This is a genomic window from Mesorhizobium sp. W050 (genome assembly GCF_054719535.1).
Map to the genome: position 1 here is coordinate 3,932,772 of NZ_JBTTIH010000001.1, position 57,671 is coordinate 3,990,442.

Below are 57,671 nucleotides of genomic sequence, written 5' to 3' on the forward strand. Positions count from 1 at the left end.
GCAGTTCGGCACCGCCGGCAACGCGCAGAAGATCAAGCCGCTGCCGGTGGCCGAGATGGCCAAGCGCTACAAGTCGGGGAGCCTTGATCCGAAGTTTGGGTGAAGTCCCCTGGCGCCTCTTCCTTCTCCCTTGTGGGGAAGAAAGAAGAGCTATTGACATAAAAAAGGCCGGGCGCGAAAGCGGCCCGGCCAAAAGAAGGTCAAGAACCTTCAGAGGGGAACACCGCTCGGTGGAATGGGAGGAAACCGCCGAACGATAATTCCTATATGCGCGTATTCGCCGCATATGGCGACGAACGGCTTTCTAAAACAACGCGAGATTCGGAAATTTCGTTCTCGTTTTGAAAGATTTCAGCCGGTGAGGCGTCGGTTTCCAGAAGATCGGCATAGTGCCGGCGCGCCACGTCGGGATGCGAGCGCAGGCGGCTCTTCAGCACATTGGTGCCGACATTGCGAAACAGCGGGTTGTCGGGATCGCTGGCCGGCCCCCGCGCCTCGGCCGCTACATCCTCGGGCAGGTCGAGCAGCGGAATCGTGGCGTCGAGCCGGGCGCTGAAGAAGAACGGGACCGAGACGCGCTCGACGCCGGCCGGCGGTGTCACCACACGGTGGACTGTCGCCCGGAGATAGCCGTTCGACGCCAGTTCGAGCAGTTCGCCGATGTTGACCACCAGCGTGTCGGGCAGCGGATCGACGTCGACCCAGGCGCCGTCATATTCGACCTGCAGCCCCTTGTTCTCGTCCTGCAGCAGAAGCGTCAGGAAACCGCCATCCTTGTGCGCGCCGACGCCCTGGTTGTCGCCGGTGGCGTCGCGGCCGGGGTAGCGCACGATCTTCATGCGATGGTTGGGCTCGGCCCGGTAGATCGGATCGAAGGCGTCCTCGGCCTGGTCGAGCGACAAAGCGAAGGCCCTAAGCAGCCGGATCGCCACCGCGGTCGCCTTGGCCTGCCATGCGAGCAGCGCCGGCTTCAGCTCGGGCAGCGTGGCCGGCCACTGGTTGGGCCCTTGCAGCCGCGTCCAGGCGGGCACGCCGGGGCCTTGTTCGATGGCCGCGCGTTCGACGCCGATGTCGAGCTGTTCGCGCCAGTCGGCCTTGCCTTTGGTCAGCTCGCCGCCGGCGCGCGTGTAGCCGCGGAACTGCGAGGACTTGACCATTTCAATTGCCAGTTTGTCGGCTTCCGGCAGGGCAAAGAAGCGGCGCGACGCGTCGAGCACTTCTGCGGTATCCGCAGCCGATATGCCGTGGCCGGTCAAATAGAAGAAGCCGACATCGCGCGCGGCCGTGCGCAGGTCGAAGAGAAACGTTCGCCGTTCCGAAGCGCCCTGCTCGAGGCGGCCGAGATCAAGCACGGGTACGATCCTGGGCATGGTCAAGCTCCTTGTTCCGCTGTCACGGTGGCACGCAGGCCGGTCCGATCAAAGCAACGCGCAATCCAATCTCGGCGCCGATAGAGAAAGCCGGCGCTGCGTTTGGCAGCCTGCCGGCAAATAACGTTCGTGGCGCTCATCCGCGCCGGTCCAGCCTGGCGACCAGCCGGTCGCCGACCCACTGGATGCCGCAAACGAGGATGATCAGCACAATGACCACGGCGACCATGACGCTGGTCTCAAAACGCTGGTAGCCGTAGCGGATGGCGAGGTCGCCAAGCCCGCCGGCACCGATGGCGCCGGCCATGGCCGAGGCGCCGATCAGCGTTACCAGCGTCACCGTGAAACCGGCGACGATGCCGGGCAATGCTTCGGGCACCAGCACCTCGCGGATGATCGTCCAGCGATTGCCGCCCATGGCGCGTGCCGCCTCGATCAGGCCGCGATCGACCTCGCGCAGCGACACTTCGGCGATGCGGGCATAGTAGGGCGTCGCCGCAATCGACAACGGCACGATCGCCGCCCAGGTGCCGATCGAGGTGCCGACGATCAGCCGCGTCACCGGGATCAGCGCCACCAGAAGGATGATGAAAGGCACCGAGCGGAAGCCGTTGATGACGGCGCCGAGCGCGCGGTTCACCCACAGGCTTTCGGCAATGCCGCCGCGCTCGGTGGCAATCAATGCCAGGCCGAGCGGCAGCCCGAAGACGAGCGAGATAAGGCCCGATGCCGCCGTCATCAGGACCGTCTCCCAGATCGAGCGCAGCAGAAGTTCAAACAGAACCGGCGACATGGCCAAGCACCTCCACCCGTGCGTCGCGGGCCTTCAGGAATGCGATTACTTTGGACAGATGTTTCGGATCGTTGCCCGCGACCGCAAGGAACAGCGTGCCGACCGGCTGCTGCTGGACATGGTCGATGCCACCATGGACGAGGCGGAACCGTCCCGGCACGGCCACCGCAAGATCGGACAGCAGCGGACCGCGCGCGGCCTCACCGGCGACGTCGACCCTGAGGATGAGCTCGGCGCCGCCTCCGGGAGCAAGCCGGCCGGCAATCTCGGCCGGCAGTTGCGGGCGGATGCCGCCGAGCAGGCTCCTGGTGATTTCGGAACGCGGCTCGGCAAAGACCGACCACACCGGGCCTTGTTCGACGATGCGCCCGGCATCGATCACCGCGACGCGGTCGGCGATCGAGCGGATCACCTCCATCTCGTGGGTGATGAGCAGGATGGTGAGGCCGAGCTGCCGGTTGATGTCTTTCAGCAAGGCCAGGATGGAGCGCGTCGTCTCCGGATCGAGCGCTGAGGTCGCCTCGTCGGACAGCAGCAGCGCCGGCCGCGCGGCCAGCGCCCTGGCGATGCCGACGCGCTGCTTCTGGCCGCCCGACAGCGAGGACGGATAGGCCTTCGCCTTCTCCGACAGGCCGACGAGGTCGAGCAATTCGGCGGCGCGCGCCAGCCGTTCGGCCTTTGGGCGGCCCTCGATCTTCAGCGGCAGCGCGACATTGTCCTCCACGGTCTTGGCCGACAGCAGATTGAAGTGCTGGAAGATCATGCCGATGCGACGCCGCAGCGGCTGCAATTCACGCTCGCCGAGCCGGCCGATCTCGCGGCCCTCGATGAAGACGTCGCCGGAGTCCGGCCGCTCCAGCCCGTTGAGGCAGCGGATCAGCGTCGACTTGCCGGCGCCGCTGCGGCCGATGATGCCGAGGATCTCGCCCTTGCGCACCGTCAGCGAGACGCCGTCGAGCGCAGGTGTCGCGCCGAAGCGGCGCTTGAGGTCGACCAGGCGTACGACATCTTCCTGCCCGGCCGATATATTGACCGGACCGGATGCTTCGGCCGTGACGTGCTGGTTCATCTCACTGTCCGTTTCGACGCTCGACAAATGCGACGGCGGCCCGCTCAACAGCGGGCCGCCTGCTCCTGACAACCAGGCGCCGATCAATAGGCGCTGATCCCGGTGCCCTTGTAGACCTTGTCGAACTCGGCCTTGACCTTCTCGTTCTGGTAGGACGCGACCAGCGTCTTTACCCAGCCCTCGTTCTCGTTGCCGGATTTGACGGCGATGAAGTTGCGGTAGGGGTTGTCGGCCACCGGCTCCTGGGCGATGCGGTTATCCGGGCCGAGACCGCTCTTCAGCGCCCAGTCGGTGTTGACGACGGCCGCATCGAGATCCTCGACCGAACGCCCGACAATGCCGGCATCCAGTTCCTTGATGACGACCTTCTTAGGGTTCTCGGCAATGTCGGCGGTAGTCGCCAGGATGCCGGTGCCGTCCTTCAGCTTGATCACGCCTTCGTTCTGCAGAACGCGCAACGCGCGACCCTCATTCGAGGGGTCGTTGGGCAGGCCGATGACGGCGCCTTCGGGCAGGTCGGCAACCTTGGTGTATTTCTTGGAGTAGAGGCCGATCGGCCAGACGCCGGTGTAGCCGACGCGCACGATGTGGTACCCTTGGGTCTTGATCTGGTTGTCGAGATAGGGCTGGTGCTGGAAGGCGTTGGCGTCGATCTCGCCGCGCTCGAGCGCCTCGTTGGGCTGGGTGTAGTCGTTGAACACCACGGTCTCGACGGTCAGGCCTTTTTCGGCGGCCTGGGCGACGACGACGCGCCAGACATCCTCATCCTCGCCGCTGATGATGCCGACCTTGATAGACTTCTTGTCCTCGGCGAAGGACGGCGTCGGCTGAGCCAGACCGGCAAGCGTGACGGCCGAGGCAAAAAGTGCCGCAAGGGCAGCTCGCCGGCTGATGGCTGAAAAAAGAAGAGAGCTGGAAGCGTTTCCGCGTTCGGACATTGTCGATCCCTCGTAATCCTGAAGTCATTGCGGCGAGGTGGAATACCAAGCCTTGACGACATCATCGGCAATGCTGCTTGCCGGATCAAAGAACCGCATTTCTTCTCAAACACGAAGCCGGGAATATTCTCTCAAAGATTTCGCAATTGCGAGAACGGTCACGCCGGACCGGTCAGAATGTCTCGACAAAGGGCCGCAGCTCGACCTCGAAGCTCCAGGCGCTGCGATGCTGGCGATGGGTCGCGAGATAGGTCTGCGCGATCGCATCGGGCGACAGCTGGCTGTCCGGTCGCTCGGGCTTCGTCCCGACCGGCTCGATCTGGCCGTCGATAATGAAATGGGCGACATGGATGTTCTTCGGGAAGAGTTCGCGCGCCATCGACTGAGCCAGACCGCGCAGGCCGAATTTCGGCATGGCAAAGCCGGCGGAGTTGGGAAAGCCCTTGGTGCTGGCCGAAGCGCCGGTGAACAGGATCGAGCCGGAGCCGCGCGAAAGCAGCCGCCGCGCCGCCTGCTGGCCGACCAGGAAGCCGCCATAGGCGCCAACCAGCAGCGCCTGTTTGACCGCATCGGGTTCGACCTCGGCGATCGGGCCGCGCGTGCGGCCGCTGGCGTTGAAGACCGCAAGCGCCAGCGGACCTTGCTTGTCGGCGGTGTCGAACAGGCCGGCGACGGAGGCCGGGTCGGCGACGTCGGTTTCGACGGCCAGTGCGCCGGTTTCCCCGATCAGCGCCGCGAGCTTGGCCGTGTTGCGGGCGGCCAGCACCACGCGGAAGCCTTCCTTGGTGAGAAGACGGGCCAGCGAGCCGCTCAGGCCCGCGCCCGCGCCCGCGATCACTGCGACTTCGGATGCCATGCCGTTTCTCCCTGGCGATTGATGTGCTTGTTCCATAGCTGGCGTCTTGAACGGCAAGAGGCAAGAACGGCGTTGCTCGATTTTCGCTGTTCGGTGAAAAACTCTGCCGGCAGGTTCGGAGCAATCGACCGCGGCCAGGGTCTTGCCTGGCGAGACAATCCGTCCGACAGGTGATTGCGTTGGAATCGCAAACGGTGTCGCAAGGGAGTCGACCGTGGAACCAATCTGGGCCGTCGGCCTGATGACCGGCACCGTGCTTGACGGCAATATCGACGTGGCGCTGATCAAGACCGATGGCGAGCGGATCGCCGATTTCGGCACCTATACGCTGGCCCCCTACCCCGCAGCGATCCGTGCCTTGCTGGAGGAGACGCTGCGTCAGGCCCGGGTGTGGAATTTCGACGGGCCGGAGCCGGCGATCTTTGCCGAAGCCGAGGAGGCGCTGACGCGGGCGCAGTCGGCGGCGGTGAAGGACCTTGTCGAAAGCTACGGCCTGACCATGGGCGATATCGGCGTGGTCGGCTTTCACGGCCAAACCGTGCTGCATCGTGCCCCGCAACCCGGGCGGCGCGGCGATACGCGCCAGTTGGGCGACGGCGAGCTGATGCATTCGATCCTGGGCGCCAAGGTCGCCTATGATTTCCGCTCGGACGATGTGCGCGCTGGCGGCCAGGGCGCACCACTGGCGGCTGCCTACCACGCGGCGCTTTTGAGGGAAGCCGACGCCAGCGGGGACACCGCTGTGCTCAATCTCGGCGGTGTCGGCAACGTGACCTGGTGGGACGGCAAGGACAACATCGTCGCCTTCGACACTGGCCCGGCCAACGCACCGCTCAACGATTTCATCAAGGCAAACGGCCTCGGCGAGATGGACCGCGACGGCGCACTGGGCGCGGCCGGCACCGTCGATGAAGTGCGGCTGGCCAAATTGCTCCAGCATCCGTATCTGACCAAGCCCTATCCGAAATCGCTCGACCGTTTCGACTTCGGCGCCGCCATGGCCGACGGCCTCAGCGCAGAGGATGGGGCGGCGACGCTGACGGCCTTCACCGTCTCGGCCGTCGGCAAGGCGCTCGATTTGTTGCCGCGCCGGCCGAAGCGCCTAGCGGTCAGTGGCGGCGGCCGCCGCAACCCGACGATGATGGCGATGCTGGCGAGGCGCGCCAACGTCGAGGTGGTGCAGGCCGAGACACTGGGCTGGAAAGGCGATGCGGTGGAGGCCGAATGCTTTGCCTTCCTTGCCGTGCGCGTGCTGCGCGGCCTGCCGATCAGCTTTCCCAGCACCACCGGCGTGCCGCAGCCGATGCAAGGCGGGCGGCTGGCAGGTTAGAGCTTCTTCTGCAGGAAGATGCGGCTGCGGCCGGTGGGAAAGTCAGGCAGTTCGCCGAAGCGCCGGTAGCCTTGCCGCTCATAGACTTTGGCCGCTGTCGGATTGAACGTGTCGATCCAGGCGTTCTGGCAGCCCCGGGCGACTGCTTCGCGCTCGGCAGCGTCCAGCATGTCGCCGGCCATATGCTGGCCGCGCAGGCGTTCGTCGACCCACAGCCATTGCACATAGAGCCAGCCCCAGGCGGTGTATCCCGAAATGCCGGCGACGACAGCGCCGTGCTCGTCACGAACGAAGACCGCGATCGGCTTGCGGCCGGAGGGGCCGACATCGCCGTCATTGAACGCCGTCAGCCGCTCGGCCAGGAAGGCGAGGTCGTCTGACGAGGGGTCGGCAGTGGTTTCAAGCGTCGTCTTCATCCGGGCGGGGCTCGCATGGCAAGCCAAGCTCTAGCGAAGGACGGGATGAGGACGCAAGCTTTACGGCTTGATGGGCGGAGGCGACCGCCATGACCCCGCTGCTGCCGCAACCAGCATCAGCACGGCGGCGACGATCGCGCAGATGGCAAAGCCGAACGATGAATAAAGCGGCCCGAAGCTGGTGGTGCCGATGAAGACGGCGAGGTAGGTGACCGAACTGTTCAGGCCCATGATGGTGCCACGGCGCGACGGATCGAGCGCGGTAAGGCGCATCACCAACACGTTCAGGCCGAAATGATTGGCAAGGCCCCATATGGCGATCATAGCCAGGATCAGCACGAAATTGCTGCTTGCGAGCGCGATGGCGACATAGACGACGGCGACCAGCAGATAGGCGAAGGGCATGACGCGCCGCGCGCCGATGCGGTCGATGACGCCGTCGAGGAAGGCCGCGGCGCCGAAGCCGGCGCCATAGGCGAGCGCGGCCAGCGCATTGGCGCTGACGGGCTCGCCCAGATCCTGGTGCAGATGATCGCCGAGATAGCCGTAGACGCCGTAAAAAGCGGTCATGAAGGCGGTGCAGGCGATGAGCAGCGGCACGATCCCCGGAATGGCCAGCGCAACGAACGGCGACGGTGCCGGGCCGCTCTTCCTGACGTCGCTGAGCGAGGTCATCGACAAGGCAGCAAGCGCAATGGCGGAAAGCACCGCGACGGCGGCGAAGACGGCGCGCCAGTGCACGAGATCGGCAAGCACGGCCGACAGCGACACGCCGGCCACCATGGAGACCGTCCAGCCGGTCAGCACGACGCCGATCGTGCCGCTTTCGCGGCCGGGCGGCGCAATTGCCGCTGCACTGGCATAGATGGCCGGCATGGCGACGCCGGCGGCGATGCCGGCGACGGCCTGGGCCGCGACCAGCATGATCACCGTCGGCGCCAGCGCGCTGGCGAGAAGCCCGACGGCCAGAAGAAGCAGCGCGCCCTGCAGCATGCGGCGGGCGCCGACGCCGTCGATATAGCGGGCGAGGAACAACGCGCTGGCCGAAGTGCCGAGGCCGAAGGCGGCCGACGCGGCCATCACCGCCGGCACGCTGGTGCCGAAGGATGCGGCGACTGCCGGAGCAATTGGACCCAGGACCAGCGAGTTCGAGCCGATGACGGCGATGCAGCCGGTCAGGAGATAGGCCAGCGCCGGGATCGGCTGATGGAGCGTTGCAGCTTGATGCGCGTTCGTCATCGGGTCATAATGGCCGAACTGAATTCCGCGACAACAAGGAATTTCGATATGGACGAAGAAACAGATGGGGTTCTGCAGAACAAGGTAGCTCCCCGAGAGCTCGACGCAATCGACCGAAAAATATTAGGCGTGCTGGTCGAGGATGCGACGATCAGCTACGCCGAACTTGGCGAACGCGTCTGCCTGTCGCCGCCGGCGGCGCATGAGCGGGTCAAGCGCCTGCGGCGCAGCGGCGCCATCCGCGGCACGGCTGTGATCATCGACCCGAAGGCGGTGAAAAAGCCGCTGCTCACCTTCGTGCATATCGATACCAAGGGCTGGGGCAAGACGCCGGAGCTGATGGCCGTTTCGCAATATCCTGAGGTCGAGGAAATCCATTCGGTGGCCGGCGACACCTGCCTGCTGCTCAAGGTCCGCACCGAGGACACCAGGGCGCTCGAAGGCCTGCTGGCGCGTCTCTACGAAACGCCCGGCGTCACCTCGACGCGAAGCTATGTCGTGCTGTCGACCTATCTCGAGCGCCCGGTGCAGCCCGAGATCACGGCGCAATGGCCGACGCCCCGGCATATGGCCACGCCGTTGTACTGATCTGCGCTATCTTCGTCTTGCCGGGGCCACAACAATCCTTCACAAACGGCACCCTATATTGATGCCAGGCATTGATTTGGGGTGACGAGAGGCGCGGCTTGGAATTCGAACTGAAAACCATCGAGGCGCTGGCCCCCGATCAGGCGTCGCTAAGCGCCGCCTCGAAGCTCACCAAGCGCTCGAACTGGCCGCGGCTGGAGAAGAACGAGCAGCAGGCGCTGATCTGGGGCGAATGCCAGGGCTCGGGATCCAACCCCTATCGCACCGTCGTCGACACCGGCGACCACGGCTACAAATGCACCTGCCCGTCGCGAAAATTTCCCTGCAAGCACACGCTGGCGCTGATGTGGATCGCCGCCACGGCGCCGGCCAGCTTCACATCAGCCGAAACAACGCCGGAATGGGTCAATGACTGGCTTGGCCGGCGCAGGAAGAGTGCGCCCCCGCCGGTCGACGCAAAGTCTGGCAGGGGCGCGTCTGGCAAGAGCATTGGCGAGGCCTCGCAGGCAGAGGAAAGCACCGTCGATGACGCCGCCGCGACGGAGCGCCGCGAGACGGCGCAGCGCAAGCGGGCGGAAGATACGCGCACCGCGGTGGCAGGCGCGCTGGACGAACTCGACCAGTGGATTGCCGACCAGCTGCGGCTCGGCCTTTCCGCCTTTGCCGACGCCAGCAGCGAGCGCTGCCGCCGCATTGCCGCCAGGCTGGTCGACATGAAAGCAACGGCGCTTGCGGGACGCATCGACGAAATCCCGGCCCGGCTAATGGCGCTGCGCAGCGAGGAACGGCCGGACGCGGCGATCCGCGAACTCGGCAAGCTGGTTTTGCTGGCCAAGGCCTGGCGCTCGGCGCCAGACGATCCCGAATTGAAGCGGCTGGTGTCGGCATCCGAAACCCGCGACCAGGTGCTGGCCAATCCCGATGCAAGACAGGTCGACAGCCAGTGGGAAGTCATCGGCGAGAAGATCGAGACCCGCCGCGACGGCCTTGTCAGCCATTCTACCTGGCTGCTCGACCTGAAAAGCCCGACGCCGCAATTTGCGCTGCTACTCGATTTCTTTCCGGCCTCGGCCGGCCGCCGCTCTGCCGCGTTCACACCTGGCGACCGGTTCGATGCAAGGCTGGTGTTCTATCCGTCACGCCAACGGCTGCGGGCGCTGGTAGCGGAGCGCAAGGGCGATGTCGTGTCGGGCGCCTGGCCGGATTTCGGCCTCGGCATTGTCAAGGATCCGCTGGCGGCGCATGCGGCGCACCAGGACGCAGCACCCTGGTCGACCGATAGCCCGCTGATGCTGCCTGCCGGCGCGATCCTGCTCGATGAGCGCGGCACCGCCTGGTGGCAAGCGGCGCACGACCCGCAAGGGATCGCCCTGCCTGTCGCCGGAACCGTCGATCAAACCGTGCTCGGTCTCGACCTTTCGGCAACGGCAGCCCTGTGGAACGGCGCGCGGCTCGATCTGCTCGCCGCGCAAAGCGGCTTCGGGAGGCTCGATCTGTCATGAACGAGCTCGAGCAAACCGGCCTGGCGACGATGCGCGACTGCTGGATCACCGGCGGAACTGCGTTCGATCTGGCGCCAGCCGCGTGGAAGGAAATCGCCGGCGGCGCAAGCCCGGACGAACGGGAGCGGCTGTTGCTGGCCATCGCCGCGCAGGCGCTCGATGTGGGCTTAAGGCCAGCCGCGCCGAAGTCGCTGAAGCGGCGCCCGCCGCTGCCGAGGCTTGGCCTGCCGCTGCTGCCGGAGCGGTTGCGGCCGCTGTTGCGGGCTGCCTTGAAGAACACCGCCGATGCGCGGCGCAAGGCGCGCGTGGCGACGCTCGTCGCCGGCCGTGGCTACGTGCTGCATCCGATGGACTGGATGCCGTCGGCATCAGACCAGAACAGCCCTGACATCTATGCGCCGTGGATCGACTGGCAGGCCAGCGTCGAGGGGCTGAAGATTGCGCCGCAGGAGCAACTGACGGTGCAGAACTGGGATGACTTTTACCCCGCCGCGCGCCGTATCGCGTTGACCGAGATGCGCCGTCGCGATCCGGCCACGGCCCGCAGCCTGATGGAAGCGAAGGCGCCCGGCGAGCCGGCGGAAGTCCGGCTGGCACTGATCGAACTCATGCATTTCGGCCTGACGCCTGAGGACGCGCCGTTCCTGAAAAGCCTGGCCACTGACCGCTCCGGCAAGGTGCAGGAACTGGCGAGCCGGCTGCTGGCGAGGTTGGGCGAGCACGGTCGTGTTGGTGGCGGTGCCGACGATCCCGTTGCCGAACTTGCCGCCTTCATCGCAGAAGGCAAATCCGGCTTTATCCGCCGCCGCACCACCTACACGCCGGCAAAGCTCAAATCGCCGGCGCAGGAAAAGCGCCGCGCCGAACTGTTCGAGACCTGCAATCTGGTCGACCTTGCTTCCCGATTTGGGGTCAGCGAACCCGATTTCATTGCAGCCTGGCAGTTCGGTGCCGACAACAATGCGGACATCCAGATCTCACGAATGGTCGCAGCGTCGGGCAGCGACGCTGCAGTAACGCAGATGGCCGACACGCTGATCGCCGAGGGTGGCAAGCCGGCACTGTTCGTGCTGCACCTGACACCGCGCCTGGATAGCCGCAGGAAGCGTGTCCTGGTCAGACTGATCCTGAAAGATACGCCGCAGTATGTTAGCACGCTCACCCTTGCCGAGGGCTTCGAAGCCAACTGGCTGGATTGGCCCGACCTGACGAACGGCCAGAGCTTGGCGGTGTTGCGTTCGGCTGTCGCCGGCAATGATGACGCGATGAAGCGAACCGTCGACGACCTGTTGGAAACTTTGGGCTTTCTGGCCACTGCGGCGACAGCGGAAAAATTGATCGAGCATGTCGTTGCGGCCGGCATGCCGCCGGCGGCAGCCTCGCTCGCTTTCCTGCGCCTCAACGCGGCCCTGACGGGAACCAACCCATGACAATCCGGAGAACAGCACCATGAACGCAGCCATCCGCCTCCCCGTCGAGCAGGCCTATGCCGCTGAACTGCAGGCGCTGGCGCGCAATGACGACAAGCAAAAACCTGCGGGATGGAGCCTGTCGCCAAAGGCCGTTCTGACCTACCTGCTCGGCGGCAAGGCAAGCGACGGCACCGTGATATCGCCAAAATATGTCGGCCGCCGCCGGCTGATGGAAACGGCGGTGGCGACACTCGCCACGGACCGCGCGCTGCTGCTGCTCGGTGTTCCCGGCACCGCAAAATCCTGGGTGTCGGAACATCTCGCCGCCGCCATCATGGGCAATTCCACGCTGATCGTGCAGTGCACGGCCGGTACCGACGAGAACCAGGTCCGCTACGGCTGGAACTATGCGCAGCTTTTGGCCAAAGGGCCGAGCCAGGAGGCGCTGGTGCCGACGCCGCTCTACCGCGCCATGGAGAGCGGCAAGCTATGCCGCCTGGAAGAGTTGACGCGCATGGGCTCCGATGTACAGGATACGCTGATCACCGTGCTGTCGGAAAAGATGATGCCGATCCCGGAACTCAACACGTCGCTCTATGCCCAGCGCGGCTTCAACATCATCGCCACCGCAAACAACCGCGACAAGGGCGTCAACGAGCTGTCCTCGGCGCTGAAACGCCGCTTCAATGTGGTGGTGCTGCCGCTGCCCGAGGACATGGCGGAAGAGGTGGCGATCGTCTCCAAGCGGGTCGACGAGATGGCCGGCGGGCTCGACCTGCCGGTGCCGAAAAATGTCGGCGAGGAGATCGCTCGAGTGTTGACCATTTTCCGCGAGCTGCGCTCGGGCGCAACCGCCGACGGCAAGGTGACGCTGAAGACGCCTTCGGGTTCGCTCTCGACCGCCGAGGCGATCGCCACCATGGTCGGCGGCCTCAGCCAGGCGGCGTGGTTCGACAGCGGCAAGCTCGGCGCCGAAGGCCTCGCCGCCAGCCTTGTCGGCGCCATCGTCAAGGACCCGGTGCAGGACAAGGTGGTGCTGGAGGAATATCTCGAAACGGTGCTCAAGAAGCGGCCGGACTATGCCGGCTATTACGCGGCGCTGAACGCAGCGATCTGAGGTCATGAGCGACGTCGCCTATTTCGGCATCCGCCATCACGGGCCGGGCTCCGCCGACAGCCTGGTGCAGGCGCTGCGGGACTTGCAGCCGGTCGCGGTGCTGATCGAAGGGCCGAGCGACGCGTCCGCCCTGCTGCCATTGCTGGCGCGCCCGCAGATGCAGCCGCCGGTGGCGCTGCTCTGCTACCCCGAGGACGATCCGGCCGCGACAAGTTTCTGGCCGTTCGCCGAGTTCTCGCCGGAATACCAGGCGGCGGTGTGGGCGGTGGAGAACAAGGCGGCATTGCGGTTCATCGACCTGCCGTCATCGGCACGGTTCGCGGCACCGGCAACCGACGACACCGACAAAACGGCTGACGCCGACAAGCCCGAACCCAAGGACGAAACCGGTGAGGATGGCGAGCCTGCATCGCATCGCGACCCGATCGGCACGCTGGCTGCGGCCGCCGGCTATGAAGATGGCGAAAGCTGGTGGGCCGACATTATCGAGCAGAATCCGCAGCCGGGTCCAATCTTCGCTGCCATCACCGATGCGATGACGACGCTGCGCGACGGCGAAGGTGCGATCGCGCCGTTCGAGGCCAAGCGTGAAGCGCATATGCGATTGGAAATCGCCGCCGCGCGCAAGGAATTCGCCGGACCGATCGCCGTCGTCTGCGGCGCATGGCATGTGCCGGCCCTGCAGGCCGCGCACACGCAGAAGAACGACCAGGCGCTGATCAAGGGAATTGCCCGGCGCAAAAGCATCATGACATGGGCGCCATGGACCGGGCCGCGTCTTGCGCTGGGCTATGGTTATGGCGCTGGCGTCATCGCGCCCGGCTGGTGCAAGCATCTGTGGCGCACACGAGGGCGGCGCGACGCCGCGACGCTGTGGCTGGCGACGATCGCGGCGGTGCTGCGGGCGAAGGGCCATCAGGTGTCGACCGCGTCGCTGATCGAGGCCGAGCGGCTTGCGCGCACACTGGCTGCCATTCGCGAGCGGCCGAAGCCCGGCTTCGAGGAATTGCGCGATGCCGCGATCGCGGCGCTGTTCAACGGCGAAGCGGTGCTGTGGGCGCTGGTCGAGGCCGAGCTGCTTTTGGGCGCGGATGTCGGCGAGATTCCGCCCGACACGCCGCTGGCGCCGCTGATCGAGGACCTGCAGCGCAACCAGAAGGCGGCGCGGCTGAAGCCGGAGGCGCTGGAACGCGAGCTGTCGGTCGATCTGCGCAGCGAAAGCGGACTGTTTCGTTCGACATTGCTGCACCGGCTGAACGTGCTTGGCGTGCAATGGGGCAGGCTGGCCGACGCCGGCCGCAGCCGCGGCACCTTTCGCGAAAAATGGACGCTGGCCTGGGAGCCTGAATATGCCGTGCGCCTGGTCGAGAACCTGATCTACGGCCCGACTATCGAAAAGGCCGCCAATGGCCGCCTGATCCAGATGCTCGGTGCGGCCGCGAGCCTCGACACGCTTGCCGCCCTTGTCCAGAGCGCCATTACGGCGGATCTGTCGGAGGCCGCGAGCGCCGGCCTTGTAGCGTTGGAGGCGCGCGCAGCGCACAGCAGCGAATGCCTGGAGATGCTGGCCTCGGTGCCGCCGCTTGCCGACATCATCCGTTACGGCGAGGCGCGCAAGACCGAAACCAACCGGCTGTCCGGTTTGTTGGAACGGTTGATCGTCGAGGGCGCGATCGCGCTGCCCTATGCAGTGCGCGACCTGGACGAGCAGGCCGCCACCACGCTGGTCGGTGCTGTGCGCAAGGCCGACACGGCGATCCGGCTGGTCGAGCCCGGCGAAGACGTGCTCGATGCATGGCGCAACGGCCTGACCGGCGTGCTGGAAGGTCCGCGCTCGACGGCGCTGCTCGCCGGCTGCGCCGCGCATCTGCTCTATGAAGCCGGCCAACTGCCGGCAGAGGACGCCGCCGGGCTGCTCGGACGCAGGCTATCGCCGGGGACGCCGGTCGCCCAGGCAGCGGGGTTCTTCGAAGGTTTCTTCAGCACTGCCGGCCAGCGGCTGATCTACGACGAGGGCCTGCGCAGCGCCGTCGATGGGTGGCTTAAATCGCTCGACGAGGACGCTTTCATCGCGCATCTTCCGTTGCTGCGCCGCGTCTTCTCCAATCTGGACTCGATGGAGCGGCGGCGGTTGATCGAGGCCGTGCTCGGCCGCACCGCAAGGTTGCCGGCCGGCCTGACGCCGGCGCCGGATGGCGGCGAGGGCTGGCGCCGTCACCTGGAGCGGCTTGGGCCATTGCTGGCGGGCGGAGTGTGACAATGGATGACGAAGCCGAAGTGCCCGAACCCGGCCCAGCATCCTCCGATAGCGGGCGCGAGCGCCGCTGGCGGCTGGCGATCGGCGCCGATGACGAGGCTTCCTCCGCCCTTTCCAGTGATGACAAAAAACTGTCTTCGGCGCTCGATGCGCTTTACGGCGACGGCGCCAATGCCGATGCCGACCCGCGCAAGCGGCGCGGCGGGCTCGGCCGCTCGGCGCCACGCATGGCGCAATGGATGGGCGATATCCGCTCCTTCTTTCCCGCCCAGGTGGTCCAGATCGTCCAGAAGGATGCCTTTGAGCGGCTGAACCTGAAGCAGATGCTGATGGAGCCGGAATTCCTCAAGGCGATCGAGGCCGACGTCAACCTCGTCGCCGACCTGATCTCGCTGCGTTCGGTGATGCCGGCCAAGACCAAGGACATCGCCCGCACCATCATCGCCGACATCGTTGCCAAGCTGATGCAGCGGCTGGAGCAGAAGACCGCCGAGGCGATCCGTGGCGCGCTCGACAAGTCGCGACGCACCAACCGGCCGCGCCAACGCGACATCGACTGGCCGCGCACCATCTCGGCCAATCTTCGCCACTACCAGCCTGAGCACAAAACCGTCGTGCCGGAAAAACTGGTCGGCTTCATGCGCAAGCAACGCCGGCTGGTCGATCTCGACGAAGTGGTGCTGTGCGTCGACCAGTCCGGCTCGATGGCGAGCTCGGTGATCTACGCCTCGATTTTCGCCGCGGTGATGGCGTCGCTGCCGGTCGTGCGCACCAAGCTGGTCTGTTTCGACACGGCCATCGTCGACCTGACCGAAGAGCTCAGCGACCCGGTCGAGGTGCTGTTTGGCGTGCAGCTCGGCGGCGGCACCGACATCAACCAGGCGGTCGCCTATTGCGCCGACCGCATCGAGCGGCCGACCAAATCGCACTTCGTGCTGATCACCGACCTCTATGAGGGCGGCAACGGCCAGGACTTGCTGCGGCGCCTTGCGGCGCTGGTCCGGTCCGGCGTCAATGTCATCGTGCTGCTGGCGCTGACCGATCAGGGCCGGCCGGGCTATGATCCGGCGATGTCGGCTTCGGTCGCGGCACTTGGCATACCGGTCTTCGCCTGCACGCCGGACCTGTTTCCCGACATGATGGCGGCGGCGTTGCGGCGCGAGGATATCGGCGCCTGGGCAGCCGGCGCCGACATCAAGCTGATCCGCGCCGAGACGGAGCCGAGCAGTCAGGCCTGACTATTCGAACGAATAGGCAAACCCGTCAGTGGAAGCGCTGACGGTCACCTTGGTCATCTTCTCGCCGTCGAGCGACCGGTTCAGCACGCCGCGGCTGAGTTCCGGCAACAGCGTGTTGGTGAGGATGGCGTCGATCATGCGGCCACCGGACTCGATTTCGGTGCAGCGCGCCTTGACCAGCGCCATGACGCCGTCGCCGATCACCAGTTCGGCGTCGTGGCTGGCGCGCAGCCGCCGCCCGATCTTGCCGAACTGATGGCGCGTGATGGCCTCGATCATCGAATCCGAGAGCGGATAGTAAGGGATGGTCACGACGCGGCCGAGGAACGCTGCCGGAAAGACTTTCAGCAGTGGAGCGCGCAAGGCTGCATCGAGGCCGTCGAGCCCCGCCCTCACCGTGCCGTTTTGCGTCCGCTCCATGATGACTTCGGAGCCGACATTCGATGTCAGCAGGATCAGCGTGTTCTTGAAGTCGATGCGTCTTCCCTCGCTGTCATCCATCATGCCCTTGTCGAAGACCTGGAAAAAGATTTCGTGGACGTCGGGATGCGCCTTCTCGACCTCGTCGAGCAGGATCACCGAATAGGGTTTTCTGCGCACGGCCTCGGTGAGAATGCCGCCTTTGCCGTAGCCGACATAGCCGGGAGGCGCGCCCTTGAGCGTCGAGACGGTGTGGGCTTCCTGGAACTCGGACATGTTGATCGAGATCAGGTTCTGTTCGCCGCCATAGAGCGTCTCGGCCAAGGCCAGGGCCGTCTCGGTCTTGCCGACGCCGGAGGGGCCGCAGAGCAGGAACACGCCGACGGGCTTTTCCGGCGCTCCGAGCCCGGCGCGGCTGGTCTGCACGCGCTTGGCGATCATCTCCATGGCGTGATCCTGGCCGACGACTCGTTCGGACAAAGTGTCGGCGAGCTTGAGCGCCTTTTCGGTCTGGCTGGACAGCATCCGTCCCGTCGGGATGCCGGTCCAGTCCTGGACCACGGCAGCTACCGCATTGCGGTCGACCGACGGCAGGATCAGCGGCGTCTCGCCTTGCGCCGTGGCAAGCTCGGCCATGAGTTCACGCAGCCGCGCCAGATCGGCGACAGGATCTGACGGCGCAGCTTCGGCAGCCGGCGCTTCGGTCTCGGACGCTTTGGCCTTCGGCTTTTCAGGCTCGGACGTTTCGGCCTTGGGCGGTTCAGCCTTGGGGACCTTGGTCTTTTCTTCGTCCGGCGCTGCTGGTTCGGCATCGGCCTCAGCTGCCGCCACCGCATCTAGCGGGACGCCGTCGCCGCGCAGCCGCGCGCGCAGTTCGAGGATCTCGGCAACCAGCGCCTTTTCGCGCTCCCAGCGCTCCTCGGCGGCGGCGAGCATGGTCCCGGTCTCAGTGAGCCCGGCCTCGACCCGCGCCTGCCGGTCAGTTACTTCGATGCCGATCGCTGCCTCGCGGCCGATGATGCCGCTTTCGACCTCGAGCGCCTGGCGGCGCCGCAAAATGTCCTCGACCTCGGCCGGCGTCGCATGCTGCGAGATCGCGACCCTGGCGCAAGCCGTGTCGAGCAGGCTGACCGCCTTGTCGGGCAATTGCCGCGCCGGGATGTAGCGATGCGACAGGCCGACCGCCGCCTCGATCGCCTCGTCCAGGATCTGCACCTCGTGATGCTGTTCGAGCACGCCGGCTACACCGCGCAGCATGAGCACGGCCACCGCTTCCGACGGCTCGTCGATCTTGACCACCTGGAAACGGCGGGTCAGCGCCGGGTCCTTTTCGATGTGCTGCTTGTACTCGGCCCAGGTCGTTGCCGCGATGGTGCGCAGTTCGCCGCGCGCCAGCGCCGGCTTCAAGAGATTGGCGGCATCGCCGGTTCCCGCCGCACCGCCGGCGCCGATCAGCGTGTGTGCCTCGTCGATGAACAGGATGACCGGCGTTTCGGATGACTGAACTTCGTCGATGACCGCCTTCAGGCGCTTTTCGAACTCGCCTTTGACGCTGGCGCCGGCCTGCATCAGGCCGATGTCGAGCATGCGTACGCTGATACCCTGGAGTGGCGGCGGCACGTCGCCCTGGGCGATGCGCAGGGCAAAGCCCTCGACCACCGCAGTCTTGCCGACGCCGGCCTCGCCGGTCAGGATCGGGTTGTTCTGCCGGCGCCGCATCAGGATATCGATGATCTGCCGGATTTCCGGATCGCGGCCGACGACCGGATCGATCTTGCCGTCATGGGCGCGCTGGGTCAGGTCGGTGGCGTATTTGGCGAGGGCCGAATCCCCGCCCGGAACCCGCCGCGGCGCCTCGGCAGTGGGAGCCGCGGCGGCAGTGGCGCCGGCTTCGAGCGAGCCCTCCACCACCTCGGCAAAGCGGGCGATGACCGCGTCGGCGTCGATCTTGTCGAATTCGCCGCTGATCTTCGACACCAGGCCTTCCAGCACCGGCGTCTTCAGGCAGGCGAGCACGATATAGGCGCTGCGGACCTCCTCCATGCGGAATTCCAGCGTCGCCAGGTTCCAGGCTTCCTGGATGGCGTGGAAGATGTGGTCGGAAAACTCCTCGATCGAGGTGGCGCCGTAGGGCAGCTTGTCGACGGCGCGGGTCATGTCGCTGGTAAGCCGGCTGGCATCCAGCCCGGCATCGGCAAGGATCATCTGCACATCCGAGCGCTCGGACAGCACCAGCTGCTCGATGAAATGGACGAGTTCGACGTAAGGATTGCCGCGCAGCTTGGCGCTGTCGGCGGCGGCCTTGAAGGCGCGCAGGCAGACCGGATTGAGCTTGCCAACCAGTTCCTTGCGTTTGAAACCCTTCGACGACCGGCGCTGTTCCATCGAACGTGCTCCTGCAATCTGCCCGTCGACAGCCTGCCACATAAGCAGCCGCTTGACAAAGCGCTTGATGCAGCCGGCCTTTTCCCTTTGTGGAGAGTCCCGCGCCGCCAAATGCAGACAACCACGATTTTTTCTAATCCTATGCGATGCGCTTCACATACGAGGTTGGCCAGGCACGCCATGAATTGCGCCATCCGAGACGCAGTTGCACCGACATTCATTAGCGCTCGTTAACTTTTGAGCGGATGGCGAATTGTGGGAATATGCAACCGTGTGCTAACGTTGGGTCACGTACGGTTTTAGAGCCGGTCGCCGGGGGTATCTGTGATCGATCTCGCACTCTGGCTTGCTCCGCTGGACGGTGAAAATCCGTCAGGCGAAGACTTGCGCAACGATCCGGCTTTTCATGAGCTGGAGCGGCTCACGGAGCCGCAGGTCAAGGTCGTCCATGACGGGCGCAACAAGCCAGCCGCGCAATCGACCATTCCGGTCGACTGGCCTGCCGTGCTCGGCAAGGCCGAGGAGTTGCGTTCGCATGGTCGCGACCTGCGCCTGCTCGTCATTGTCGCCCGGGCGCTGGCCAATGAAGAGGGATTGGCCGGACTGGCACAGGGCCTGACCCTGATTGCAAGGACCTTCGAGACGCATTGGGAGACGATGCACCCGGCGCTGCGGGCCAGCCCCCAACCACGCGAGGCCGCCTTGCGCCGCCTCAACGCGCTGGCCGACCTGCAGAACGGCCAGGAAGGCCTGCTGGCGAACCTCAGGCAGATGGTCTTCTTCGCGCCGCGTCCCATCGGGCCGATCAGCGGACGCGATCTCGAACAGGGTGCGCTCGACGATCGCGTCATGCTTCAGGAAGCGGCGTCGGGATTGAATGCCACGGAGAAGGCAGCACTGGTCAGCGCGCACGGACAGCTCCTGAACCGGGTGGGCAGCGGTTGTGCCGCCCATCAGGACCAGGCCGGTGAACAGATGACGGCGCTCATCGCCGGGGCGCACGCAGCGATCGAGGCGCTCGACGCGGTCGATGCGGCGCTGAATGCCCGCCTTGACAGCAACGGGGCCGCCGTCCCGGACCTGAAACGATTTTTGCAGCGCGTGCTGACGACGCTGGAACGCAATACGGCGGTCGAGACCACGGAAGAGGCAGCGACGAAGGGGGCGGCCAGCCCGGCTGCTCCCCCGGCAAGCCCGGCCGCGCCGGTCAGAAACGGTCATGGAGCCGAGACGATGGCAAGCTACGCGGAGACCGGTGCGGGGCTCCCGGACAGGATTTCCTCGCGCGACGATGTGGTGAAGTGCCTCGACCTTGTGGTCGCGTTCTACGACCGCACCGAGCCGTCGAGCCCGATCCCGCATCTCGCCCGCCGGGTGCGCAGGATGGTGCACATGGATTTCGTTGAACTGATGGAAGACCTCGCCCCGTCGGGGCTCAAGGAATTCCGGCTGCTCGCCGGCGTTCCCGACGCCAAGAAGACTGCCCAGAAGGATGAAAGGTAGCAACACATGCCAGCCGAAAGCAAAGCGAAGGTCATCGAGCGAAATCGCGCCCCGCGCGTGCAGATCGCCTACGATGTCGAAACCTACGGCAGCCCGACGACGATCGAACTGCCGTTCGTCATGGGCGTGATGGCCGACCTGTCGGGCGCATCGCAGACCAGGGAAGCGTCCAAGACGGTGCTCGACCGTTCCTTTGTCGAGACCGATGCCAACCGCTTCCCCAAATTCATGGAAGCGCTGGGACCCAGGGTCAAGGCGCGGGTGAAGAACACGCTGCCGCAGGCCGAGGGACAGGAGCGCGACGAAGAACTGGCGCTCGACCTGACCTTCACCAAGATGGGCGATTTCGCCCCCGACAAGATCGCCGAACAGGTCCCGCAACTGGCCGAAATCCTCAAGATGCGGCGCCAGCTCGAGGAGCTGCTCGGCTTCATGGACGGCCGCGTCGATGCCGAAAAGCGCATCGCCCAATTGCTGAACAACCAGCCGCTGCTTGGCCAGATCGCCGCCCAGGCGCTGTCCGACGACAAGGGTGAGGAATAGATCATGGCCGAACAGCAAAAGACCGCAGCATCCGTCGCCGAGGCCGAGGCCGTCGATCTCGGCGAATTCAGCCAGCTCTTGGAGAAGGACTTCAAGGTCAAGAAGGACGACAGCGAGAAGCTGCAGCAGCTGGTTCGCAACCTGGCTCTGGCGGCGCAGTCGCGCTCCGAGACGACGACGATTTCGTCCAACTCGATCAAGTCGATCAAGTCGTTGATCGCCGGCATCGACAAGATGCTGACGACCCAGGTCAACGAAATCCTGCACGCGCCGGAAGTGCGGCAGATGGAAGGCACCTGGCGCGGCCTCTGGTACCTCATCAACAACACCGAGACGGATCAGAAGCTGAAGATCCGGGTGATGAACATTTCCAAGGAGCAGCTGGCCGATACGCTCGAAGACTATGAAGGCCAGATGTGGGACCAGAGCCCGATCTTCAAGAAGGTCTACACCGACGAGTATTCGATGCTCGGCGGCGAACCGATCGGCTGCGTCATCGGCGCCTACGAGTTCTCCAACCACCCGCGCGACGTCGGCCTGTTGCGCAACATCTCCGGCATCTGCGCCTCGGCGCACACGCCATTCATCGCCGCCGCCTCGCCACGGCTGTTCCGCATGGACAGCTGGCAGGAACTGCCCAACCCGCAGGACCTGCAGCAGATCGTCTCCAACCCGGCCTACGCCTCGTGGCAATCGCTGCGCGAGAGCGAGGATGCGCGCTATATCGGGCTGACCATGCCGCGCGTGCTGGCGCGGCTGCCCTACGGCTCGGAGACAGTCCCGGTCAAGGGCTTCTCCTTCGAGGAGGAAGTGCAGGGCGATCACAACAAATATGTCTGGATGAACGCTGCCTTCCCGATGGGCGTCAACATCAACCGCAGCCACAAGCTCTATGGCTGGGGCACCCAGATCCGCGGCGTCGAAAATGGCGGCACTGTGCTTAACCTGCCGGTGCACTCCTTCCCGACCGATGACGGCTCGATCGCGATGAAATGCCCGACGGAAGTCGCCATCGACGACCGGCGCGAGGCGGAACTGGCCAAGCTCGGGCTGATGCCGATCCTGCACCGCAAGAACACCGATCTCGCGGCCTTCATCGGCGCCCATTCGCTGCAGGACGATGAGACGCGGGCGGGCCGCCTGGTCGACCCCGACGCCCAGTCCAACGAGCGGCTCTCCGCCAACCTGCCCTATCTGTTCCCGGTCTCGCGCTTTGCGCACTACCTCAAGGCGATTGCGCGCGACAAGGTCGGATCGTTCAAGGAACGCACCGACATGCAGATCTGGTTGACCGAATGGATCAACCGGTACGTGCTGGCCAACCCGGCCTTCGCCGACGACAAGGCGCGCGCCAAGCGTCCGCTTGCCGCCGCCGAGGTGCAGGTCGACAGCGTGGAGGGCCGGCCGGGCTACTACAACGCCCGCTTCTATCTGCGCCCGCACTACCAGCTGGAGGGCATCAATGCCTCGCTCAGGCTGGTGTCGGAATTGCCGTCCGTGAAGACCTGATTGCAGCAACCAAACCTTTGTTTGAAAGCGTGGAGAACGAAAATGCCCACAATGAAGATCGACGGTTTTCTGAAAGTTCCGGATATCAAGGGGCCCAGCACGCGCGACGGCCATGACGACGAGATCGAAATCCATGGCGTCGATTACAAGATGGTCGCGCCCTACGACCCCAATTCCCTCTCGCGCCGAGGCCGCGTGTCGATGGGCATGATCAAGTTCACCAAGCACTACGACAAGGCCTCACCCTATCTGGCCAAGGCCCTGTTCGAAAACAAGGCGCTGGACGAGGTCAAATTCTCCGCTCGGCGGACCATCGACGGCGAGAGCAAGGACTATCTGGTCGTTACCCTGACCGACGCCTCGATCATGGAATACGACATGTCGCAGGCCGATGATGAAGCCGACCTGATCCAGGAGGAAGTCTCCTTCGCCTACAAGAAGATCAAGTTCGTCTATGACGACAATGACGAAGCCGAAATGGATGTCTATGTCGGCAAGTGAGGGGCGAGCAAAGCGCCCTGCCGCCGACAAGGTACAGGCGGGCGGTTCACGGGCCAAGCGCGAGGCGGTACAGCCTTCGCTGTGGGACCGCCTCGTCAACGACCTGCCGGGCCTGAGCTCGGAGATAGACGGGCTCAGGCAGGCTCTGCAGGAGGAGCTTGGCGCAGAGCGCCTGGACGAGCTGCTGGCAGACGGACCGAGGCGCATCGACGCCGATGACGCATTGAACCCCGATCAGAAGCGCCGGCTGCACCGGCTGGCGTTTCAGAACCGGCACCGTGGCGAGCTTGAAAGCCGAGGCATCGTGGTGTCGCCCGATGTGCTGCGCGAGGCCGTGCGGCGCGACATCGAGGCGCTGTTCAACACCGAGCGTTTCGAATCCGCGCCGCTGCTATCCGATCTCGAGGCCGAGCAGATGACCGACAGTCCGACATCGCTGGCCGACTTTCCGGAGGTGCGCCGCAGCGTTGTCAATTATGGCGTGCCGTCCTTCTCCGGCCGGTCGTCGCGCGACTTCGATCGCGATGTTCTGGCACGCGAGATCCGCGCCGTGCTCGCCGCATTCGAGCCGCGGCTGAAGGAGAGCGCGACGAAAGTCACGGTCAACCTCGGCGACAAGACCGGCCTGAAGATCGAGATCGACGCCGTGCTGATCATGACGCCGACGCCCGAGCGCATGCGCCTGCGCACGACGATCAATCTCGACAACGGACTGGCGCGCACCGAGTTCAGGGAAGCCTGAGAGATGGACCGGGTCTTCGTAGAATATTACGAGGAGGAACTGTCCCACATACGCGGGCTGGCGGCGGAGTTCGCCGACATGCATCCGGCGGTTGCCCGCAATTTGTCGCTGGATACGGTGCCGTGTCCCGACCCCTATGTCGAGCGGCTGCTCGACGGCGTCGCCTTCCTCGCCGCGCGCACGCGCCTGAAGGTGGATGCCGAGCGCTCGCGGTTTTCGCGCAGCATCCTCGACGTGCTTTATCCCGATCTCGTCACGCCGGTGCCGGCAACCGCCATGGTGGTGCTGAAGCCCGGCCAGCAGGTGCAGACAATGCTTGCCGGCCACGTCGTCAAGCGCGGCACGCGGCTGGTCTCCAGCCTGCAGGCCGGCCTGTCGACACGCTGCACCTTCACCACCGCGCAGGACATGACGCTGTTTCCGATCGCGATCAGTTCGGTCGGCTATTTCCAGGACCGCAGCGCGCTTGCCGCCGCCGGCATCGGCCTGATCGCCGGCAAGGCCGGCGAAGCGGCACTTCGCATCACGCTGGCGCGGACCGGCAAAGGCAAGCTCGACGAACTGGCGCTCGACCGGCTCGACTTCTATTTCGCCAACCGCACCAAGGCGCCGCTAATCTTCGACGCCATCTTCGGAGTCTGCTCTGGTGTCGGCGCTCGACCGGAAGGCAAGACCAATCCATTGTCGCCGCTACCGCCGCCGGAGATGGTCGGCATTGCCGATGCCGAGGCGCTGATGCCGCGCACGCGGCCGACCTTCGAAGGCTACCGCCTGCTGCGCGAATATTTCATGATGCCCGAGCGCTTCCATTATGGGCGCGTCACCGGCTTGCTGCCGGTCGTGCGCAAATGCCAGGCCGGGCTCGAAATCATCTTCCTGTTCCGGCGTCCGGTGCCCGAACTCGCCGATCTGACGCCGGCGGATTTCGATCTCTTCGCCACCCCGATCATCAATCTCTTCAAGCGCGAGTGCAACATCGTCGAGCTCGACCAGCGCAAGACACGCCAGGTGCTGCATGCCGACCGCACGCGGGCGCGCGACTTTGAAATCTACCGCGTCATCCGCGTCGAAGACGCCGATGCCGAGGGACCCGACGCGGAGATACCGGAACTCTTCAGCCTTGGGCAAAATCGCGGCAGCGGCTGGGTCTATTCGACGGAGCGGCGGCCGCGCCGGCCGACCGAGGACGAGCGGCGCCAGGGCGTGACGCGGACCTCCTATGCCGGCGACGACGTCTTCCTGGCGGTTTCGCGCCCAGTCAACAGTCAGGCCAACCGGCCGCTCAAGCGCGTCGACGTCGTGGCACTGTGCACAAACCGCGATCTTGCCATCCTCGACGACACGCCAACGCTGACGCTGGAAGCGGGCGACCCGGTGGAATCGGTCAGGCTGCTCGGCGCGCTGCGTTCGCCGCAGCCGGCCATCCCGGCAGCGCTGCCGACCGGCGCCGACAGCGAGTCGCGCGCCGACGACCTGGCCTGGCGGCTGGTCTCGCAGCTGGCGCTGAACTTCCTCAGCCTGGCCAAGGAAGGCCGCGGCGTCGATCCGCTGCATGCGCTGCTCGATCTCTATGCCGAACGCGGCGATCCCGGGCTTGCCCGCAATGTACGCTCGATCGTGCGCATCGATTCGCGCGCGGTGATCGAAAGGCTGGCGATCGAAGGACCAATGTGTTTTGGGCGCGGCACGGAAGTGACGCTGCATGTCGACCAGTCGGTGCTGGCTGGGCAGAGCACCTTGCTGATGTCGGGGCTGCTGTCGCGGCTGTTTGCCCGTCATGCCGGAATAAACGGGTTCGTGCGCACGCGCACGCGATTGCTCCAGAAACAGGAGGATGTGCCATGGCCGATGACGCCCGGCAATCGCTACCTGATCTAGAGCGAGCCGCAACCCTGTCCGAGAGTTTCGACTTCTTCGAACTGCTGCGCCGACTCGAGCGGCAAGGCGGCCTGTTCGGCCATTCCGGCCGGCCGGACCGCGAGCCGGCAAGGCTCGGCCAGAATGTGCGGCTGTCCTTCGCGGTGCAGGACGTTGTGGATTTCCGCGAGCCGACCGACAAGTCGCCGGCGCGGGTGACGGTCAACAATCTCGGCCTGCTCGGGCCTGAAGGGCCGATGCCGCTGCATCTGACGCGCTGGGTGCTCGATCGGCTGTCGCAGCGCTGGTATGCGGGCGCCGAGGCGCGGCAGACGAGCGACACGACCTTCGTCGATTTCGTCAACATCCTGCAGCACCGGATGATCGCGCTTTATTATCGCGCCTGGGCGGATGCGCATCCGGCCGTGCAGGTCGAACGCGGTGTCGGCGGCCGCGTCCGTTCCATGCTGGAAGCGATGGCCGGCATCGGGCTGCCGGGCACGCAGGACGCCGAACTCGATGCGGTAAAGCTTCGCCAGGCCGCCTCGCTCGCCAGCCAGGTCGACGGTCCCGAGCGGCTGACCCTGTTCCTGGCCGAAGCCTTCAAGGTTCCGGTGGTGCTGAAGGAATTCGTCGGCGCCTGGATGACCATTCCCAAGGCACTGCAGAGCCGGCTTGCCGGCAGCTATGCCACACTCGGCCGCAGCGCCACCATCGGCCCGCGCAGCTTCAGCCGGCAAAGCCGGATCGAACTGCGCATCGGGGCGCTCAGCTATATCGACTACAAGGCGTTCCTGCCCGGCGGCGAGCGGCTGAAGTTGTTGAAGCAGGCGGTGCGCGACCTGATCGGCGAGACCATCGATGTCGATCTCAGGATCGTGCTTGCGGCAAAGGCAGTGCCGCCGGCAAAGCTCGGCACCGTCCAGCTTGCCCGCACCACCTGGCTGGCGCGACCGGTCGAAAAGGGGGACGCCGACGACATGCGGTTGCGGACCATCGTCGGCTGGCGGGAAGAGGTGGCGGCATGAGCCTGCTTCTGACTCTCGAACAGGGACCACGCGCGCAAGCCACGCGGCAGGCGCGGCTGGACGAGGGCGAGCTGGTAATCGGCCGCAGCGCCGACGCCGACTGGCAGATCAACGATCCCGACATGTTCGTCTCGCGCGCCCACTGCAAGATCACCAGCAAGCAGGGCGGCTATTTCGTCACCGATACCTCCAGCAGTGGGTTGTTCATCGACGATGCCGCCAGCCCGCTCGGCGCGGGAAATACCGCGCGCCTGCAAAGCGGCATGCGACTGCGACTGGGCGACTATGTGGTGTGGGTCGATTTGCAGACGGCGAAGACCGAGGCGCCGGCCTCCAGGCCTTCAGCGCCTGCCAGTAAGCCGGCGGCGTCGCGGGCGCCGGTCAGCCTCGGCGGCGACGATTTCTTTTCGTCCACCACGGAAGAAGAGCCGGGACGGCCACGCCCTGCCAACCTGCCCGATCCGTTCGAAAAGCCGGTGCCCGGCGCATTCGCGCGTGCGCGGTCCGATGAACGCAGCTCGCAGGCGTTCGACGATCCGTTCAGCCTCGACCCTGTGGCAACGCCGGTGGCCGAGCCCACTGACAGAAACGGCGCCAAGCCATCGTTCGACGATCCCTTCGGCCTCGACTCCGCGCCGCTGTCGAGAGAGCCGAGCAGATCCAATCCTGAGAAGCTGCCGGCCTACGATGACGGGTTTGGTTTCGGCCCTGCCGGGTCCACCAGCCTCGACGCCGGCGTGACGGATGGCGGTGCAACCGATGCGCCCTCGCCTGCCCCCTCTGCAGCGCCCTGGGATCTGCCAGTCCGCGCGGTCGAGCCATCGCCACCGCAGCCACCGCCTCCCCCGTCTCCACCGCCACCACGCGCTCCTGTCCGCCAATCCGCGGCGCGGCCGTCAGCCGGACCGTCGGACGCGGAATTGCGCGCCGCTTTCCTGCGCGGCATGGGCATGGACGAGGCCGATTTTCCCGGCGGCGATCCGGTGGCCGACATGGAAAAATTCGGCCGCGAATACCGGCTGATGATGGAAGGCCTGATGCAGCTTTTGCGCAAGCGCGCCGAAGAGAAGGGCAATGCCCGCGTCGCTCAAACCGTGGTTGGCGCGTCCGAGGTCAACCCGCTCAAATTCCTGCCTTCGGTCGACGATGCTCTGGTGACCATGCTGGCCGAGCGCAGCCCCGGTTTCCTCGGCGCCGAAGCGGCGATCAAGGACGCGGTGCGCGATCTGGCGCAGCACCACGTTCGTGCCTGGCGCGGCGTGCAAGGCGCGCTCAAGCGCATGATCGACCGCTTCGATCCGGCGGCGATCGAGCAGGAATTGAAGTCGAGTTCGGCGATCGGCAATCTGCTGACCGGCGGGCGCGGCGCCAAGCTCTGGGAATTGTACCAGAAACGCCACCGTGAAATCGCTCACAGCGCCGAGACGCGTTTTCTGGGCGAGATCGGCGCTGATTTTCGTGATGCATATGAGGAGGACTGAGACATGATCGACAGACGCCAATTTATCCTTGCCATCGGGGCGACGGGACTGCTGACGGCTTGTCAGAGCGGCCCGCCCAAACCATCCGTCATCACAGTGAATCTTGCCGGCGGCGCCGGAATGAACCCGGGACCGGGCGGCGGCGACAGGCCGGTGACGGTGATGATCTTGCGGCTGAAAAGCACCGGCGCCTTCAATTCGGCCGACTATTTCGCCCTGCAGGGCGGTGCCGGCTCCGCACTTGGCGGCGATCTCATCGGCTCCGACACGATTTCCGTCGGACCCGGCAAGACCGCATCGAAGACCATCACGGTCGAGCCGGAAGTGGCAGCACTCGGCTTCGTCGCGCTGATCAGGGAACCCGGCGGGCGCAACTGGCGTACGACCAAATCGGTTTCGCCGGGATCGAAGTTCACCGTCAATGTGAAGCTCGGCAGCGGCGGCATTTCCGCCTAAAGCGCGTCGCGTTTGAACGCGATCCAGGCGACGCGCTTTAGGTCTTTGTTTTTATGCATGTCGTTCTCTCAAAACCGTGACCACTTTTGAGCGACATGCATTGGGCGGCGAAATCCGCAAAGCCGCGCGAGGCGATGAGCAGGAAGCAGAGAGTGTCGGCATGAGCGATGCAAACAGGGTGCTGTGGTCGGAGGGGCTGTTCCTCCGCACCCAGCATTTCCAGCAACAGGACCGCTTCTTCGAAGCGACGGTGCGCGGCGTCTTGCAGGCCGGGCACCTGCATACGTTCGGCTTCCGAACGCTGACGCTCGATCAGGCACAGCTCGATGCCGGCCAGATCTCGGTGCTCTCGGCGCGTGGCATCTTTCCCGACGGGACGCCATTCGCCATCCCCGAGACGATGGATGCGCCGCGGCCGCTGGCGGTGACGCCGGAAATGGGCGCGGGACCGGTGCTGATCGCGCTGCCGCTCGAACCGCCCGGCGGCGTCGGCTTCGACCCCGCTCACGCCGAGCCGTCCGGCGCACGCTATCGCGGCCGGATCGTCTCGGTGCGCGACGCCGTGCATGGCGGCTCCGATCCTGAGGAAATCGAGATCGCACGGCCGCAGGCGCTGTTGCTGGCGCCGGGCACGGCCGTCGGCGGCTACACCGCGCTGCCGGTGGCCGAACTCAAGGGCGTGCGCGCCGATGGCGGCGTTGCCTTGGACGACACCTTCCTGCCGCCGACCTTGGTCATCGGCGCGGCGTCCTGGTACAGCCGCCTGCTGCAGGAAGTGGTCACCGGCCTTGACCAGATCGCCGAGGCGCATGGCAAGATGGTGCTGGGCGGCCCCGGGCGCAGCGTCGAGGATCTTCTGATCCTCAATTTGGTCAACGCCGCGCGGCCGCGGCTGGCCCACATGCTGGCGCAGGATGTCTTCCATCCAGCCGAGGTCTATATGGAGCTGGCCGGTCTCGCCGGCTCGATGGCGACCTATGGCTCGAGCGCAAGACGGCTCGGCGAACTGCCTGCTTACGACCACATGGCGCCAGGCCCGGCCTATTCGGCGCTGGCCGACGCGCTGCGCTCGCTGATCCTCAGCCTGCGCTACATCGAGCCGAAATCGCGCGCCCTGCCGGTCATGCGCCATGCCACCAATGTGTGGAAGATCCGCATCGACAACCCGAAACTTCTGGTGGCGAGCCGCATCGTGGTGCGGATCGGCTCCGAACTGTCGGAGGATGCCTTGCGCAAGATTTTCGTCAACCAGGCGACCGTCGGCTCGGCCAGCGAATTCGAAGGGCTGTGGAAATCACGCCTGCCCGGCATTCCGTTGAAGCCCCTGCATTCACAGCCGCGCGAAATTCCCTATGACGGCGACCGGCTGTGCCTCGAACTCGACCAGAAAAGCGAGCACTGGGCCTCGCTGCTCGAAGCGCCCGGTTTTGTGATCGGCGTTTCGGGCGTGCTGCCCAGCGAACCGCAGGTCGACTGCTACTCGGTCAACAGGTGAGATGATGAGCAGGGACGATCCATTCGGACTGTCCGAGGATCGGGAGCGGACGCGCATCCGCCTGAGCGGAGCGCCAACACCCCGCGCCATGCCCCTGCCGGCGTCGGGCGGCGTCACCGCGAAGCGCTCCGGGCGGGCGCATCCGAACGTGCTCGTCAATGCCTTCTCGCCTTTGCTCGAATTTGCACCCGAACTGGAAAACGCGCAGCCGCCGGAGAATCCGGAAGCGCTGCGCACGAGGCTGCTCGATGAGCTCGTGCGCTGCCGCGACGCCACAATGGCGCAAGGCTCGTCGCTGGAGCGAGCCGACCAGGCCGCCTGGCTGGTAGCGGCCCTGCTCGACGATCTGGCGCTGAACACGCCCTGGGGCGGCGCCAGCGCATGGCCGCGCCAGCCGCTGGTGGTGATGCTGCGCGGCGACGTCGATGCCGGCGCGCAGTTCTTCGCCCGTCTCGAAGACCTGGAGCGCCATCCCAATCGCGACCGCGAAATGCTGGAGCTGCAGTATCACTGCATGGCGCTCGGCTTCCGCGGCAAATACCGCGTGCCCGGCCGCTCCGGTGATCGCTCGCTCAATGCCGTGCGCGTGGCGGCGGCGCGTTTCCTGCGCGACAGCGACGCCGAAGGCGCGCCGCTGTCGCCGAACTGGAAGGGCGTGATCGCCTCCGACGAACCGCAGCGCTTCATCGTGCCGATCTGGGTGATGGTTGCGGCAGCGGCGGTGATGGCGACAGCCATCCATATCGGCCTGTCGATGAGCCTGAGCAGCCAGGCGGTCGAGCTTTCGGCGCTGGTTCGCGCCTTGCCGCCGCCGACGCGTACGGATGTCACCCGCGCTTCGCCGAAGGTCGACGCGCCGCCGCCGGTGGCCGTGGATTTCGCGCTGCTGCCGGAATTCCAGGCGGCCGCGCCGGATGAGCTCAAGAGGGCGCTGAGCGGCACGGAGAGCGTGTCGCTGGCGCGGCTGGTCATCCAGGCCTCCAATCCCGAACTCTTCCAGTCGTCGCGGGCGCAGCTGACAGACGGCTTCGATCCGCTCATCGCCTCGGTCGCCAAGGTGATCCTCGAGAACCAGGAGCTGATCGGCGATATCACGGTGGTCGGCCACACCGACGGCGTTCCCTTGCAAAAGACCAACCCACTGTCCACCAACCAGCGGCTGTCGGAAGCCCGCGCCGCGGAAATTGCCGATATCCTGATTCAGAACGGCGTGCCGAAGGAGCGCGTGCGCTCCGAAGGCCGGGCCGCCACCGATCCGGTGGCCGACGACGGCACACGCGAAGGCCGGGCCTTGAACCGCCGCGTCGAAGTGCTGGTCGAAAAGAGGCTGTGACATGTTCATCCTGCGCTTCCTCTGGGCGGTCCTGACTTCGCGTTTCCTGTGGACGCTGATCGGCCTGGCGCTGCTGTCGCTGATCATCTGGGTATTCGGCCCGATCGTACGGGTCGGCGACTATGTGCCGATGGCGTCGCAGACGGTGCGCATCGTCATCATCGCTCTTCTGGTGATCTTCTGGCTGATTTGGCTGATCGTCGCGCAGCGCCGCGCGATCCGCGCCAACCGCATGTTCGTCGCCGAGATTTCCGCCCCGGTCGAGGAAAAGCGGCTCAGCCCGGGCGAGGAAAACGTCGCCGCGGTCGGCGCCAAGTTCCAGGACGTCATGGTCGAGTTGAAGCGCCGCAAGCTCGGCGGCCGCAAGTTCCTGCGCGAGATGCCGTGGTATGTGATCGTCGGCCCCCCGGCGACCGGCAAGACGACGGCCTTGCGCCAATCCGGCCTCAACTTTCCGATCGACCTCACCGACGATCTGCAGGGCATCGGCGGTACGCGCAACTGCGACTGGTTCTTCTCCGAAAACGCAGTGATGATCGACACCGCCGGCCGCTATGTCCAGCAGGAGAGCCAGCCCGATGTCGACGCCGTGGAATGGCTGGGCTTCCTCGACCTGTTGAAGAAGCACCGTGGCCGCCGGGCGCTGAACGGCGTCATCGTTGCGCTTGGGATCGACGCGCTGTCCGAGGGCGACGAAGCCGTCAAGGCGCATGGCCGCAAGATCCGCAGGCGCCTGGCCGAGCTCGAGGAGCGGCTGGAAATCCGCTTGCCGGTCTATCTCATGCTGACCAAGGCCGATCTGATCAGAGGCTTCGAGGCCTTCTTCGGCGGCCTGTCGACGGCGGCGCGCGAACAGGTGTGGGGGACGACCTTCCCACTCGACGCGCGCGTCGACGCCAAGACGATCGCGGGCGAAATCACGACGCTGTCGAGGGAGCTGGAAAAGCGGCTGGTGCCGCGGCTGGAGGACGAGGACAAGCTGGCCGAACGGGCCGAGATCTTCCGCTTTCCCGCACAGCTGCAAAGCCTGTCCGAGCCGATCCAGGTGCTGGTCGAGGCGATGTTCGGCGAGAGCCGCTACGAGGAGGCAGCCTGGCTGCGCGGCCTCTATCTGACCTCGGCCACCCAGGAAGGCGCGCCGATCGACCGGCTGACCGCGGCGCTGGCCTCCTCCTTCGGCCTGCCGGCACGACGCTCGATGCCGGCGCAGCGTTTCGAGAAGCGCAGCTTCTTCCTCAAGAACCTTCTGACCGAGGTGATCTTCAAGGAGGCCGGGCTCGGCACCTTCGATCCGCTGGCGCAGCGCCGCCGCAGCTGGATCTGGCGCGGTGCCGCTGCTGCCAGCGCGGCTGCGGCCATACTCGCCGGCGGCCTGTTCACCTGGTCCTACTACGACAATCGCAACGCCATCGCCGCGCAAGCCGGCCAGTTCGAAGCGCTGCAGGCGCCGCTGACGTCGACCGCGGCGACGCCCGCCTCGGTGCTGCAGCCGGCGATGGACGTTGCCCTGACCGCCATGGACGAAGTCGTCAATGCCAGGACTGCGCCTCCGAACAAGGCGCAGGACCTGCTCGGACCATCGGCTTCGGCCGAGATGATGCGGGCGCAGACCGACACCTATGACCACGCTCTGCGCAACGTGCTGGAGCCGCGCATGGTGGCGCTGCTCGAAGCGACCATGTGGCGGCAGATCCGCGATCCGGACTTCATGCTGGGGGCGCTCAAGACCTACCGCATGATGACCGGCCTGTCTCAGATGGACTCCGACTTCGTCGAGAATTGGTGGGTGAACGACCTGCCCGAATTCGCGCCGGCCGCGCCCTTCCTGACCGCCGATGCGGAAGAACACCAGCTGGCAGCGATCCGCCGCATGGCGGTCGATGATAGCTACATCAAACCCGACCAGGCGCTGGTCGCCGAAGCGCTGAAAACGGTCTGCACGATCTCGCTGCCGGCGCGGGCCTACAAGCAATTGCTGGCCGATCCGGCGGTGGCCGGATTGAAGGAATGGATCCCCGCCAATTTCGCCGGGCCGAACGGCGCCAAGGTGTTTTCGCGACGCTCCGACAAGACGCTGCGCGTCGGCATATCAGGCGCCTTCACCTATGACGGCTTCCACGATGCGATCCTCGACCGGGTCGAGGATGTCGCCGCCCAGGCGGCACTCGACCGCGCCGTGTTTGCCGGCGGCTGCTCGGAAAATTCCGAGACGTCGGTGTCGGCGCTGTCGGAAGATATCCTGAAGCTCTACTACGACGACTACATCGCGCAGTGGGACAGTTTTTTGCGCGACATGCGGCTGGCGCCGCTCAGCGACCTCAACATTGCCAGCGAGAATCTGAAAGACCTTTCCAGTGCCGATTCCGCGTTGAAGCGGCTGTTGACGGCGGTGGTCCAGGAGGTCGACCTCACCCGCTCGGACGACGCGCCGGCCGGTGACGACAAGGCGGCGGCGAAGGGCGGCTCGAAACTGCTGGGCAAGCTCGGCAAACTGGGCAAGATCGTCAAGACCGGCGCCAAGCTGTTGCCGCGCGCAGGATCGGCCAGCGAAGTCGACCTGACCGGCACGCTGGTGGCCGAACACTTCAAGCCGCTCAAGAGCACGATTGCCGAGGTCGACGGCCAGCCGCCGGCGCTCGATGCCGCGGTCGTTGCGCTGACGGCGCTGTCCAATGTGCTGCAAACGGTGACCGCCAATCCCGACCCGCAGGACGCGATCAAGAAACAGGGCGGGCTGGCCGAACTGACCGGCGCCGTCGCCCGCCAGGCACAGATCCTGCCCGACCCGGTCAACACCTGGCTGAGCGGCATTGCCGGCGACACCAGCGGGTTGACGCAGAAGGCCGTGGCCTCCGAGCTCAACGCCATCTGGCGCGCCGATATCCTGCCCTTCTGCCAGGCCGCGCTCAACGACCGCTATCCGTTCAGCCCAGACAGCGCCGTCGACGTCAATGTGCGCGACTTCGCCCGCCTGTTCGGACCGGCAGGGATGATCGACGGCTTCATCAACGACCATCTGATCAGCTATGTGGACACCTCGGCGCAGCCTTGGAAATGGCGTGCCGATTTCGGCCTCGACCCATCGGCGCTCGCCGCCTTCGAGCAGGCGCGGCGCATCCGCGACGATCTCTTTCCCGGTGGTCAAGGCCCGGTGATGGCGTTCACGCTGGAGCCGACCGACCTGTCGCCCAACGTCACCCGCGTGACGCTCAACCTCGACGGCCAGAACCTGGTCTATTTCAACAATGCGACGCGACCTCAGCCGATGACGTGGCCCGGCAAGGACGGCACCGGCGTCATCTCGCTCGCCTTCCAGCCGATCGACGGCTCGCCCGAAATCATGCTCAACGAGACCGGCAGCTGGGCGTGGCTGAGGATGCTGCGCGGCGGCCGCTTCACCGGGACGTCGCTGTCCGATGTCTACAGCCTGCGGCTGGGGACGAAAGGCATGTACGCCGATTTCAAGCTCAAGGCGGCGAGCGTGGAAAATCCCTACAACCTCCAGATGTTCAAGAAATTCTCATGTCCGCCGCAGATCTGAACACCGGCTTCTTCGGCAAGATTCCGGCGACCGGAGATTTCGTTGCCGTAAACCTGCCGCGGACCTTCATCGACCGCTGGGACCGCTGGATGTCGATGGAGTTGCGCGAGAGGCCAGACGAGGGGGAATTGGATTCGCGTGTTTGGCGCTTCATCGTCAAGAGCGGCATTTTCGGCGACCGGCCCTGTGCCGGCGCATGGCGCATGAGCGAGGACCGCGTGGGACGCCGCTATCCGTTCGCGATCATCGGGATTGGGGCTACACCGGCACCTGACGATGCATGGTTCGACGGCGTTGCGTCAATCGTTGATGAAGCGGTCGAATTGCAGAGGACGCAGTCCTGGATAGCCGAAGGCTTGGCCAACCTTGCCGCGCCCAGCAACAGCCATGGCGATCCGAACCGGATTGGCTTCTGGCTCGACGACTGGTCGGTGCATGAGTTCGCGTTCTCGGATATTCACGACCTGGCGGCCAACGCCCTGCCGAAAATGCGCGCCCCGCGCCCTGAGACGGAATAGCTCTGATGGGCAGCACAGTCTTTGCTGAAGGCATGGGCTTCTTCCACAAAGGAAGCGGCGGCAAGGGCGTGGCGCCGGGAGATGTGTGCTTGAGCCCGCCTTCCCCGCCGGCAGGCCCGGTTCCGGTTCCATACGTCAACATGCTGTCTTCCAGCGATCTCACCAAAGGCAGTAAGAGCGTCAAGATCGAAGGCAATCCGACCGCGCTCGAAAGCTCGTCGGAGGTTGCGACCAGCACCGGCAACGAGCCGGCCACCCAAGGCCTCGGCGCGGGGGTCATAACGCACAAGATCAAGGGCAAGGGAGTGTTCAAGCTCTGGTCGTTCGTCGTCAAGGTGGAGGGTAAGGGTGTCTGCCGCCATGGCGACACCATGGAGCAGAACACGGCAAGTCCACTCCCGAACACCATCGATACCGCCGCCTTGGTCAACTTCCGCAATGCTCTTCTGGTGAAAGAGAAGAAGAAATGCACGACCGATTATTGCTACGACGATCATTACACCCAGCCAACAGGCCCGCAGAAAGCCAAGGTTCAGAACCGGCCATGCTGGGAATGCAAACGTAACCTTGACAGGTTGAAGAAACGCACGACCGGCAAGAACAAGACCGCGATCAAGCGACTGGAGGCCAAGGTCAACCGGCAAATTTCGGGGAAGGAAGCCCCGCTGATCGCCGATCACCAGCCGACGCAGAAGGCAGCGTGGTACGCGGGTGGATGCAATATAGAGATCGTCCCACAAGGCTTCAAGGATGCGATGAAAGCGCTTTACGTCAGGCCGCATTGCTCCAGCCACAGCAACAGCCAGCCGGGCCGGCAGTCGAAGGTGGACAACAAGGCGATTAGGAAGTTCATGAACGCTCGGGGGATCTAGGCGATGAGTGCAACGGGTTTTGCCGATCTCGACGCTGACTATACGGCGATAATCGATGCGTGGACCGCAGAGCTCCACGCCGTCATGCCGGCGATCGAGGAATGGTGGGGCGCACTGCAGCAGCGCCTGAACGCCTCCGGTGAGAACATAGCCAATCTGCATTGGCCCGCCGGGCTGGTGGCCCATCCACGGATTCTGGCGATCTACCGCAAGCACTACTTCAAGGTTCACGGCCTGAACCTTGAACGGTACGCCCGACAGACCGATGATGACGACGAGGACGATGAATCGAACTGGGGTGAGGATGGCGACGAAGCGGACGCCAGCGGTCCCGTGCCGCCCAATCTGCTGCTGGTCGAAATGATGTCCGAATACGACACGGAACTATTCAAGTACTTCAAGTACTTCGTCTATGTCCCGATCGGCGAGGATCCATCTCTCGAAATGTGCTGAGGCTAGAAGAAGATGGCAATGCGGATTGATCATAGTGTCGAACTCGGCCTGAACCGGCTTCTCAACGCACCCCAGGACGTTGTCGGTCCCGATCATGGAATCCGCCTTTCGCGCCGCGAGGCCTCTGCTGCCTATAGGTCCCTGTTCAAGGCCTACCTCGCTGACTTGCAGGAGACGTTCGAGGTGGCTTCCGAGATCTGGGAAGCTGGCCTCGACGAACTGGTCGATGGCGGCCTGACCGTCAATCAAGCGATCACGGCCCAGCTGGATGATGCAGCGGCCGGCCCGGCGAATCATCCGGCGGTGGTGTGGCTCGTGCGGGAATACTGGCTGCGATGCGTTGCGGTGGGGGAAACGCTGCCCGCGGCCGACCGCCTCGCGCCTGAGGTGTTCCTGCTGCAATGGGTCGTCGATGAAGGCAACAAGGAATATGTAGAACTGCTGACGGCCATGCCCTATTGGCCGATCGGGCTTGATGAAAACGGCCGGTGGTGCTGAACGATGGCCTTCGATGTCTGGCTGGAAAACAGGACACCCTTCGCCGCCGCGACGCACGTCCAATTGAATGCTGACGGCCAAGAAACTCTGATTGTCATGCTATCGGCAAGTTTCACGGCGACGGATGAAGGAAAGGAATTCCAGCCAGCGGCCGAACAGGTGCCGGTGATCTTTGGCGATGAGCCTTTTGGCGATCCGGCCCTTTCATCGACCCGCTACGAAGCGGACATCGCGCCCGTCAAGCCTGGCGCCGAGGTGATCGTGAATGGCGTCGCGCACGCGCCGGATGGAAGGCCGGTACGCGAGATGCAGGTTGGCCTGCGTGTCGGTAACTCGATCCGCAAGGTATTGCAGGTCGTCGGGGACCGGATCTACGACTCCGGCGGCTACAGCGCACCGGCGCCTTTCCGGACCATGCCGATCGTCTATGAACGCACCTATGGCGGCACTTTGGAAGACTTGCGCACGGACCAGCGCAACCCAGTCGGCGTGGGGTACCATAACGCCCGGTCTGCAGATCCTGCGGTCAGAACCGAGGCGCCCAACGTCATGTATCCGGGCGAAGCGCAAGCCCGACCTGGGGAATCCCTGAGGCCGGCGGGATTCGGGACGATTGGCCGGGGCTGGCAACCGCGCCTGGCTTTCGCCGGAACCTACGACAAGGCTTGGCTCGAATCCCAATGGCCGCTCGCTCCCAAAGACTTCGACACGCGGCATTATATGTGCGCCCCAGCCGATCAGCAGATGGCCGGCATCGGCAACGGCGAGGATATCACGGTGATCGGCATGACGGCTTCGGGCAGATGGGATTTCCGCCTGCCGCGCATCACGGCCCCGCTTCGGCTCATTTATGACGATCGTGTAGAAGAAAACGCGTTCAAGCCTGACACCGTGCTCATCGAGCCTGACTTGAAGCGCGTGACCCTTAAGGCTCGTTTGGCAGTGGTAATCCGGCGCAACGTGCCGGCGCTGCGGGAAATCGCCTTCGGCCACATTTCTCCTGTTTGGATCAATGCGCGCCGCAAGCGAAAACTCTATCTCAATCTTCTCGGCGGCGACGGGGCCCTGCGCGATCGCTCGGCGTGGCAGCCGTGAAGCGGCCGCTCTACATCTCGGTTGGTGGCGCCGTCACGCCTGCTGGATTGAACGCGCGCCAGACCATCTCAGCCATTCGCGCCAACCTGTCAGCATTTCAGGAGGTGCCTCTTTCAGAGCCGTTTCCCACCACACAGATCGTGGCACGCATTCCAGCCAAGGCGGGCCTGCGACGCAATGACGGGGTATGGCTCGCCAGCATGGGCGCCCGCGCTCTCAAGGAGGCGATGCTCGACAACAAGGCAACGCCGGACCAGACCGCTGTTCTGCTCGCGCTGCCGGAGAGTTTCCGCGACCATCCGGCGTATGAAGAGGTCGAGCGGGGGCGCCTTTTGAATGCCATTTTCGAGCGATGCGGCCTGCGCTTCAATGCCGGCTCGCGGGTATTTGACGGCGGTGCCGCAGCCAGCGCCGGACTGCTCGACTATGCCGGCGACATGCTAGAATCCGGGACCGTCGCGCAGGTGCTGCTGGGTGGTGTGGACAGCCTCGTCAACGGGACCGACATTGCGCGCTTGATGCGAGCCAATCGTCTGAAATCCGAAAACAATGCTCAAGGGGCAGTCCCTGGCGAGGGCGCTGTCTTCGTGCGCCTGACGCGAGCGCCGGGGAGCGGGCCGGCTGCAATGATTTGCGGGGCGGGCCTGGCTCAAGAGATCGACAGCGTTCTTTCCGAACGCCAGAGTCAAGGCCGTGCGATGGTGGCTTCGCTGCTTGCTGCCTTCAGCGGGTCCGGACCCAAGGAACCCGATATCGAGTTCCTTGTCAGCAATGGAAACGGGGAACGGTACAGCGGGCTCGAACAACTGGTCGGTCGCTCGCGCTTCTACCGCACGCACCGCGAGATATTCCCGACAGCCTACCCTGCGATGACGGTCGGCGACATTGGAGCCGCTAGTGCGGCACTTGTTCTGATGCTGGCGGCCGACAGTTTTATAAGCGGTTACGCGCCGGGCCGCGTCGCAGCCTGCGAGCTTGCATCCGAGGGTGGCAACCGGTCGGCGATCGCGCTTACCGACCTCCGCCAACGCTGAACGGAGGGACAAGCCTTCCCTCGGCGAAAGCGATCACATCCACGCCGGGAACTTGCGTGTCCTGCGCCAGTCTGCCAGCGGCGCCTCGGGCGTGGCGATTGCCGCGCGCAACGCATCCACCCTGAGCCTGCGCATCGAACGGAACAGACGATGGTTGCGCCCACCGCGCCCTTCGTCCCACCATGCTTCGACGCGATCGGCGGCCGGCAGCGAGCTGTCGTCGAGTTGGGCAAAGCCCTCGCCAAGAACAGCTGGATCGGCAACGAAAAGGTCGGTGTCGCCGAAGTCCACCTCGAACAGATCGCGAAGTGCTGCACCCGCTGCGGATGCCAGTTCCGGCTCGCGCATCTTCTCGATCAGCCACGGCACCACCGCTTGGTCGCCGAGCAGCCCGATCGATGCCGTGGCCGCGATGCGCAAGACAGGCTGTCCGAGACGTGATTGCAGCCAGGCCTTGCCGGCCTTCGGCGGCGTCGTCAGCAGGCGCAACTCGATCGCCGCCTGCGCATGGTCCGTCTCCGTCAGCACGATCTTGTCGATCACCGAGTGCGCGGACCGAGCCTCGCCAAGCAGGCAAGCAGCGAAGGCGGCCGCAAGACGTTCTTTCGTTGTCTCGCCGTCAAGCCCAGCCAGGACTTCCGGAAGCAGGTCGCGCCGCCTGAGCACGCCGGCGAGCCGGACGGCGCGCCAACGCACGTTCGCATTGGAATGGCTGGCCAGATCATGCAGGCGCTGTCCCGGATCGACGCGATGATGCCAGAGCGCAGATAGCCCAAGACAGCGCAGCCGCGCGTCGCGCGTGTCCAGCCACTGCGCCACGAACGGGCGCAGGTTTTCGCCCGGCGTGCGCGCGATCGCGGCAGACAGGCTCGATATGCCGGCGTCACCTAGGCTTGCGCCCGCGTCGATTGCAGAGGTCACCAATTTGGCATCGCTCCAACGCATTGCCAGAGTGCCAAGCACGAAAATCTCGCCCGGTTCGGCGTAGTCGGCGAAGCGCGCTTGAGCAGCTTCCCAACCGGCCTTGCCGGCTGCCATGAGCCCTTCGAGATTGGCTTCGAGACGCTGGTCGATGCGGCCGATATCGGTCTCGTCGAGGATTGGACCGTCGATCTCCAGACGACGTCGAAGCCACAGGAACGCCGCGTCCTCGGCGTGTTGGTCCACGATCGCCGCAATGGTCGCGATGCTGTGCATCGGCAATGCCTCAGTTAAGATGCACGGCCCCGCCGCGGATGCGGTTGGTGCCACTGGCCTGGCTGGTCAACTGGGTGCCACGAATGGTCACGCGTCCATTCTTCTCCAGAATGATCGATGCCAGGCCGCAGCGCAGTTCAATGCGCTCATCGCCGTTGATGACGACACGTTCGCCGTCGCGGACGACTTCGAGGCTCCTGCCGCGGGGCGCAGGATCGACGATGCGCCCGACCACCAGCGGCCGCGCCGGGTCGCCGCCCTCGAAGAGCAAAGCCAGTTCGGATCCGACGGCCGAAACGTCCAGCTCCGTCAGGCTGCGCGCCGCTATCGCGGTCTCGCGCGGATTGCCGACGAAGACAACCAGCGGCGCCCCGCCTTGGAAGCCGATCAGCAGGCCGATCACGACGCCGTCGATACGCTCCAGCACTTCCATGATGATGCCCTCAATTGTTGTTGATCGTGCTGCCCTTGACGATCACCTCGCCGTCGGCCTTGACGGTGATCTTGCCGCTGCCCTTGAGGGTAATATCCTTCCCATCAGCGACAATGGTGCCATCCTTTTTCATCGTGATCGAGGCCGAACCGCATTTGAGCGTGATCGAGTCGGCCGCCTCGATCATCAGATTCTTGCCGACCTTGATCACACTGTCTTCGGCTATCTGGATTCCGCTGCCTTTGCCGACCTTGAGCGCGTGCCCGCCGCCGACATCGGTTGCGTCGTCCGCAGCGATTTTTGCCGACCTGCCCTTGCCGATCTGCGACGACTGTGCCCCGCCGATGGTGAAACTCTGATCGGCGCCAACATTGACGCTTTGCGCCGCCGCGATGTTCCAGCTATCAGCCGCGCCGATATCGTGGCTCTGCGCAGCACCTACGGTGACCGACCGCGTCGCACCGATCGTGTTCGTCTGCGGACCGCCCACAGTTCGGGTCTCGGATGCTCCGACCGAATCGACCCGCGCCGCGCCAACAGTCACCGTCTGCACGATCGCGACGGTCTGGGTGTGGTTGGCGCCGATCGTCTCGGTCGAGTTCGAGCCGATGTTGATCGTCTCATCGACCCCCACCGTCAGTGAGCGGTTCTTGCCCACCGTCTCGGTGTCGTTCGACCCGATATTGGTCGTCTGGTCGACGCCGACCTTGACCGTCTTGTTGTTGCCGACGTCCTCGTCGAGGTTGTGGCCGACGGAGTGCTTGGCGTCGTGGTCGATGCGGTCGGACTGGTCGTGCTGGACCAGCTTCTGGCGATCATTCTTGATCAGAAGGTGGTGGTCCTTCTGCGCCTGGAAGTTGACCAGCTCCGAGCCGGCCTTGTCCTCGAACATCAGTTCGTTGTAGCCGCCACCGCCCTTCGACGAGTTGGACTTCCAGCCGGACTGCGTGGCGTTGCCAGGCAGTCCGTAGGGCGGCATCTGCGAGGCGTTGTAGACCCGGCCGGTGATGATCGGCAGGTCCGGATTGCCTTCGATGAAATCGACGATCACTTCCTGGCCGATGCGCGGGATCTGGATGAAGCCCCAGCCGCTTCCGGCCCAGGTCTGCGACACCCGCACGAAGCAGGAGCTCTTCTGGTCCTTCTTGCCGAGGCGGTCCCAGTGGAACTGCACCTTCACCCTGGCATATTTGTCGGTGAAGATCTCCTCGCCGGACGGACCGACGACCGTCGCCGTCTGCGGCCCGCGCATGATCGGCCTTGGCGTGATGCGCGGCGGCCGATAAGCAACTGAGGTCGGCGCCACACCGAGCACCACCTTGAAATTCTCGCCATCGGTGTCGACGCCGGCGCGATAGCCCGGATCGAACAGCCGGTACTCGGCGCTGATCACCAGATACTCCTTGTTCTGGTCGTCGCGCGGAAAGCCGTCGAGCTTGAAGGTGCAGCCGGAGAACAGGCCGCGCACGGTGCCGACAGCGGCAATGCGCATATGCGGCGCCTGGATTTCTTCGCGCCTGATCGCCGCCAGGCTGTCGCCGCGCCCGACTTCCAGATGCGCGCCGGGGTGGCGATAGTTCTCGCCGGCGGCCTGCTTGTGGCCGAAGGGCTGCGCCGACTTCGCCATCAAATCGGCGGCGGGTTTTTCGAAGTCATAGTCGGTGTGGGCATAGGCGCCGGGGCGCACCGCGCTGCCTGGAATCCAGTCGGTGATGTACTCGACGTCGCGGCGCGAGCCCTGCCCTTCGAACTGATAGAGCACCGTCTCATAGCCCGGCGCTGGCTTCAGCTTGCTCATGGCGTCGGCCAGGATCAGCGTGTGCTCGCCCTCGGCATGCTCGAAGAAGTACATTATGCCTTCGTGCTCGAGCAGCCGCTGCACGAAATCGAGGTCGCTCTCGTCATATTGCACGCAATATTCGCGCGGCGGATAAGAGCCTTGCAAGCGCTTTTCGAACTTGGCGATGCCGCCATATTTGGAGAAAATCTCCTCCACGATCTCGACGGCGGTCTTGTCCTGGAAAATGCGGCAGTCGGTGGTATTGCCGAGGAACCACAGCCACGGCCTGACGACCGCCTCATAGTGAGCCAGCCGATCTTCGATGCGGGTAAGGCGAAACTCGGCGATGAGGCCGCTGAACCAGCGCTTGGGGTCGGCCTCGCCTTCGATCGAAACGGCGCCGCCCAGCATCTTCAGCGGGTCGACATCGGCATTGGTCGAGACAAATCCAACGGTGTAGGCAAGGCAGCGGCTGATCTCGTCGCGGCCGACGAGATGCGTAAAGGTCAACAGCTCGGCGCCGACCGGCGTCTGCACAAGCGCGGCGCGTTGTTCACTCGGCATGGGTCGTGCCCCTCCTGAGCGCTAGTGTGGCAGGTTCGAAGCCCTTCTTGTGTTAACGACCTCACGTTCAGGGATATTTCGCAACTTGCCACCCAAGCCATGTTGAGCCTACCACATGTTCTATGGCAGACCAAAGAGGACAAGCGGCAGGCCGTTGCTGTTTGCGCCGCTTTCGCCAGTGTGAAACGCCGCTCTCCCGCTGTGCCCGCAAGCTGCTAGACTGTGGCACATCGGATCAATGGAAACGGCAGCGGTCGACGGTCCATAGCGCATGTTCATCAGTCTGCAGATCAGCAATGTCGATGTCCTGCCTGCCGGGCTGCCGCCCGGCTACGCATCGCGCGACCGCGGCTTCGAGATCGGGCGGGAGAACTGCGCCTGGACCTTGCCCGATCCGGACAAGTTCATCTCCGGCCGACATTGCGAAATCCGCTACGAAGGCGGCGCCTTTTTTCTCCACGACGTCTCGCGCAACGGCACATTCGTCAACGGGTCGAGCCAGCGCCTGACCGGCCCGCATCGGTTGGCGCAAGGTGACCGGCTCCGGATCGGCCGCTATATCGTCTCGGTGTCGATCGATGACGGGAACCCAGCCTTCGGTGGCCATGGTTCGACGCAACGGCAGATGCCCGTTGCCGGATCCTTTCCAGACCATGTCGCATCGCCACGGTCACCGACCGCGCCACCCGCTTCGGTCTCCAGCCGGCCGCAGCAAGCCGACGAGATCCTGCGCGCGATTGCCGCCGGCGCCGGCATTCCGCCAGAGGTGCTTTTGCTGCGCCAACCGCAGGAGGTAGCCGGCGAGATCGGCGCGGTGCTGCGCATCGTCGTCGACGAGCTGGTGTTGCTGTTGAAGGCGCGCGCCGCTGCAAAAGTCCTGGCCAAGACCAGCGACCGGACCATGATCAATTCCGCCGACAACAATCCGCTGAAGTTCGTGCCCGGGACAGACGAAATCCTCGACATCATGTTCGCGCGGCGCAGGGCCGGCTATCTCGATGCCAGGCACAGCATCGAAGACGCTTTCCACGACCTCAAAACACATGAATTCGCCACCTTCGCCGCCATGCAGGCAGCGCTGTCGCGGTTGCTTGACGATCTGTCGCCCGAGGCGATTGCGAAAAAACTGCCGCCATCCTCCTTTGCCTCGAAGAAAACGCGCGCCTGGGACGCGCTGGTCGCGACCTGGCGGGCCAAGGAGGAAGCGCACGAGAATGGCATGCTGGACATATTCCTCACCTATTTCAGTGAAGCCTATGCCAAGGCCGCCAAACCGAAGACCGGCAAGGGCTAAGCCCGCGCACCGCTGAAGACACCGTGAAGGCGACCCGAGCACGGGCCGGCCACCAAAATTGCGCCGGGTTTCCATCGCAACCTTCTGAGACTACGATCACATACGACGATTGAGCACGCGGGTACGGTTGGTCGACCTCGGGGGTCTGCGGCACATGTCATGTCACGGCGAGATAGCGTCCTGCGGTCCGCGTTTGCGCGGACATGGCGCTGTGCGTCGCGGCGCGCGGGCGTAGAGGCAGGGATCGGCGATGAGCTCGAAGGATGATCCTTTCGATCCGACCGGCAAAACCGTCATCCGCCCCAGCCGCCCCAATCCCGGCCGCAAGCAAAAGACGGTTCTCGCCCGCGATGCGCCGGCCCCCGGCAGTACGGTGATCGCCCCTGCCAGCGTCCCGGAACCCACGGTTTTCGATCCCAACGCCGGCCGCCAGCCGCCGTCCGACGTCACGGGGACGGTGATCTATCAGGGAACGCCCTTCGCCAACGCGCCGGCCGATCCGCCCGTTCACGGCTCAGCCGGGACGGCGGGGAAACCGCCATGGGATGCGCTGCTCGGCGCCAGCGATGCCGTCGATTATGGCGCGGCCAACCCGATCGTCGCTGCCGCGGCGCCCTTGCTGATACTGCTTGGGCATCTGCGGCTGATGGCTGTCGAAAGACCGGCCGAGCCGCTGGCGCAGCATGTCGCCGGCCTGATCGAGGATTTCGACCGCAAGATCGCCAGGACCGATACCTCGGAAGAGGATGCGCGCATCGCCAGCTATGTGCTTTGCGAAACCGCCGACGATATCGTCGCCAATCTGCCCGGTTCCAGCCGGGATGCGTGGGCGCAGGACGCAATGCTGCAGCGCTTCTTCCAGGTCAAACCCACCGGCGCCGGTTTTTTCCAGGCGCTGAACACGGTGCTGGCGACGCCGGAACCTCATCGCAATCTCATCGAGCTGATGCATGTCTGCCTGTCGCTTGGCTTCGAAGGCCAGTATCGCGGCCAGCCGCGCGAGAGCCTCGAACGGGTCCGCCGCGACGTCTACGAGACATCAGCCTATTTCCGCGTCCTCGGTGACGACGACATCTCGCCGCGCTGGCAAGGCTTGTCGGTCACATCGGCGCAAGGCTCCAGGCGGGTTCCGCTCTGGGCCATAGCCGCTGCAACCGCGGCAGTTTTGACCGCAGCCTTTTTCACGCTGCGCGTGCTCATCACCAATGATGGCGAGGCTGTTGCCGGCGAGTTGCTGGCGCTCAATCCGGCGACGCCGGTCACCATCGAGCGCACCGGTTTCGTGCCGCTGACCGAGGAGGTGAAAGTCGTCGCAGCGCCAACGACGATTGCGCAGGTCGATCGCATCCGCACTGCCTTGGCCAAGGAGATCGAAGGCCGCGGCGTCAGCGTCGGCACTAAGGGTGATTTCATCATCGTGGAAATCAGCAACGCCCTGCTGTTCCAGTCGGGACGAGCCGAGGTCAAGCCGGAGTTCGAGCCGGTGGCCGCCAGCATCGCGGCGGCTCTCGACGCGGAGCGCGGGCCGATCCGGATCGTCGGCCACACCGACAACGTCAAACCGAAGAAGACCAGCGCCTTCAAATCGAATTTCGACCTCTCCGTCGCACGTGCCCAGTCGGTGGAAAAGATGATCGCAGCGCATTTCAGCGATCCGTCGCGGACAAAGGTCGAGGGCAAGGGCGAGGACGAGCCCATCGCCGACAATGCAACGCCGGAGGGCCGCGCCAAAAACCGCCGTGTCGATGTAATGATCCCGCGGGAGGAGATGCTGTGACCGGCTGGCTGCTGCGCATCTTCAGCGCGCTCGCGCTCGCCGGCTTTGCCGCCGCGGTCTGGTACGCCGGCCCGTTAATCCGCTTTGCCGGCGCCCGGCCGTTGGATCCCATCTGGCTGCGGGCAGCGATCATCGGCATCGTCGTCGGAACGGTGGCGATCATCTATGCAATCCGGTTCTGGCGCAGGCGCAAGGCGCAGAAGGCGCTGGAGGCAGCCATGGCCAGCGCCGAGGATGACGGCAGCGATGCAAAGGTGCTGGAAGCTCGCATGAACGAAGCAGTCGCGACGCTCAGGCAGTCGAGCGGCAAGCGCAACTTCCTCTACGACGTCCCCTGGTACATCGTCATCGGCCCGCCGGGCGCCGGCAAGACCACCGCGCTGGTCAATTCCGGCCTGAACTTTCCGCTTGCCGGGTCGGGCCAGGCGCAGCCGGTGGCGGGTGTCGGCGGTACGCGCAATTGCGACTGGTGGTTCACCGACGAGGCGGTGCTGATCGACACGGCCGGGCGCTACACGACGCAGGATTCCCATGCACGGACCGACAGCAAAAGCTGGCTGGCGTTCCTGTCGCTGCTCAAGCGGCACCGGACGCGTCAGCCGATCAATGGCGTCATCCTGGCGATCAGCCTTGCCGATCTGATGGCGGACGGAGAGCAGGCGGCCCGTGACGCCGAGATCCGCAGCCGCCTGCAGGAACTCCACGAGGTCCTGAAGGTCCGCTTTCCCGTCTACGTGCTGTTCACCAAGGCCGACCTGGTCTCCGGATTCATGGAATATTTCGGCGGTTTCGACGAAGCACGCCGGCGCAAGGTGTGGGGCGCGACCTTCCAGACCGCCGAGCGCGGCCTGAACATGATCGCAGAAGCGCCAGCCGAATTCGACGCGCTGGTGAAGCGCCTGACCGAAGAGATGAGCGAGCGGCTGCAGGCGGAGACCGATCCGGTCGCGCGCATCGCCATTTTCGGCTTCGCCGCGCAGCTCGGTGCGCTGAAAGGCCGGATCGTGAATTTCCTCGAGGGCGTTTTCGAGCCGACGCGCAAGCAGCTGAACGCCCCCCTGCGCGGCCTGTATTTTTCTTCCGGCACGCAGGAAGGCACGCCGATCGACCAGTTGCTGGGCAGCATAGGCCGCAGTTTCGGCAGGAATGCCCAGGCGCATCTTTCCGGCACCGGCAAAAGCTTCTTCCTGCACGATCTGTTGAGCCGCGTCATTTTCGCCGAGTCTGGCTGGGTGTCCTATGACAGGGCGGCCGACAGGCGCGTTGCGATCGCCCGCTACGCCGGCCTGACAGCGATCGCGGCCATAGCGATCGCCGCGCTTGGCGTTCTCGGCCTGAGCTTTACGACCAACAAATCGCTGGTCGCCGCGACCGGCCAGGCGGCAGGCCAATACCGCGCGACAGCCGCGCCGCTGCTGGCCAGCACGACGGTGTTGGATGCCGACCTCGAAACCGTCATCGGCGCGCTCGATGCGCTGCGCGGCCTGCCGGCCGGCTACGATACGAGAGACCAGCCCACCCCGGCCACGGCGACGTTCGGCCTCAGCCAGCGTGAGCGTATCCTTTCGGCTTCCGAGACTGCCTACCGGCAAGGGCTGGAGCGCATGTTCCGCTCGCGCCTGCTGTTCCAGCTCGAACGCACGATCGAGGCCAGGATGGCCGATCCGATGGCGCTGTACGAGCCGCTGAAGATTTACCTGATGCTAGGCGGCAAGGCGCCGAAAGTGGATGACGAACTGGTCGTCACCTGGCTGAAACTGGACTGGGAACAGAACCGCTATCCCGGCGCCCACAATCGCGACGGCCGGGCGCAATTGGAGAAGCATTTGCGCGCCATGCTGGCGCTCGACAACGACCAGGATCCCTCGTTCGAACTCAACCGCACGCTGGTCGAATCCGCCCAGCGCTCGCTCGGCCGCATGAGCCTTGCCGATCGCGCCACCGCTCTCATCCAGTCGGCCACCTATGCGGCGGCGCTGGACGATTTTTCGGTGGCCTCGCAAGCCGGCCCGGAAGCGCCGATGCTGTTCGAGCGCAATGACGGAAACGATCTCGCCGGCCTTCGCGTCCCCGGTCTCTACACCCATGCCGGCTTCGACTTCTATCTGGCGCAACTTGCCAAGAGCGCGCAGGCGCTGGTCGACGATCAATGGGTGATCGGTTCGAGCGGCGAGCAAGGCGGCTTCGACCAGGAATTGCTCAAGCTCGGCCCGGAACTTCTCGACCGCTACGGCAAGAGTTTTGCGGCGGCGTGGAACGAGGTGCTCGACAGGTTGAAGTTCAAGCCAATGGCCGCCGACAAACCGCAATATCTGGCGCTGTCCGCAGCGGGATCACCGACCTCACCGCTGATGCAGCTGTTCGAGGCCATCGCGCGCGAAACAGCTTTGACGCAAGAGCGCAATCCGGCTGCGCCGTCTCAAGACAGCGACCAGGAAATCGCCGCGCGCGCCAAGGGCCTCGCCCGCATCGGCATCGAGCTTGCGGCGCGCAAATCGCAGAGCCGGGCCGGGGCCGCCTTTGTCAACACCCAGAACCAGGATCCCGGCGCCAACATCGAAGCCCAGTTCCGGTCTTTCCAGGCTTTGGTGGCCGGGGCGCCGGGGCAGCGGCCGCTCGACGCCCTCACCCAGAATTTCCGCGAAATCTATCAGAGCGTGCGGCTGGCCGCCGATGTCCCCGCCCAGACGGACCAGGCCAACGCCAATCTGCAGCTGCAGATCTCGACGTTGCGCGCCAATGCTTCGCGGCTGCCGAAGGCGCTGGCCAGGATGGTGAGCGCGGCGGCGGACGATTTCGAGGGCACCGTCGCCGAAACATCGACCACGCGTCTCAACGAGATGCTGGAGGAGACCGTCGGCCGTCCGTGCGAGGAGGTGATTGCCGGGCGCTTTCCATTTGCCCCCGCCGGCACCGACGATGTCGCCATGGCGGATTTTGCCAGATTGTTTTCTCCGGGCGGGGTTCTCGACCGGTTCTTCGCGCAGAACCTGGCGTCGCTGGTCGACATGAGCGGCCAGGACTGGGACTGGAAACAGGACACCAGGTTCGGCCGCAATCTGGCGAAATCGACGCTGAAGAACTTTCAGCTCGCGGCACAAATCCGCGCGGCTTTCTTTCCGCTCGGCGGGCCGGTGCCGTCGATCAACATCACCTTCACGCCGCTGTCGCTGCATGGCGATGCCGACATGGCGCTGCTCAATATCGACGGCCAGGTGCTGCAGGCCACCCAAGCCGGCAACACGCCGGGCCTGATTCCGTGGCCGGGCAAGACCGGTTCGGCCAGTCTCAGCCTGACGCCGGAGCTGCCCGGCCGCGAGTCCGCAATCAAGTTCGACGGTCCCTGGGCTTTGAAACGATTGCTGGACAAGGGGCAGGTCACCGCCAATGGCGATAGTCTCGAAGCGCATTTCGTCATCGGCGGACGGGATGTCGCCTACACGATCAAGACCGGGGAGGACGGCAACCCATTCACGCTGCCGGCGCTTTCCGCGTTCAGCTGTCCGAAGGCTTTCTGATGGGGAATTGCATGGCAGGACCAGCGATTGCAGGACGCAGAGACAGCGGCGGCACCACACGGTCCGTCATCAGCGGCTTAGATTTCGATACTCTAATGAATGGGGCTGTGGCAGACTGGCCAGGCACGTCAGCCAAGGCGTTGCGGAGCGTAGGCAAGTGAACGATGCCGCCTTTGAGAGCTACGGCGTGAGCCACAAGGGCTGCGTGCGTGACCACAATGAGGACAGCTTCCTGGTCGAGCCGCGGATCGGCCTCTGGGTGGTGGCCGACGGCATGGGCGGGCACGAGGCCGGAGAAGTCGCTTCGGCAAGCATTGTCGAGCATCTGGCGACGATCGGCATCGCCAGTTCGGCGCCGGATCTGCGCGCCCGCTTTGAGGATCGGCTGAACCGGGCGCATGCCGAGATCCGCCGGATTTCGCGCTCACGCGGCGTGACCATCGGCTCCACCGTTGCCGCACTGCTGGCCATGGACGGCAGGTTCGCCTGCCTGTGGTCGGGCGACAGCCGCGTCTATCTCGTGCGCAACGCCGCGATCTCGCAGATTTCGCGCGACCACACCGAGGTCCAGGAACTGCTCGACAGCGGCGCGATCAGCGCGGCCGAAGCGGAGAACTGGCCGCGCCGCAACGTCATCACCCGCGCCATCGGCGTCAACGATGAAATCGCCATCGACTTCCAGCAGGGAGAGACCCTTGCCGGCGACATTTTCATCCTCAGCACGGACGGCCTGACGGCGCATGTCAGTGACGCGGAGATTGCGGCTGCAGTGCTCTCGGCAGCGCCGCAGGCTGCCTGCGAAAAGCTGCTTTCCATGGTGCTTGAGCGCGGCGGCACGGACAACGTCACCATCGTTCTGGTCAAGATCAGAGACAAAGGCAATGGCCTGTCCCGAGCAGAAGGCCGCGACCGATGAGCTCCGACGACAAGACTCGGCTATTGCCCAACATGGCGGATACCAGCGTCGGCACGCAGCTCAGCGGCATCTACGAGCTCGACGAACGCATCGCGTCGGGCGGCATGGGCGAAGTCTATCGCGGCCACAACATCCAGACCGGCGATCATGTCGCGATCAAGATCGTGCTGCCGGAATTCGCCCGCGACCAGACGATCCTGTCGCTGTTTCGCAAGGAAGCCTCGATCCTCAACCATCTGTCGCATGACGCGGTCGTGCGCTACCACGTCTTCACCATAGATCCCGGCATCGGGCGGCCCTATCTGGCGATGGAATTCGTCGACGGCCAGTCGCTGTACGACGTCATGCGCGGCGGGGCGATGGCGACTCCGGATGTGCGCAAACTGTGCCACCGGCTGGCCTCGGGCCTGAGCGCCGTGCACCAGGCCGGCGCCATCCACCGCGATCTGTCGCCCGACAACATCATCCTGCCGGGCGGCCGGGTCGAGCGGGCAAAGATCATCGATTTCGGCATTGCGCGATCGGCCGCGGTCGGTGGCGAGACGCTGATCGGCGGCAAGTTTGCCGGAAAATACAATTACGTCTCCCCCGAGCAGCTCGGGCTCTATGGCGGCGAGGTCAGCGAACAGTCCGACATCTACAGCCTGGGGCTGGTGCTGGCGGCGGCGCTGCGCGGCAAGCCGATCGACATGGGCGGCTCGCAATACGAGATCGTCGAAAAACGGCGGACCGTCCCTGATCTCTCCGGCATCGATGCCGATTTCAGGGACATTGTCGAAGCGATGCTGCAGCCTGACCCGGATGATCGACCGGCCAGCATGGCCGAAATCGCCCGGTTGACGCGCGACGACAGCGACGCGACCTTGCCGCCGGCATCGCTCGCGCCCCGGCCCGGCCTGCCGCGAACCGGGCAGACCGCAGGGCCTGTCTCGAAGGTCGGGGACTCGCCGGCCCAAGGCTTCGGTTCGGCCCCGCCAAGCGGCACGGCGGAGCCGTCTTTCGTGCCGCACGTGCGCCCAGCGCACCTGTCGCAGCCGAAACCGGCTGCTGAAACTCCCAAGCGAGCAAGCACACCACCGAAGCGTGCTACTACAGGCAGAAATCTGACGATCGCGGTGCTGTCGGCGGTGGCCGTGGTATCGCTTGGAGGGCTCTATGCATCGAGTATCGTGGGATTCGGAGACCGGCCTCGCGTCGCCGACACCGGCAAGCCGCTCCAACCCGAACTGACAAAGCCGATCGTCGCTGACAAGCCCGTTCCGGACACTGCGCCGGTCGAGAAGACGGTGCCAAAGCCGCAACCAGCGGAGACTCCGGCTGAAGATCAGGCCAAAGCGCCGGTCGAGCCGCAGCCGACGCCGCCAGTCGCGTCGAGCGCTACGGCCCCGCTGCCGGCCGCACCAACCGACAAGACCGTCGCGCTGCAACCGCCATCCGGCCCGTCACAGTCCGATGCCGCGAAGAACCCCGAGCCTGTCAGTCCGCCGGTAGAGCCCAAGGCGACAGCGCCGGCCACGCAAACACCTGAACCGACGGCCGAGGCACCCACGCCCACAGCACCGGCGCCGGAACCCACCGCTCAAGCGCCCGAGCCCAAGGCGCAGGCCCCTGAACCGGCCGCGCAGGCGCCCAAGCCGGACACGCAGGCGCCTGAATCGACCGCGGAGCCCAAGCCAAGCCAGCCCGATATCGCCAGCGGTGAGCAGGCCGACAAGCCGGCAGAGCCCGAAATTGCCATGAACGTGCCCAAGCCGGAGGTGCCGCCACCGGCCGATGCGGCCGCGGAGCGGGCCACCTGGGTACGCGCCTTCAATGGTGGTGACTGTTTTTATGCGACGGTGACGTCGGCCACCGACAAGGGTGTCGCGATCGAGGGCTTCGGCACGTCGGTGCCACCCTTCGAACAGTTGCTTGGGGAATTCCAGGCGAAGTTCCATGTCGAGCCGGATATCAGCGTCCGCCTTATCCAGCCCCCGCAATGCGGGATCACCGGCTTCCTGCGTTTCATGGGCGCGAGCACGGCCGACAGGCCGCAGCTTGTCCTCGACCAGACATCGGTGCCGGACGGCTCGCCGATCGACGGCACGCTGGTGACGCATGGCGGGCTGGTGTCGAGCGTGTTCCTGATCGACCACAGGGGCATCGCCTTCAACCTCGACGACCATGTTGTCGTACAAGCCGACAAGGCGACCTTCTCGATCCCGATCGGGCTCGGCGCCGCCGACAAGGCGGCAGGCAAGGCGTTGCCGCAGATCATCATGGTGATCACCGGGCCGCAGGACATTAAGGCGGCGGACTTCACAACGCCGACGCCGGCCTCGGTGCTGTTGCCCAGGATACTCGACGAGATCGGCGCCAGGAGTTCGGCATTTTCGGCGACCGCCAAATATTTCCGCCTCGGCGGCTAGCACCGACGCCGATGCAACGCCGTCGCCGAGATCCCGTCCTGCTTGCCCGGAATGTGCGGGTGAAGCTCGCCGCGAGCGCGGTTGCGACGCTGTTGCTGGCGCTTCTTTCCACTGGGCAGGCGCGCGCCGAATTCACCGTCTGCAACCAGACGCTCGACGTCGTCAATCTTGCCGTAGGTCAGAAGATCGACGATGCCGACCAGACCGATGGCTGGTGGACCATCGGCGCCAATCAATGCGTCAACGTCATTCGCGAGGAGCTGACCAACCGCTACATCTACATCTACGCGACGGATGTGTTCGGCCACGCCATTCTGGCAGGCTCCACCGACATGTGCATCGAGCGGCGGCGGTTCTCGATCCGCGGCATCGATGAATGCTGGCAGCGCGGCCATATCGCGGCGAAGTTTCTCGAAGTCGACACCCAGGAACAGGGGCGCTGGACCTTCTTCCTGACCGGAAGCGCGCCGTGACGCACAGCATCGACACCAGCTTCAAGGCAAAGAAGCAGGCGCGCGCCGCGCTGCGCAGGCGCAGGAACTGGCTCGGGCTGGCGGCTGGCCTGGCGACAATCGTCCTCGCCGCGATTGCCACCGGCTTCTATCTTACCGCCGACTACTGGTCGTTCGGCGACGAGGACGAGGAACTGCACGCCGTCGAAGGCTCGGACGACGTACCGGCCGACGCATCGGTCTATGTGCCGGCCATCATCGACCTTGCCGGCGACCCGATGTGGATCACACTGGCGCCGGAGGCCGGCGCCGCCAAGAGCCGCGGGATGCCGCGCCCGACGGAGCTCGACCAGGCCGGCATCTCCCCTCAGATCATGGTTCTCTCCGACGTGATGCTGAGCGCCAGCGAAAAATTCATGACGACGATCCCGTCGACGCAAGAGGATTTCGCTTTCTTTCAGGCGCAGCGGAAGACCGCGGTCGCGCCACCCGCCGAACCCAACGATCCGCAGAATGACCTGCAGAACGATCTTCAACCATCGCCCGGCGCGGACGGGGCTCCGGCGGCCTCCGGCCCAGCTCCTGACCCGCAGGTCGCTCCGGGTGCATCGGCGGCGGCCGATGACCCCGAGGCCGGCTGGGGCGAGACCATCGATGAGGGCGAAGCAGCACTCCCCGCCTTTCAGAAGACACCGGTCGAAAACAACACCAGCGTTGCCACCGTCAGCTCGGAATACCAGCGCTTCGAGGCGACCGAGGACATTTTCGTGAAAATCCTCAACGACCGCAGCCTGGACAGCGTGGCGCTCGATGCGCATTTTTCCGCCGACGACGCAAAGCTTGCCGGCGAGGCGCTGAAGGCGCTGTTCGACAAGGACGGCCTGCAGCCTGGTTATGTCGTGGCGATGCGCGGCTTCAGGCCGACGCGCGAGACCACGACGATGTCGCTGATGCAGGTTTCGATCTACGCCAGGAACGTCTTTGTCGGCACGCTGACACGCAACGCGGCGGGCGCCTTCGTGTCGGGCGTCGACCCGTGGGTGCGCGAGGACCTGTTCAATTATTCGGGCGCCGAGACCGAAGGCACGCAGAAACGGCAATACCGCCTGCTCGACGCGATCTACTCGACGGCGGCCCGCAACAATGTGCCGAGCGGCATCATCGGCGAAGCCATTATGTATCTGTCGCGCGGACAGGATCTGGATGCTTTCGCCAGCGAGGACCAGCGCCTTGTGCTGATCTATTCGCAGACGCCGCGCGGCAAGAACGAGACCGACGGACGGGTGCTCTATGTCGGTATCCAAGGCACGCAAAAGAGCTTGGATTGTTTCGTTTTCCAGCAGGGCGACGGCCAGTTTTCCTGCGTCTCGGGCGATGACCAGGTGCGCTCGCTGACGGTGGCCAACGGCATGGTGACGCCGGTCAACGGTGTCATGACGTCGACCTTCGGGCCGCGCAAGCATCCGATCCTGGGCGTTGTTCGCATCCACAAGGGCGTCGACTGGGCAGCACCCGTGGGGACCCCGATCGCAGCAGCCTTCGACGGCGAGATCATCTTCCAGGGCGACGGCGGCGGCTACGGCAATGTGGTCAAGATCGCCCATGGCGGCGGCCGCGAGACGCGCTACGCGCATATGTCGAAATTCGCCATTGCCAGCGGTGTCGGCACCAAGGTGAAGGCCGGCGACATTATCGGCTATATCGGCACCACCGGCCTGTCGACCGGGCCACATTTGCATTTCGAACTCTATCAGAGCGGTCAGGCGATCGATCCGCTCGGAACAGTGACCGCTGCAATCGCCGTCACTTCCAGCGATCCCGCCGTCGAAACGCTGACCGACCGTATCGTCCACGTCGAATCGGGCGGTAGCGCGCGGGCCAAGAACCCGCTGTCTTCGGCGACAGGCGCCGGCCAGTTCATATCCAAGACCTGGATCCGGATGATGAACACCTATCGTCCCGAACTCGCGCGATCGCTGTCGACGGCCGATCTGCTGGCGCTGCGCTACGACGCCACCATCTCGCGTGAGATGGTGCGCAATCTGGCGCGCGAGGGCGAAGCCTATCTCAAGGCGCGTGGCCACCAGATCACCGCCGGCCGGCTCTATCTCTGCCATTTCCTCGGCATGGAAGGCGCCCATCAGGTGCTGGCGTCGCCAGGATCGGCGCAGTTGAGCGCCGTGCTCGGATCGTCCGTTATCCAGGCCAACCCATTTCTTACCGGCAAGACCGCTAGCTACGTCGTCGACTGGGCGGAACGGAAGATGGGCCGCAAATTGCCGACGCCCGCCACCACCGATGCGGGCCAGCAGACGACGACGGAAGTCCGCCAGACATCGCCGGAGTTCGAAAAATACAAGGAGGCGATAACGGCACTGGTCGGCTCCATCCAAAATACGCTTGAGCCGGGCTAGAGCTGGCAGTTTGCCCCGGCTTTCGCCAAGCCGATTGGTTCTGAGGCCGGCGAATGGTATGTTTGCGGATATTTGGGAAGGTTTTTGGGTCCTTGTGAACCAAAACTGTGGCTGGGATCACATACGCCCAACAGCCATTTTGGCAGAAGCGATACAGTCGCTGGTGAAATTTAGCATGCGCAGCCATCAATAACGCGCCCCATTGGGGCGGAGGGCCGATCCCATGAAAGCGTTTGCCGTCCTTTTGAGCGGAATTGTTCTGTTAGTGCTGACCGCGCTTGGCACCGTCCAGGCGGCGGCGCCGGATGCCGGTGGCGTCAAACGCGTCGCGCTGGTCATCGGCAACAGCAAATACGTCCATGCCGTCGAATTGCCCAATCCGGCCAATGACGCGCATCTCATCGCATCGACGCTGCGCAATGCCGGCTTCGAGGTGATCGAGGGCGTCGACCAGGACAATGCCGGCATGCACAGCCTGATCAGCAAATTCACCGAGCAGTCCTACGATGCCGACCTCGCCGTCATTTTCTATGCCGGCCACGGCATGCAGGTCGACGGCAAGAACTTTTTGATCCCGGTCGACGCCGAACTGACGTCACCTGCCTATCTCAAGACCCGCACCGTCCAGATCGACGACTTCATGGCCGCATTGCCACCCGACCCGGCGGTCGGCGTCATCATCCTCGATGCCTGCCGCGACAATCCGCTGGCACGCACACTGGCGGCCGCGATGCCGAAGACCCGCTCCACCGCGCTGGGCACCGGCCTGGCGCCGATCGACCCTAAATCAGAGGGCGTCGGCACCGGCGGCATCCTGATTGCCTATGCCACCGACCCGGGCGCCATCGCCTTTGACGGCAACGGCGTCGACAGCCCCTACTCGACCGCGCTCGCCAGGCACCTGACCGAACCCGGCGTCGAGATCCAGAGCGCGCTGACGCGGGTGCGCGGCGAAGTGGCCGAGACCACGCAAGGCCGCCAGCGGCCATGGCACAACGCATCGCTGGGCCGCGAGGTTTTCCTTGGCAAACCGGCCGCCCAAGCCGCGCCGATGGTAAGACCGGCCGCCGATGACGCGAACGCCGCGGCAGCGCCCGCCCCTGCTCTCGTCACCAGCGAACCGCCTTCGTGGGAAGTCGAGCAGCGGCTTTGGGACGAGGCCTCGAAGCGCAACACCGCGCCATTCTACGAAGCCTATCTCGAACAGTTCCCGAATGGCCGCTTCGCCACGGTGGCGCGGCTCAACATCGATGCGCTGAACGATCCGAAAGCCCAGGAACGGGAAGTCGCCGCGCTTGCTGCCGAAGAAGCGAACTCGGGTTCTGCCGTGCGCACCTCGGTAGGCATTTCGGACGACATGAAGAAGGTGCTGGGCACCGAGGCGACGGAGAACGCGATCGGTCTCGATCGCCAGGGCCGCATCGACCTGCAATTGCGCGTCGAGGCGCTGGGCAACGAGCTTGGCCGCGTCGACGGCAATATCGGCGCCAAGACCCGGCAAGCGATCGGCGACTGGCAAGAGGGGAACG

General features: G+C 65.0%; 45 protein-coding genes (2 of these 45 cut by a window edge). 34 read left to right on the forward strand and 11 right to left on the reverse strand.

From position 1 onward, the window contains the following. On the forward strand, window positions 1–103 hold the end of the coding sequence (gene fba, locus ACYG9Y_RS19225; protein ID WP_023687044.1) for a class II fructose-bisphosphate aldolase. The gene continues 962 nt to the left of window position 1, outside the view; 103 of the gene's 1,065 nt are visible here — the last part of the coding sequence; the start codon falls outside the window, past its left edge; it ends in the stop codon at window positions 101–103. 160 nt (window positions 104–263) lie between these two features. Here fba and ACYG9Y_RS19230 read toward each other — a convergent pair whose 3' ends face one another. The 5 genes from ACYG9Y_RS19230 to ACYG9Y_RS19250 form a co-directional block, all read right to left on the reverse strand. Beyond that, complete coding sequence (locus ACYG9Y_RS19230; protein WP_023704826.1) at window positions 264–1,370, reverse strand: isopenicillin N synthase family dioxygenase; 1,107 nt, start codon at window positions 1,368–1,370, stop codon at window positions 264–266. Between the two features lie 136 nt (window positions 1,371–1,506). Then, a complete protein-coding gene (locus ACYG9Y_RS19235) occupies window positions 1,507–2,163 on the reverse strand; it encodes a methionine ABC transporter permease (RefSeq protein WP_023668578.1) in 657 nt (218 codons plus the stop codon). Beyond that, window positions 2,144–3,232 carry a methionine ABC transporter ATP-binding protein gene (locus tag ACYG9Y_RS19240; protein ID WP_023687042.1) on the reverse strand — a complete coding sequence of 363 codons (1,089 nt, stop codon included), beginning with the start codon at window positions 3,230–3,232 and terminating at the stop codon, window positions 2,144–2,146. Before ACYG9Y_RS19240 ends, ACYG9Y_RS19235 begins: the two co-directional genes overlap by 20 nt. Window positions 3,233–3,315: 83 nt before the next feature. After that, window positions 3,316–4,170, reverse strand: coding sequence for a MetQ/NlpA family lipoprotein (locus tag ACYG9Y_RS19245; RefSeq protein WP_023738419.1), 855 nt, complete (start codon window positions 4,168–4,170; stop codon window positions 3,316–3,318). Window positions 4,171–4,342: 172 nt separating this feature from the next. Beyond that, entirely contained in the window at window positions 4,343–5,026 is a 684-nt protein-coding gene (locus tag ACYG9Y_RS19250; protein ID WP_023738418.1) for an SDR family NAD(P)-dependent oxidoreductase, read from the reverse strand. A 214-nt stretch (window positions 5,027–5,240) separates the two neighbouring features. On the opposite strand from ACYG9Y_RS19250, the gene ACYG9Y_RS19255 reads away from it, so the two are divergent. Next, window positions 5,241–6,356, forward strand: coding sequence for an anhydro-N-acetylmuramic acid kinase (locus tag ACYG9Y_RS19255; protein WP_023749143.1), 1,116 nt, complete (start codon window positions 5,241–5,243; stop codon window positions 6,354–6,356). Here ACYG9Y_RS19255 and ACYG9Y_RS19260 read toward each other — a convergent pair. Together ACYG9Y_RS19260 and ACYG9Y_RS19265 are read right to left on the reverse strand one after the other, a co-directional pair. Next, on the reverse strand, window positions 6,353–6,772 hold the full coding sequence (locus ACYG9Y_RS19260) for a GNAT family N-acetyltransferase (protein ID WP_023726346.1): 420 nt from the start codon (window positions 6,770–6,772) through the stop codon (window positions 6,353–6,355). The two genes, ACYG9Y_RS19255 and ACYG9Y_RS19260, sit on opposite strands and share 4 nt — an antisense overlap. A 60-nt stretch (window positions 6,773–6,832) precedes the next feature. Beyond that, a complete protein-coding gene (locus ACYG9Y_RS19265) occupies window positions 6,833–8,011 on the reverse strand; it encodes an MFS transporter (protein WP_023726345.1) in 1,179 nt (392 codons plus the stop codon). A gap of 48 nt (window positions 8,012–8,059) precedes the next feature. Between ACYG9Y_RS19265 and ACYG9Y_RS19270 the strand changes: the two genes are divergently transcribed. The 6 genes from ACYG9Y_RS19270 to ACYG9Y_RS19295 all read left to right on the forward strand — a co-directional run bounded on the left by ACYG9Y_RS19270 (window position 8,060) and on the right by ACYG9Y_RS19295 (window position 16,125). Then, the gene (locus ACYG9Y_RS19270) at window positions 8,060–8,599 is read left to right on the forward strand and encodes an Lrp/AsnC family transcriptional regulator (protein ID WP_023724276.1); all 540 of its coding nucleotides are present in this window, start codon (window positions 8,060–8,062) and stop codon (window positions 8,597–8,599) included. Window positions 8,600–8,697: 98 nt separating this feature from the next. Continuing rightward, entirely contained in the window at window positions 8,698–10,101 is a 1,404-nt protein-coding gene (locus ACYG9Y_RS19275) for an SWIM zinc finger family protein (RefSeq protein WP_023684463.1), read from the forward strand. Continuing rightward, complete coding sequence (locus ACYG9Y_RS19280) at window positions 10,098–11,531, forward strand: DUF5691 domain-containing protein (protein WP_023738416.1); 1,434 nt, start codon at window positions 10,098–10,100, stop codon at window positions 11,529–11,531. Before ACYG9Y_RS19275 ends, ACYG9Y_RS19280 begins: the two co-directional genes overlap by 4 nt. A gap of 19 nt (window positions 11,532–11,550) precedes the next feature. Continuing rightward, on the forward strand, window positions 11,551–12,630 hold the full coding sequence (locus ACYG9Y_RS19285) for an ATP-binding protein (RefSeq protein ID WP_023673899.1): 1,080 nt from the start codon (window positions 11,551–11,553) through the stop codon (window positions 12,628–12,630). Window positions 12,631–12,634: 4 nt separating this feature from the next. Continuing rightward, a complete protein-coding gene (locus ACYG9Y_RS19290) occupies window positions 12,635–14,887 on the forward strand; it encodes a DUF5682 family protein (RefSeq protein ID WP_023738415.1) in 2,253 nt (750 codons plus the stop codon). A gap of 2 nt (window positions 14,888–14,889) precedes the next feature. Continuing rightward, window positions 14,890–16,125, forward strand: coding sequence for a VWA domain-containing protein (locus ACYG9Y_RS19295; protein ID WP_023738414.1), 1,236 nt, complete (start codon window positions 14,890–14,892; stop codon window positions 16,123–16,125). Here the strand turns inward: ACYG9Y_RS19295 and tssH are convergent, their stop codons facing one another. Continuing rightward, entirely contained in the window at window positions 16,126–18,930 is a 2,805-nt protein-coding gene (tssH, locus tag ACYG9Y_RS19300; RefSeq protein ID WP_023738413.1) for a type VI secretion system ATPase TssH, read from the reverse strand. Window positions 18,931–19,254: 324 nt separating this feature from the next. Between tssH and tssA the strand changes: the two genes are divergently transcribed. The 18 genes from tssA to ACYG9Y_RS19390 all read left to right on the forward strand — a co-directional run bounded on the left by tssA (window position 19,255) and on the right by ACYG9Y_RS19390 (window position 39,389). After that, the gene (gene tssA / locus ACYG9Y_RS19305; RefSeq protein WP_023687034.1) at window positions 19,255–20,433 is read left to right on the forward strand and encodes a type VI secretion system protein TssA; all 1,179 of its coding nucleotides are present in this window, start codon (window positions 19,255–19,257) and stop codon (window positions 20,431–20,433) included. Between the two features lie 6 nt (window positions 20,434–20,439). Continuing rightward, entirely contained in the window at window positions 20,440–20,976 is a 537-nt protein-coding gene (gene tssB, locus ACYG9Y_RS19310) for a type VI secretion system contractile sheath small subunit (protein ID WP_023673718.1), read from the forward strand. A gap of 3 nt (window positions 20,977–20,979) precedes the next feature. Continuing rightward, window positions 20,980–22,485 carry a type VI secretion system contractile sheath large subunit gene (gene tssC / locus ACYG9Y_RS19315; protein WP_023682611.1) on the forward strand — a complete coding sequence of 502 codons (1,506 nt, stop codon included), beginning with the start codon at window positions 20,980–20,982 and terminating at the stop codon, window positions 22,483–22,485. A 51-nt stretch (window positions 22,486–22,536) separates the two neighbouring features. Beyond that, a complete protein-coding gene (locus ACYG9Y_RS19320; protein WP_023673716.1) occupies window positions 22,537–22,986 on the forward strand; it encodes an Hcp family type VI secretion system effector in 450 nt (149 codons plus the stop codon). After that, window positions 22,973–23,728 (forward strand): type VI secretion system baseplate subunit TssE, encoded by a 756-nt coding sequence (gene tssE, locus ACYG9Y_RS19325; RefSeq protein ID WP_023673715.1) that lies wholly within the window; start codon window positions 22,973–22,975, stop codon window positions 23,726–23,728. The genes ACYG9Y_RS19320 and tssE overlap by 14 nt, the downstream gene beginning before the upstream one ends. Window positions 23,729–23,731: 3 nt before the next feature. Continuing rightward, window positions 23,732–25,606 carry a type VI secretion system baseplate subunit TssF gene (gene tssF / locus ACYG9Y_RS19330; protein ID WP_023738412.1) on the forward strand — a complete coding sequence of 625 codons (1,875 nt, stop codon included), beginning with the start codon at window positions 23,732–23,734 and terminating at the stop codon, window positions 25,604–25,606. Next, complete coding sequence (gene tssG / locus ACYG9Y_RS19335) at window positions 25,570–26,613, forward strand: type VI secretion system baseplate subunit TssG (protein ID WP_023738411.1); 1,044 nt, start codon at window positions 25,570–25,572, stop codon at window positions 26,611–26,613. The genes tssF and tssG overlap by 37 nt, the downstream gene beginning before the upstream one ends. Further along, the gene (tagH, locus tag ACYG9Y_RS19340) at window positions 26,610–28,094 is read left to right on the forward strand and encodes a type VI secretion system-associated FHA domain protein TagH (protein WP_023704814.1); all 1,485 of its coding nucleotides are present in this window, start codon (window positions 26,610–26,612) and stop codon (window positions 28,092–28,094) included. The genes tssG and tagH (ACYG9Y_RS19340) overlap by 4 nt, the downstream gene beginning before the upstream one ends. 3 nt (window positions 28,095–28,097) lie before the next feature. Beyond that, window positions 28,098–28,550, forward strand: a complete 453-nt coding sequence (gene tssJ, locus ACYG9Y_RS19345) for a type VI secretion system lipoprotein TssJ (RefSeq protein WP_023704813.1) — start codon at window positions 28,098–28,100, stop codon at window positions 28,548–28,550. A 160-nt stretch (window positions 28,551–28,710) separates the two neighbouring features. After that, window positions 28,711–30,045 (forward strand): type VI secretion system baseplate subunit TssK, encoded by a 1,335-nt coding sequence (gene tssK / locus ACYG9Y_RS19350; protein WP_023738410.1) that lies wholly within the window; start codon window positions 28,711–28,713, stop codon window positions 30,043–30,045. Between the two features lie 4 nt (window positions 30,046–30,049). Beyond that, on the forward strand, window positions 30,050–31,378 hold the full coding sequence (gene icmH, locus ACYG9Y_RS19355) for a type IVB secretion system protein IcmH/DotU (protein WP_023738409.1): 1,329 nt from the start codon (window positions 30,050–30,052) through the stop codon (window positions 31,376–31,378). A gap of 1 nt (window position 31,379) precedes the next feature. Beyond that, window positions 31,380–34,919 (forward strand): type VI secretion system membrane subunit TssM, encoded by a 3,540-nt coding sequence (gene tssM / locus ACYG9Y_RS19360; RefSeq protein ID WP_023738408.1) that lies wholly within the window; start codon window positions 31,380–31,382, stop codon window positions 34,917–34,919. Next, window positions 34,901–35,437: a type VI secretion system-associated protein TagF gene (gene tagF, locus ACYG9Y_RS19365; protein WP_023704809.1), complete on the forward strand. Its 537-nt coding sequence runs from the start codon at window positions 34,901–34,903 to the stop codon at window positions 35,435–35,437. The genes tssM (ACYG9Y_RS19360) and tagF overlap by 19 nt, the downstream gene beginning before the upstream one ends. A 5-nt stretch (window positions 35,438–35,442) precedes the next feature. Further along, window positions 35,443–36,309, forward strand: a complete 867-nt coding sequence (locus ACYG9Y_RS19370; protein ID WP_023682619.1) for a DUF4150 domain-containing protein — start codon at window positions 35,443–35,445, stop codon at window positions 36,307–36,309. 3 nt (window positions 36,310–36,312) lie between these two features. Beyond that, window positions 36,313–36,762 (forward strand): hypothetical protein, encoded by a 450-nt coding sequence (locus ACYG9Y_RS19375; protein WP_023682620.1) that lies wholly within the window; start codon window positions 36,313–36,315, stop codon window positions 36,760–36,762. An 18-nt stretch (window positions 36,763–36,780) separates the two neighbouring features. After that, on the forward strand, window positions 36,781–37,260 hold the full coding sequence (locus ACYG9Y_RS19380; RefSeq protein WP_023682621.1) for a hypothetical protein: 480 nt from the start codon (window positions 36,781–36,783) through the stop codon (window positions 37,258–37,260). A gap of 3 nt (window positions 37,261–37,263) precedes the next feature. Next, window positions 37,264–38,355: a DUF2169 family type VI secretion system accessory protein gene (locus ACYG9Y_RS19385; protein WP_023682622.1), complete on the forward strand. Its 1,092-nt coding sequence runs from the start codon at window positions 37,264–37,266 to the stop codon at window positions 38,353–38,355. Beyond that, window positions 38,343–39,389: a hypothetical protein gene (locus tag ACYG9Y_RS19390; RefSeq protein WP_023682623.1), complete on the forward strand. Its 1,047-nt coding sequence runs from the start codon at window positions 38,343–38,345 to the stop codon at window positions 39,387–39,389. The genes ACYG9Y_RS19385 and ACYG9Y_RS19390 overlap by 13 nt, the downstream gene beginning before the upstream one ends. 33 nt (window positions 39,390–39,422) lie before the next feature. Here the strand turns inward: ACYG9Y_RS19390 and ACYG9Y_RS19395 are convergent, their stop codons facing one another. From ACYG9Y_RS19395 to ACYG9Y_RS19405, 3 genes are read right to left on the reverse strand one after another with little or no spacing between them, the layout of a single operon-like run. Further along, window positions 39,423–40,586, reverse strand: coding sequence for a hypothetical protein (locus ACYG9Y_RS19395; protein WP_023704807.1), 1,164 nt, complete (start codon window positions 40,584–40,586; stop codon window positions 39,423–39,425). Between the two features lie 10 nt (window positions 40,587–40,596). Beyond that, window positions 40,597–41,022 carry a DUF6484 domain-containing protein gene (locus ACYG9Y_RS19400; RefSeq protein WP_023682625.1) on the reverse strand — a complete coding sequence of 142 codons (426 nt, stop codon included), beginning with the start codon at window positions 41,020–41,022 and terminating at the stop codon, window positions 40,597–40,599. Window positions 41,023–41,029: 7 nt separating this feature from the next. Then, complete coding sequence (locus tag ACYG9Y_RS19405; protein WP_023704806.1) at window positions 41,030–43,363, reverse strand: type VI secretion system Vgr family protein; 2,334 nt, start codon at window positions 43,361–43,363, stop codon at window positions 41,030–41,032. Window positions 43,364–43,634: 271 nt separating this feature from the next. On the opposite strand from ACYG9Y_RS19405, the gene tagH (ACYG9Y_RS19410) reads away from it, so the two are divergent. From tagH (ACYG9Y_RS19410) to ACYG9Y_RS19445, 8 genes are all read left to right on the forward strand, one after another. Next, window positions 43,635–44,657 (forward strand): type VI secretion system-associated FHA domain protein TagH, encoded by a 1,023-nt coding sequence (tagH, locus tag ACYG9Y_RS19410; protein WP_023738407.1) that lies wholly within the window; start codon window positions 43,635–43,637, stop codon window positions 44,655–44,657. Window positions 44,658–44,907: 250 nt separating this feature from the next. Further along, on the forward strand, window positions 44,908–46,434 hold the full coding sequence (gene tssL / locus ACYG9Y_RS19415) for a type VI secretion system protein TssL, long form (RefSeq protein WP_023738406.1): 1,527 nt from the start codon (window positions 44,908–44,910) through the stop codon (window positions 46,432–46,434). Continuing rightward, window positions 46,431–49,952 (forward strand): type VI secretion system membrane subunit TssM, encoded by a 3,522-nt coding sequence (gene tssM, locus ACYG9Y_RS19420; RefSeq protein WP_023738405.1) that lies wholly within the window; start codon window positions 46,431–46,433, stop codon window positions 49,950–49,952. Before tssL ends, tssM (ACYG9Y_RS19420) begins: the two co-directional genes overlap by 4 nt. Before the next feature lie 157 nt (window positions 49,953–50,109). After that, entirely contained in the window at window positions 50,110–50,868 is a 759-nt protein-coding gene (locus ACYG9Y_RS19425) for a PP2C family protein-serine/threonine phosphatase (RefSeq protein WP_023692196.1), read from the forward strand. Continuing rightward, window positions 50,865–53,276, forward strand: a complete 2,412-nt coding sequence (locus tag ACYG9Y_RS19430) for a serine/threonine-protein kinase (RefSeq protein WP_023738404.1) — start codon at window positions 50,865–50,867, stop codon at window positions 53,274–53,276. Before ACYG9Y_RS19425 ends, ACYG9Y_RS19430 begins: the two co-directional genes overlap by 4 nt. A gap of 59 nt (window positions 53,277–53,335) precedes the next feature. Beyond that, the gene (locus ACYG9Y_RS19435) at window positions 53,336–53,749 is read left to right on the forward strand and encodes a DUF1036 domain-containing protein (RefSeq protein WP_023738403.1); all 414 of its coding nucleotides are present in this window, start codon (window positions 53,336–53,338) and stop codon (window positions 53,747–53,749) included. After that, window positions 53,746–56,142, forward strand: a complete 2,397-nt coding sequence (locus ACYG9Y_RS19440) for a M23 family metallopeptidase (protein WP_023738402.1) — start codon at window positions 53,746–53,748, stop codon at window positions 56,140–56,142. Before ACYG9Y_RS19435 ends, ACYG9Y_RS19440 begins: the two co-directional genes overlap by 4 nt. 223 nt (window positions 56,143–56,365) lie before the next feature. Then, on the forward strand, window positions 56,366–57,671 hold the 5' portion of the coding sequence (locus ACYG9Y_RS19445) for a caspase family protein (protein ID WP_023738401.1). 350 nt of this gene lie beyond the right edge of the window; the window shows 1,306 of its 1,656 coding nt (coding positions 1–1,306); it begins with the start codon at window positions 56,366–56,368; the stop codon falls past the right edge of the window.

What these genes read in the sequence shown, in the direction of transcription:
- ACYG9Y_RS19230 (WP_023704826.1), bottom strand. Translation starts at nt 1,370, where the DNA reads ATGCCCAGGATCGTACCCGTGCTTGATCTCGGCCGCCTCGAGCAGGGC.
- ACYG9Y_RS19235 (WP_023668578.1), bottom strand. Translation starts at nt 2,163, where the DNA reads ATGTCGCCGGTTCTGTTTGAACTTCTGCTGCGCTCGATCTGGGAGACG.
- ACYG9Y_RS19240 (WP_023687042.1), bottom strand. Translation starts at nt 3,232, where the DNA reads ATGAACCAGCACGTCACGGCCGAAGCATCCGGTCCGGTCAATATATCG.
- ACYG9Y_RS19245 (WP_023738419.1), bottom strand. Translation starts at nt 4,170, where the DNA reads ATGTCCGAACGCGGAAACGCTTCCAGCTCTCTTCTTTTTTCAGCCATC.
- ACYG9Y_RS19250 (WP_023738418.1), bottom strand. Translation starts at nt 5,026, where the DNA reads ATGGCATCCGAAGTCGCAGTGATCGCGGGCGCGGGCGCGGGCCTGAGC.
- ACYG9Y_RS19260 (WP_023726346.1), bottom strand. Translation starts at nt 6,772, where the DNA reads ATGAAGACGACGCTTGAAACCACTGCCGACCCCTCGTCAGACGACCTC.
- ACYG9Y_RS19265 (WP_023726345.1), bottom strand. Translation starts at nt 8,011, where the DNA reads ATGACGAACGCGCATCAAGCTGCAACGCTCCATCAGCCGATCCCGGCG.
- ACYG9Y_RS19270 (WP_023724276.1), top strand. Translation starts at nt 8,060, where the DNA reads ATGGACGAAGAAACAGATGGGGTTCTGCAGAACAAGGTAGCTCCCCGA.
- ACYG9Y_RS19280 (WP_023738416.1), top strand. Translation starts at nt 10,098, where the DNA reads ATGAACGAGCTCGAGCAAACCGGCCTGGCGACGATGCGCGACTGCTGG.
- ACYG9Y_RS19285 (WP_023673899.1), top strand. Translation starts at nt 11,551, where the DNA reads ATGAACGCAGCCATCCGCCTCCCCGTCGAGCAGGCCTATGCCGCTGAA.
- ACYG9Y_RS19290 (WP_023738415.1), top strand. Translation starts at nt 12,635, where the DNA reads ATGAGCGACGTCGCCTATTTCGGCATCCGCCATCACGGGCCGGGCTCC.
- ACYG9Y_RS19295 (WP_023738414.1), top strand. Translation starts at nt 14,890, where the DNA reads ATGGATGACGAAGCCGAAGTGCCCGAACCCGGCCCAGCATCCTCCGAT.
- tssH (WP_023738413.1), bottom strand. Translation starts at nt 18,930, where the DNA reads ATGGAACAGCGCCGGTCGTCGAAGGGTTTCAAACGCAAGGAACTGGTT.
- tssB (WP_023673718.1), top strand. Translation starts at nt 20,440, where the DNA reads ATGCCAGCCGAAAGCAAAGCGAAGGTCATCGAGCGAAATCGCGCCCCG.
- tssC (WP_023682611.1), top strand. Translation starts at nt 20,980, where the DNA reads ATGGCCGAACAGCAAAAGACCGCAGCATCCGTCGCCGAGGCCGAGGCC.
- ACYG9Y_RS19320 (WP_023673716.1), top strand. Translation starts at nt 22,537, where the DNA reads ATGAAGATCGACGGTTTTCTGAAAGTTCCGGATATCAAGGGGCCCAGC.
- tssE (WP_023673715.1), top strand. Translation starts at nt 22,973, where the DNA reads ATGTCGGCAAGTGAGGGGCGAGCAAAGCGCCCTGCCGCCGACAAGGTA.
- tssF (WP_023738412.1), top strand. Translation starts at nt 23,732, where the DNA reads ATGGACCGGGTCTTCGTAGAATATTACGAGGAGGAACTGTCCCACATA.
- tssG (WP_023738411.1), top strand. Translation starts at nt 25,570, where the DNA reads ATGGCCGATGACGCCCGGCAATCGCTACCTGATCTAGAGCGAGCCGCA.
- tagH (WP_023704814.1), top strand. Translation starts at nt 26,610, where the DNA reads ATGAGCCTGCTTCTGACTCTCGAACAGGGACCACGCGCGCAAGCCACG.
- tssJ (WP_023704813.1), top strand. Translation starts at nt 28,098, where the DNA reads ATGATCGACAGACGCCAATTTATCCTTGCCATCGGGGCGACGGGACTG.
- tssK (WP_023738410.1), top strand. Translation starts at nt 28,711, where the DNA reads ATGAGCGATGCAAACAGGGTGCTGTGGTCGGAGGGGCTGTTCCTCCGC.
- icmH (WP_023738409.1), top strand. Translation starts at nt 30,050, where the DNA reads ATGAGCAGGGACGATCCATTCGGACTGTCCGAGGATCGGGAGCGGACG.
- tssM (WP_023738408.1), top strand. Translation starts at nt 31,380, where the DNA reads ATGTTCATCCTGCGCTTCCTCTGGGCGGTCCTGACTTCGCGTTTCCTG.
- tagF (WP_023704809.1), top strand. Translation starts at nt 34,901, where the DNA reads ATGTCCGCCGCAGATCTGAACACCGGCTTCTTCGGCAAGATTCCGGCG.
- ACYG9Y_RS19370 (WP_023682619.1), top strand. Translation starts at nt 35,443, where the DNA reads ATGGGCAGCACAGTCTTTGCTGAAGGCATGGGCTTCTTCCACAAAGGA.
- ACYG9Y_RS19375 (WP_023682620.1), top strand. Translation starts at nt 36,313, where the DNA reads ATGAGTGCAACGGGTTTTGCCGATCTCGACGCTGACTATACGGCGATA.
- ACYG9Y_RS19380 (WP_023682621.1), top strand. Translation starts at nt 36,781, where the DNA reads ATGCGGATTGATCATAGTGTCGAACTCGGCCTGAACCGGCTTCTCAAC.
- ACYG9Y_RS19385 (WP_023682622.1), top strand. Translation starts at nt 37,264, where the DNA reads ATGGCCTTCGATGTCTGGCTGGAAAACAGGACACCCTTCGCCGCCGCG.
- ACYG9Y_RS19395 (WP_023704807.1), bottom strand. Translation starts at nt 40,586, where the DNA reads ATGCACAGCATCGCGACCATTGCGGCGATCGTGGACCAACACGCCGAG.
- ACYG9Y_RS19405 (WP_023704806.1), bottom strand. Translation starts at nt 43,363, where the DNA reads ATGCCGAGTGAACAACGCGCCGCGCTTGTGCAGACGCCGGTCGGCGCC.
- tagH (WP_023738407.1), top strand. Translation starts at nt 43,635, where the DNA reads ATGTTCATCAGTCTGCAGATCAGCAATGTCGATGTCCTGCCTGCCGGG.
- tssL (WP_023738406.1), top strand. Translation starts at nt 44,908, where the DNA reads ATGAGCTCGAAGGATGATCCTTTCGATCCGACCGGCAAAACCGTCATC.
- ACYG9Y_RS19430 (WP_023738404.1), top strand. Translation starts at nt 50,865, where the DNA reads ATGAGCTCCGACGACAAGACTCGGCTATTGCCCAACATGGCGGATACC.